This window comes from Oceanobacillus sp. M60, from assembly GCF_053839645.1.
This window is the reverse complement of record NZ_JBSSNH010000004.1, coordinates 1-57,671: the sequence shown is the minus strand read 5'-3', so window position 1 is coordinate 57,671 and position 57,671 is coordinate 1. Positions and strand designations below refer to the sequence as shown.

Sequence of the window (57,671 nt, the reverse complement as noted above, 5' to 3'; positions counted from 1 at the left end):
TAGCGAATGCTTTTTGATGGGACGAGTAATCGCAATGGTTTTCGGTGGGGCGAGTAACCGCAGTCCCAGTCCCAGAAGAAAAACATGGAGACTCCTGGTCGGCTAAGAACGGTCACGTCCTGTGACCAACGACCGACACTAGGACGTCCTGTCCGTCGTGGGAAAGCGCGGAGGGAAGACCCCGCAGAAAAAAAGCGAACTTCTTTTTTCCTACCCTCGGGGCATAAGTGCGACTTTAGCTCTGTCTGCGCCTGTCGGCTTGCCAATCGCTCAGTCTTCTTTAAAGGAGGCTGAGCTCAAGCCCATGGAAAGCGTAGTGTTTTTCTGTAGCGGCAACTATTAATATTAATTTATATAGCGTAGTGTTTTTCCAGAGCGGCTGTTTTCAGCTATTTTATTAACATTCTTATTTTAAAAAAGGAGTCGAAAAAATATGGATATTCAACAAATCAAAGAAGTTCTTCCGCACCGTTATCCGTTTTTATTAGTGGATCAGGTGAAGGACATAGAAGAAGGCAAAAAAGTGACAGCCATCAAAAATGTCACAGCAAATGAACCATTTTTCCCCGGCCATTTCCCAGATTACCCGGTAATGCCTGGAGTTCTTATTTTAGAAGCATTGGCACAAACAGGCGCAATCGCTGTTTTAGGCATCGAAGAAAACAAAGGGAAAATCGGCTTTTTAGCAGGCGTGGATAAATGCCGCTTCAAACGTCAGGTGAAGCCAGGAGATCAGCTGGAGCTGGTGGTTGAGATTATTCGCATGAAGGGGCCAATCGGCAAAGGAAAAGGCGTTGCGACGGTTAACGGTGAGGTTGCATGTGAAGCAGAAATTACATTTGCAATCAAATAAAGGATTCGTCAGCAATATGTAATAAATTTCCTAAATGATTATGAATAATAAATGTATGATTCCTCTTTTCTGGGTTAACCTAATTTCGAGCAATAGGTTAATATAGAAGGGAGGAATTTTTTATGAAAAAAGTATTATTAAAAGTTGGTGCTTCCGCTCTTGCTCTTACGCTGGTAACTGGATGCGGTACATCAAATAATGAAGAGCCGGCAGATGATAACCCGACCATTGATCATGAAGAAAGAGAAGATGAATTTAACGGTAACGACGATAATCGTAATGATGATCCCATGGATGAAGACAACTTTGACGAGAGAGAAGAAGACATGCCTCGTAATAACGAATAAGCCGCTCTAAATAATAAAGAAGAAGGCAATGACTTTTTGGTTATCCTCTTACAGTGAGAAGAGAAATAAAAATTCTCTCACGCTGATAGGAGTAAATCCCCCACGTCCATTACCTTCTTCTTATTATTTTTTAAGAAATGATGAAGCCTGCTTAATGAACATATTCTTCACTTTCCGTCACATCATCGGAAGTAAGACCGGATAATACATGAACACGTAAAATATAGCCGGCCAGCTTTTGTTCCTCATTCACTACAGCTAAAGGAAAGCTGGACTCCAATGCTTTCGGGATTAAATCATTGATATATTCATCTCCTGCGACAACCGTAATATCTTTCTTGATCAGATCGCTTAATTGTTTATGCTCTTTAATTCCCTGTATCGCATCATCAATCGTCACAATCCCTTGAAGCCGTCTGGAGCGGTCTACGACAAATACGCTGGAGATGCCATTTTCGCGCATTTCTTTGACAGCCACATTGATTCCATCCTTGATGGAAACAAGCGCATTCGGCTTGGTCATAATATGACTTGCCTGAAATACCTTGGAACGGTCGATATCTTTAATAAACTCAGAAATATAGTCATTGGCGGGGCTGGCGATAATCTCTTCAGGAGTCCCGACCTGCTCCACATGTCCATCCTTCATCACAGCTACGCGATCGCCGATTCGAAAGGCTTCATTCACATCGTGCGTAATAAAAATAATCGTCTTTTGCAGCCGTTCTTGAATGTCTAACAGCTCCAGCTGCATTTCCCGGCGAATCAGCGGGTCAAGTGCACTGAAAGGCTCATCCATTAATAAAATATCCGGGTCATTGGTGAGTGCTCTTGCTAAGCCGACACGCTGCTGCATACCGCCGGATAATTCATCCGGATATTTATCCTCATAGCCCTTTAACCCTACTGTTTCAATATTTTGCATTGCAATTTCCCTGCGTTTTTCTTTTGGGACATTCCGAATTTCTAATCCATACTCGACATTTGCCAAAATCGTCCGGTGGCTGAAGAGACCAAAGTGCTGGAAAACCATCGCAATTTTTTCCTGACGGACTTTTTTTAATTCGTCCCGGCTGCATTTGGTAATATCCTGCCCGTCAATCAGAATCGAACCGTCTGTCGGTTTATTCAGAAGGTTGAAGCAGCGGATTAAGGTGGATTTCCCGCTTCCCGACAGCCCCATGATAACGAAGACCTCTCCCTTTTGAATGTCAAAGGTTGCATCATAGACACCAACCGTATGATTTGTTTTCTTCAAAATTTCTTCCTTCGATAATCCTTCTTTGATCATAGGGATGACAGATTTCGGTTTGGAACCAAATATTTTAGAAACATTTTTTACTTGTATTTGTACAGACATTATTGATTACCTCCACGACGTTGTACTTTTTCTGCGATACCATTGGTAATACGATCAATAATAATCGCCAGAAATACGATACTGATACCAGCTTCAAAGCCGAGCGCAATATCGATCCGGTTAATCGATACCAGCACCTGCTCGCCCAGACCGGAAGCACCGACCATGGATGCAATAACAACCATGGCTAATGCCATCATGGTCGTCTGGTTGACACCGGCCATAATTGTCGGCAATGCTTGCGGCAGCTGAACTTTGGATAAGGTCTGCCATCTGGAAGAGCCAAACGAATGCGCTGACTCCACAACCTCTTTATCCACACCGCGGATAGCCAGGTCGGTTAAACGGATGACCGGCGGCAGGGAATAAATTAATGTAGCGAAGATAGCAGAAACATTACCCAGACCAAAGAAGAAAATAGCCGGGATGAGATATACAAAGCTCGGCATCGTCTGCATCGCATCAAGAATCGGACGCAAAATCATCGAGACCCATTTATTAAATGCCATTGCAACTCCAAGCGGAATTCCAATAATCAAGCAAATGATAACGGCGGTTAAAATGATGGAAATCGTAATCATCATTTCCTCCCACAGGCCAAAGCTCCCAATGAGAAAAATAAAGAGGCCGTATAAAACACCTGAGAAAAGCGATTTAAAATACCATCCAAGTAAAAAGATGATAACGATAAACAGCCACCATGGAATAATCATTAGAAAATCAGTGAGTCCGCTGATAGACCTCGAGGTGATGAAAAATATAAAATCAAATAAAACTTCTAAGTTATTGGCAAGAAAGCTGACAAATTCGTCAACATACTTTCCAGCTTCGAATGTAATGTCTGGAAATTGAATCATAAGCATGATAACTGCTAAGGAAGCAGTATTTACCTCTCTTTCTGTAATGTATTTTTTAGTTAAGGTAAAAACGAAATGACGGATTGTGAAAAAGAAAGAGCAGCTAACCTGGTGGCAAGCTACTCCACGTTATTGTTTATTTTTTTATTCCAATGAATCAACTACATCCTGTGCAGTATCTTCTGGAAGCCAGGCTGTCCAAATATCTTCGTGCTCCTGCATCCACCAGATAGCTGCTTCTTCTGCTGATGCGCCATTATCTTCCATATACTCTAACGCTTCTTCGGTTAATGCGCTGCTTGTTTCATATTGTTCTAAGAATTCCACAACCTCAGGTGCTTGTTCAAGAAAATCTGGATGAACGGAAATAACCACATCATTTGGAGGGAATTCGGTTCCTTTTGACTCTTCCCAAATTTCTTCATCATAAGGTGCTTCTTCTAGTAAAATCAAATCATATTTTGCAGTAATCGCTGTAGGTGACCAATAGTAGCCGACCCATCCTTCTCCAGCTTCATAAGCACGGGCTAAATCGGTAATAATAGCTGAATCAGAGCCTGGGCTAAAGTTATTAAAGGTCTCATCTAATTCATAGAAATCGAATTTATCATTAATGGCTTCCTCTACAGCCCATCCGCTCGGCGCATTAATAATACGTCCTTTATCCGGATCTTCCGGATCTTGGAATACTTCCGGATAATCCTTCAAGTCTTCTACGGTTTGTAAATCAGGTGCAAGCGGCTCAATTCCTCGTTCTGGATCACCCTCGATAACGTAGGCAGGAACATACAGCCCCTGATTGTTATCATCAAAATTCACAGATAAGGTTTCAATATCGCCTGCTTCTGTTAATTCCTCATAAATATCGCGGATATTATCTGTCCATACCTCCATATACACATTGATATCCCCATCACTTAACCCCTGTATGGTCGCTGCAGTTGAACCGGAAGTAATATCTGTATCATAGCCGTATCCTTCTTCCATGATTTGTGCCGCAATATAATTGTGTACATTAATACTGTCCCAGCCGGCATCAGCTAAAACAATCGTATCAATTTCTCCCTCGCTTGATGCATCGCTGCATGCAGTTAAAATAAGAACCGATGCAGTTATCAAAGCAAATAATAATTTCTTCATTTTTTCTCCTCCTTTTATTTTTGGAATTTTCAGGTATATATTTCGATGAAAATGAAAGCAAAATAGTGTGTAAAACAAAAAATTTTGCAGCGGGTTAATCAATCAAGCTATTTATTCAAAAGCTGAAAGAAAATGATGTATGAGGATGGAAATAAGCTATGATTCGATTTTTAATTATACCTTATAGTTATAAAATTAAACAAAGCGCTTAAAAGTGGATAAAGATGCATATTTCGATGTATAAAGAGGTGAAGGCAGGTTTAAGCGTGTTTATCTTTGTAATTGTCGAGAATGCTCTAAAATACGTATGCGTTTTCAAAATGATTGATAAAAATCAGTCGAATCTTGTCAGATTCATAGGAAAATAGAATGATGGAGGACTGCGATTACTCGTCCCATCAAAAGCGCTGGGACTGCGATTACTCGCCCCACCAAAATCATTGCTGGAATTATTATGCGGCAATAAGCAGATAAGACTTGCATCTGACGTTCCGTGAGGGGATATGTTATAGAAAAAGTGCATTTAATAACTTCTCTCATCACCTGGCAGACAAACGTTGCTTGGGTATTTTGAAAGGGATATACTTAAATGAGGAATTTTTTGAAACGAATTGCGTGTCACTTTCGTACGAAACAAAGAGACAGAAAAAAAGGTATAAAAACGAGAGCAGGCAAGTGCCAGTTAAAATAAGGAAGGGGTATCTACATAACCATGAAAAAAAGTATTGGAGCAATTGGATTGATTTTGATGCTGTTTGTTTTAGCGGCATGTACAGAGGATGACAATGAATCCGCTGAAGAAACACAGGAGGAGGTAATTACTTCTGTACAGACAGAGGAGGTCGAAGAAGGGGAATTGACGCGGGAAAGAACATTTAATGCCCGGCTGGAGCCTTCACAGACAACCCCGATTATGATTGAACAGCCTTTAGAAGTAGACACCTTAGAAGTAAATGTCGGCGATACGGTAGAAGAAGATGAGACAGTCGCTGAATTAACGCTTGATGGCAATACACAATCTGTGGACGCACCGGAAGCTGGGGAAGTCATTCAGATTCAGGCCGGTGAAGGCGAGAATATCGACCCGGAAGAGCCTTTTATGCTGATTGCGGATACAGATGAATGGAAAGCAGAAGGCAGTGCCTCCGAAAGCATGCTGAACCTTTTGAATATCGATGATGAAGTAGAAGTGACTGTGAGCGGAGAAGAGAAAACAGCTGCGATTACCAATATAGATCAGATTCCGGATGATACCGGATTATATCCGGTTACGGCTACATTTGAAGCTGGAGATGCGTCCTTTATCTCCGGAGCTGTTGCAAAAATAACCGTCGAGGAAACCGTAGAATCGGATGCCTTATTAGTACCTACAGAAGCAGTTGTAGAGAGTGAAAGGGAGTCCTTTGTTTTTGTGGTAACGGATGAGGAAACGGTAGAGCAGCGCGAGGTTTCTGTTATTACGATGCAATCCCGGCAAACCGCAATCGAGGGAGATATCGAAGCTGGGGAAGAAATCGTCATAACAGGTCAATCCGGATTAGAAGACGGCGATGCTGTCGAAGTAGTGAAAGGGGAATAGATTTTGAAACAGCTTATAAAAACTTCAGTAAAACGGCCAATTGGCGTCATTATGATTGTATTAGCTGTTCTTGCTTTAGGGGTTATGTCCCTGCGAAATCTTGCGGTCGATCTTTTCCCTGAAATAGATTTGCCGGTAGCCGTCGTTGCTACCAATTATCAAGATGCAGCACCAGAAGATGTGCAGAATTTAATCAGCAGACCGCTGGAATCAGCAGTAAGTGCAGTAGAAGGAATCGATACGGTTCAATCTCAATCACAATCTGGGTCCTCCATGGTAATGATGATGTTTCAAAATGGAACAGATTTAGACCAGGCCCTGTTGGATGTGAGAGAACAGGTTGACCAAGTAAAAGGAATGTTACCTGATGGAGCAGGGGACCCGAATATTCTTCGCTTCAGCCCTGATTCACTTCCGGTTATGTACCTCGGGTTAACGGGCGATGATTTAGCCGAGCTGACCGAAATCGCAGACCAGCAAATTGTTCCTTTCTTTGAAAGACAAGAAGGGGTAGCCTCAGTCACGATTGAAGGCGGCTTAGAAAGAGAGATTCAAATTGAATTAGATGAAGCGAGCTTAGAACAATATGGCATCTCGCCTCAAAGTGTCATGGATACACTGGGAAGCGAGAACAGCTCTTCCTCCATCGGTACGGTAGAACAGGGAAATCAGGATTTACAGATTCGCGTCATTGGTGAATTTGACAACATAGAGGATATTGAAAATACACAGATTCAATCAGAGGCAGGCGGCGTTGTCCGTATTTCGGATATTGCAGACGTGCAGGACGATTTTAAAGAGACTTCCTCCGAAACGATGGTGAACGGGGAGCATGCACTTGTCTTGTCTGTAATGAAGCAGACAGATGCGAATACGGTAGAGGTTGCATCGAATATTACAGATGCGATGCCGGGAATGATGGAAGATTTACCAGAAGGAATGGGTTTAAATACCATCATTGATACCTCTGAATTTATTGAGATGTCGATTGATTCGGTCATGAATAATATTTTAATTGGAGGGGCAATCGCCTTTCTTATTCTGCTCCTGTTTTTAAAGAGCATCCGTGCAACCATTGTGATTGGATTATCAATACCAATTGCGATTATCGCAACCTTTGTATTAATGTACTTTACGGGTCAGACCTTGAATGTACTTTCCCTGGGCGGATTGGCTTTAGGGATTGGAATGATGCTGGATAGCTCCATTATTATTTTAGAAAATATTTATTCCTACCGGCGCAGAGGCTACAGCCTGTTTGAGGCGGCAACCAAGGGATCGATTGAATTAGCACCGGCAGTTATTGCTTCAACAACGACGACATTAGTCGTATTTTTACCAATTGTTTTTGTAGAAGGAATGTCATCCGACTTATTTACGCCATTAGCACTGGCTGTTTCCTTCTCCTTAGTCGCATCTTTAGTCGTTGCGATTACATTAGTACCAATGCTCTCCTCGAAGCTGTTGGCAAATGTCATGGAAGGATCGGGAAAAAGGTATTGGTTTGACAGGTTTTTAAATTGGTTGAAAACACGTTATGGAAAAGGATTAGAAAAAGTACTGAGATTTAGAAAAACAACCGTCCTGGTAACGATATTAGCGATTATCGGCAGCCTTTTTCTCATTCCGCGTATCGGGATGGAGTTTATGCCATCAGCCGACCAGGGACAAGCGCAGATCACGGTAGAGACACCGCCGGGAAGCAGCTTAGACTATACGATCGGCATGACAGAACAGGTGGATGACATTTTAGCAGACTATGAGGAATATATGGATGTCAGCTATGTAACCATCGGATCTGCTGACTTTACTGGCAGTATGAATGAATCAACCTATACGCTGCAATTAATACCTGCATCAGAGCGGGACCGGTCAACGGAACAGATTATGGTAGAGATCGATGAACGTGTGCAGCATATTGCAGGTGCTGATATTGCAGCCTCTGCGATGGATGGCGGTATGGAAATGGGAGACCCGATTACGATTCAATTAAATGGCCCTGAAAATGATACCCTGATTGATTTATCCGAACAGGTCCTTGCTGAAATGGAGGAGGTTGAAGGAGTAACCAATACAACCTCTACAGCAGAAGATGGCATTCCGCAAATGGAAATTCGGGTAGATGAGGACGCAGCCTCCAGCTATGGGCTGTCAGGGTCGCAAATCACCAGCCAGCTGGAAATGAAATTCTCCGGACAGGTGGTCGGCCAATATCGGGAAGAAGGACAGGAAATCGATATTACCATTGCCTATCCAGAAGATACTCGCACAAGTATTGAAGACCTGTTAGACAGCAGTATTCAATCCCCTTCAGGAGCAACGGTTCCGTTGGATGAACTTGTTGAGATCGAGCAGGCAGAAGGACCACAGACGCTCCTGAGAGAAAATCAGCAGGCACAAATGAATGTCAGCTCGGGAGTTGTCGGTCGCGATTTAGGAAGTGTCGTATCCGATATTGAAACGAAGCTAAGTCAAATGGACTTTCCTGAAGGCTACAGCTATAGCATTGGCGGCCAGGCAGAAGATATGGAAGAGGCCTTTATGGAGCTTGGCGTAGCGCTGATATTCTCGATTTTCTTAGTGTATATCGTACTCGCTGTACAATTTGAAAATCTCCTGCAGCCATTTATTATTATGTTTGCATTGCCGACAACCATTATTGGTGTTATTGGCGGACTGTTTGTGACAAATATATCCTTAAGCGTAGCCGGCTTTATCGGCATTATTATGCTTGCCGGAATAGTGGTTAATAACTCGATTGTACTTGTAGACTATATCAATATTCTGCGCAGAAGAGGAATGGACCAGATAGAAGCTATTATTGAAGCAGGACGCTCCAGACTGCGCCCAATCATGATGACATCCCTTACCACGATTCTGGCGATGGTTCCGCTAGGGCTGGGAATTGGTGAAGGGGCCGAGCTGCAGCAGCCATTAGCTGTAACGATAATCTTCGGTTTAACGATTTCCAGCATCTTTACCTTATTCTTTGTTCCTGTTATTTATCTGATCTTTGATAACATAACGAAGAAAGTAAGGGGGAGAAGGAAGCGGAAGAAAGCAGCGAAAAAGTAAACGTAAGTAATGAAAAATGAGGCAGCTCTTGGCAGAGAGACAATCATCTCATTTGCCGAGCTGCCCTTTTCATGACATAAATAATTTTCCTTGATTAACAACAGGCTAGAATTCATTTCATGTCGAAAATCGGGTATGATAAAGACAAAGAAAAGCGAAAGAAGGTAGATAAAATGGTAATATCCCAAGTAATGCAGTTAATCACCGGTGTTTTTGAAGGATTATTGGGTATTCCAGTCTTTGGCGGTATTTATATCATGGGGTCGGGCTATACGCCATTATTCGTCATGCTGATTCTTCATATTATTACATTACTCCTCGCCAGCCGGGATAGAAGATGGATAGCGGGCAGTGTTTTAGGAATTGTAACAAGTATTATTGGCTTTATCCCACTTGTTGGCATGACATTGCATTGGATTACATGTATCGTATTGATTATTTCCGTATTTCAACCAAGAAGATATTAAAAAATAAGCCTCCTGCTACATTAAGAAAGCAGGAGGCTTATTTTTGATAGGAGTAATATATAGTTTATTCCGGCCACCAATGAAAGCCATTTCTTTCAAGCAATTCATCTGCAGCTTTTGGACCCATCGAACCAGATTCATAATTCGGGAAATCCGGTTTTGTATTTGCCCAGCTCGCTAAAAGACGATCAACAAATTCCCATGACAATGCAACTTCATCCCAGTGTGTAAAGTTCGTTGCATCACCAAGCATACTATCGTAAATAAGCTTTTCATATGCTTCTGGAGTATTGATACCAGATTCTGAATCTTGGTGATAAGCCAGCTGAATAGGCTCTGTTAAATTACCATTCCCTGTTTTCTTCGCATTCAAATGAAGTGTAATCCCTTCATTTGGCTGAATGTTAATAACGAGCAGGTTAGGATTTCGTAAATCATCTTTTTTATGATAAAGGTTCATTGGAATATCTTTAAATTCCACAACAATTTTGGTTGATTTTTCTTTCATTCGTTTTCCTGTACGAATATAGAAAGGAACGCCGGCCCAGCGATAGTTGTCAATAACAAGCTTTGCAGCAACAAAGGTTTCTGTTGTGGAGTCTTTTAATGCTTCAGCTTCATCCTGATAACCATTGACTTTTTTTCCGTCGATTTCCCCGGGACCATATTGACCGCGGACAAAATACTTGTGAACCTTCTCTTCTTTGATGGTGCGCAGAGCACGCAATACCTTGATTTTTTCCGAACGAATTTCTTCGGTGCTGAGATTGATTGGCGGCTCCATAGCAAGCAGAGCAACCATTTGCAGCATATGGTTTTGAATCATATCCCTTGTTGCACCTGATGCATCGTAGTAGTGTGCGCGTTCTTCAACACCAAGTGTCTCACTGCTTGTTACTTGAATGTTATTGATAAATTGGTTATTCCATAAGTGCTCAAAGATTCCATTCGCAAAACGGATAACTTCGATATTTTGAACCATTTCTTTTCCTAGATAATGGTCGATTCGATAGATTTGATTTTCATCAAAAGCAGCTTGAAGCTCTTTATTCAGTTTTTTGGCAGAAGGTAAATCATGCCCAAAAGGTTTTTCAATCACTAAACGTGTCCATCCAGACGTTTCTTTTAAGCCATGGTCTTTCAGCTGATTGGCAATAGTCCCGAAAAAGTCAGGAGCCATCGCTAAATAAAACAGGCGATTGCCTTCCGTATGATATTCCCGTTCAAGAGATTCCACCATAAATTTTAAGTCAGTATAGGAATCTGTCGATGTAACATCAAATGATTTATAATAAAAATGAGAAGTGAATTCAGATACATCTTCATCCTCGGAAGTCAACCCTTGGATAGACTGCTCTACCTTCTCACGTATAATGTCATTATCCCATCCACGGCGGGCAAGCCCGATAACCGCGAAATTCTCGTCTAGTTTACCGCTCTTATAAAGGCGGTAAATGGAAGGGTATAGTTTACGGTTTGCCAAATCTCCAGTTGCTCCAAAAATCACAATCGTTGCCTTTGGTTGTATAGTTTCACTCATGATTAGGTTCCTCAATTCTTTAGTTTCTGTAAAGATGTTAAAAAATGCGTGTAAGTATCCTCTAAAATGCTGATTTGAAAACAGATGGAAATGTCCAACAGACTAAATCCATCAAGGTTTTGACCGCGCCAATTTGGATTGAAAGGCACATTTTACAGGGAAGCTTTGGAACACGCACAAACACATTAAAAATTCCCTAAAGATAGAAGGGGATTAATCATTAACTTTACAGAATGAATGGTGGCTTTGTCAATTTATTTACCTCTAAAATGGAGTTAATAAATTAATTTTTCAGAATTTGTTTGGAGTGAACTGGATATAATGGAATTATTATAAAAAAAGAGGGGGGAGTATATACAACTGCTTAGCTTGATGGAATTTATAAAAACCATCTGCAGTAAATATTTACCCAGTTTATCTGAAAAAAGACTGGCTTTATTTTAAAATGATTGGTAAAATATAGACAATTCAAAGAAAGGAAGTGGTCTATTGCTTACAGCACCAGTTATTCTCGAAGAAGAAGCAGACTACATGAAGCATGATCGGCTGACGAAAAAGCTGATTCAAGAGTTTTTTGAAGAGTTTATCGAAGCATTTTTCCCCAATCTCTATCCCTACATTGATTTCTCCAACGTGACCTTCCTCGAACAGGAAGTCTATCTGGATTACCTCAATGGCCGCAAGAAAGAAATAGACGTCCTCGCCGAAGTTAAGCTGAATCATGAAGACAAAATCCTGCATATTCATACGGAAGCACAATCGACCCGTGAAGCAAATTTTCCTGAAAGAATGTTTCTCTATTTTTCTTACCTTTACGCCAAACACCGCAAACCCATTCAACCCATCGCTGTTTTGAGTTATAATAGGGAAAAAGAAGAACCTACGCAATTCAGAATTAATACACCCATCCAAGACGTCCTTCAATTTAACTTTTTACAATTACACTTAATCAAGAAAAACTGGAGAGCTTATATTCAATCAGACAACCCGGCCGCAGCAGCCTTGCTCAGTCAGATGGGATATGAAGAGCATGAGCGGGTTCAGGTGAAGCTGGAGTTTCTGCGCATGATCACCCGGATGAAAATCAACCCGGCGCAAATGGAATTCCTGTATGGTTATTTCGAAACTTATCTAAAACTAAACAAAGAGGAGGAAGCGCAAATGATGGAGCAAATGGAGAACTTGCCGGAGGAGGAAAAAGACATGGTTTTGCAGCTGCCGAATTCTTATTTTGAGAGAGGATTGGAGAAAGGGAAGCAGGAAGGGAGACAAGAAGGAAAACAAGAAGGAAAACAAGAAATAGCTTTAGAATTGCTGGCAATAGGCATGCCAGTCAACCAAATAGCAGAGATCACAAAATTAAGTAAAGAAGAAATTAAAAAGCTGGCAGGCAAGTAAATAAAACGAAGAAACAAACAATTTTCATAAGACAAAAAAGGGAGACATTTAAAAATATACCGTCTCCCTTTTAGAATTGTACGAAGCAAAGCTTTTATCAACGAAGGATTGGTCACTTCAATGAAAATGAAAAAATTACGGCTTTGTCTTCTGCAGCTTCATCATAATCTGATTAATAACCTGGGAAAACATTAGACCAATCGCAATGCCTCCAGCCAGAAGCATCACTTGGGCTGAAAGCTGAATTGCCGTATTATAATCATTTTCAACAAAGTTTCGCATGGCATTATAGGCGACGCCTCCAGGCACGAGCGGGATAATGCCGGATACCGTGAAGATAATGATTGGCCTTTTTAGAATACGGGAACAAACTTGGCTGAGGATGGAGACAAGAATTGCCGCAAAGGTGGTTGCAGCAACGATATCGACATGAAATTCTCTGAGGGTGTAAAAGAGAATCCAGCCAAGCATTCCGACAAGACCGCATGGAATCAATGATTTTTTTGGTGCATTAAATAAAACACCAAAGCCTGCAGATGCAATAAAACTGGCAGCAAGTTGAACAATAATATCAAACATTTGTATTCTATCCTCCATTTAAGCATTCGCAGAGTGTGACGACTTCTGCGTCTGCCACACCGATGAGAGCTGCCTTGTTATTTTCGGATGACAGCAATTAAACTGGAAAAAACCCATAAACCATCGCAATTCCGGCTCCAATCGCTACAGCGGTAAGCAGTGACTCGATTCCCTTAGAAACACCGGAAACAAGATGACCCGCCATTAAATCGCGAATGGCATTCGTAATTGGGAGCCCGGGAACAAGCGGCATAACCGCGCCGATAATAATCATTTCCAGACTTCCGCCAAAGCCGAGCAAAAAACAGATCGCAGCTGTTAAACCAATGAACGATGATCCGATAAATTCTGCGAGGAAGCGGATTTCAATCATTTTATCAAATAGAATCATCGTCGAGTACCCGATACTTCCTGCAAGACAGGCTGGTAAAAAGTCAGCCCACGTACCGCCGAACATTAAGGAAAAACACCCGCTGACCAGTGTGGCTGCAAGCACTTGGAAGCTTAAAGAAAAGGTTGGTACATTTTTTTCTAACGTTTTTAATTTATGATAAGCTGTCTCCAAGGGAAGCTGATACGCGACAATTTCCCGGGAAAGCTGATTCACATCATCAATTTTATGTAGATCTGTAGCGCGTTTGGTAATCCGTAAGAAATAACTGCTTTCAGTATAATCGAGCGAGAAGTGCAGTCCGGTTAATGTAGCATAGCTTTGAGGGTTTTCTACCCCATAAGACTGTGCGATCCGGTCCATGGTATCCTCGACCCGATACGTCTCTGCTCCAGAAGCCAGCATAATCTTTCCGGCTAATAAACATATTTTTTCTACAGTAACAGATTGCTTGCTCAAAACATAACCTCCGCATCCGGTTCAAACTAAGTTCTATTATAGGTAAAGCAGTCCCCGAAAGAAAGGTATAAACCTAAACTTTTTTTGAGAAGTCTTCTTATCCTGGTGGATGTAAATGCAAAAAGAAAACCCGATGTGCAAGAAACACATCAGGATAGATTAGCTGACGATTAACAGAATAAAAACAATTGCAATAATAGGAACCGCATTTCCTAAAGCCATCGCCATAAATATAAATGGCTGGATCCGCTGTTTGAGCTCTTTTTCGACATTACCTGCAGGAGAACGCTGCGAGAAGATATAAAAAATATGAATAATCATTAAAAGGGCAATAATGACAATTGGAATCAGCGCATCCGACATGTCCAGCTGTTCACTTGGCGGGAAGATAAATCCCAGCACAATCATCGCAATTGGCAAGATTTCAAGAATAGAAAATTTGGTGAAAAAACCGTTTAAATGCTGCGGGAACTTTTCCGGCTCTGTCAGCATGTTATCCATGGTGGAACGGAATACAACAATCATTCCAAACACAGCGATAGCAGCTGCTAATACATAAAGATATAAAAACATATGAGGCACCTCCTTTTTACAAGCTGATATTCCTAATGAATGTACCACAGCCGCAGCCTTAAAAAAAGATGCGCTTTACCTATTTCTATTCCAGCAAAATCCCCGCCATGAAAGATTCCCAAAGAATAAACGGATAAATCATTGCGCAATATAGGAAGAGTCCTATATAATTTAAAGAAGTCCACAGGAAATGATGTCGAAATAAGGGAAAAATAAACATACAAATTTCGACATGGAACCTTTAAAGTCTGGCACTTGAAGCCAGATGAGCAAAAAGAAACGCAATGGGAACAGAATAGGAAAATCAACCTATCTTCAACCCTGCTGTTGACCAAATGAAAGCCATTCTTTTTAGGAGTATGTGACTTGTAATATTTAGGAGAATACTATGCTAAACTATGTAGATTTAACAATCGCCTTTTTAATTTCTGCCATCTCAGCTTTGCTGATTACCTATCCAGTGAAAAAGCTGGCAGTAAAAATAGGAGCAATGGATAAACCAAACCATCGAAAAATACATCAGAGCGTCACACCAAGATTAGGTGGATTAGCTATTTTTGCAGGTGCTTTATTAGGTATGCTGTATTTGCAGCCAAGGCATGTCTTCATAGATGAAATTTTGATTGGCTCGCTTATTATTTTGATTACCGGAGCGCTGGATGATAAATATACGATACGCCCTTTAATTAAATTATCAGGACAAGTCATTGCCGCGAGTCTGCTGATTTATGCAGGTTTGATTATTGAACGGATCACCATTCCGCTTTTGGGCGTTGTGGAACTAGGCTTTTTAGGTCCGGTGCTGACCTTCTTTTGGATTATCGGAATCACCAATGCCATTAATTTAATTGACGGCTTGGACGGACTGGCCACGGGAGTGACAACAATTGCGATGATCAGTATCTTCGCCATGGCGATTGTGGACACGCAGGTGCTGGTTGCTTACTTATGCATTACCTTTATTGGCGCGAATATCGGCTTTTTATACCATAATTTTTACCCAGCCAAGATATATATGGGGGATACCGGATCTAACCTGCTGGGCTATATCATTGCAATTATTTCGATCTTAGGTCTGTTTAAAAACATTACCTTCTTTAGTTTTATTATCCCGATTGTGATTCTGGCAGTGCCTATTTTTGACACGCTGGTGGCAATGATTCGCCGGCTTTACAATAAGGAAAGCATCATGACAGCAGACCGCCGCCATATCCATTATCAATTAATCGATGCCGGCTACAGCCACCGGAAAACAGTGGTCATTATCTATCTGTTCAGCGGCTTGTTCGGGGTGATCGGGATTCTCTTTTCCGAAGCGGATATGGCCATTTCACTTGTTTTCACAGCTGTGATGATATTTCTATTACATATTTTTGCGGAACTCGCCGGGCTGGTTATGGGAGGGAGAAGGCCTATTGTGACCATTCTCCGGCGGGTAAAGTCATTTATGTTTAAACCGTTCAAGAAAAAGAAGAAAGCAAGAAAAAGCAGTGACTGATCGCATGTCACTGCTTTTTCTTGATGTTGCGCTATAATCAAACTTCCTTATAAGCTCCAGTATTTAAAGCCTTCAGCTTCCAGCGCATCTCTGCCGTAAGCTCCCTTAATATCGATAAATACCTTCTCATCCGAACGGTACATTGGATGGAAGTCACTTACCTGGTATTCCTGATACTCTCGATGGGGTACAGCTAAAACAACCGCATCCAAATCAGTTAATTGATTATCCTGAACCAATTCAAATCCGAAAACCTCTTTGACTTCCTCAGGCTCTGCCTTTGGATCATGAACGAGCACATCGACACCGTATTCCGTCAATTCATCCACAATATCATTGACCTTCGTATTGCGCACATCGGCAACATTTTCTTTGAACGTCAGTCCGAGAATAGCAACACGCGCGCCATCTACCTGCAGCTTCGACTTGATCATTTTCTTGATGATGCTGCTGGCGATATATCTGCCCATGTCATCATTGATTTTTCTTCCCGCTAGGATAATCTGCGAATGATAGCCGAGCTGCTCTGCTTTATAGGTAAAGTAATAAGGATCCACGCCGATGCAGTGTCCACCGACAAGACCAGGAGTGAACTTCAAAAAGTTCCATTTCGTGCCGGCCGCTTCCAGCACATCCTTCGTATCGATATCCATCTTATTGAAAACCATGGAAAGCTCATTCATAAAGGCGATATTGATATCCCGCTGTGAATTCTCAATCACCTTTGCCGCTTCTGCAACCTTGATGGATTTTGCTTCAAAGACACCAGCTTGAATAATGGAACCGTATAAAGCGGAGATTTCCTTTAATGCTTCCTCATCTGAGCCAGACACAATCTTTTGGATAGTGACAAGGGTATTCACCTTATCGCCGGGATTGATTCGTTCCGGAGAGTAGCCTACTTTGAAATCCTTTCCGAAAGTCAATTGAGATTTTTCCTCTAAAATAGGAATGCAAACCTCTTCCGTTGTCCCCGGGTAAACCGTTGATTCATAAACAACAATTGAGCCTTCCGTAAGGTGTTGTCCAACTGTCTCACTTGCTGAAATCACAGGTTTTAAATTCGGCGTTTTATCCGAATTGATCGGTGTCGGCACAGCGACGATATGAAAGGTACAATCGCTGATATCGCTCGGCGCACTTGTGAATTCCAGGGTAGTTTCCTTTAGCGCCTCACTGCCGACTTCTTCTGTTACATCAATGCCTTTTCGATATTGCGCAACCTTTGCTTCATTCAGGTCAAAACCGACCACATCATATTTTTTTGCTAATTCCACTGCCAGGGGCAGTCCTACATAACCCAGACCAATGACGGAAATCTTAGCTTTTCTATCTTGAATTTGTTGAAATAGATTCATTTATTTAGCCTGCCTTTTTAAATGTAAATTCATGTAACATCTACTTGTTCCATATTATACAATTATCTAAATTAGATGTATAGTAAATGGTAGTTAGACTTATTGTAACCTAAGCGATTTATTTCATTAAAATACACTGGAGGGATGCCGTATGACAGTAAAAAAAGCAATTATCCCCGCAGCAGGACTTGGAACAAGATTTTTACCAGCAACAAAGGCGCAGCCAAAAGAAATGCTTCCCATTGTAGATAAACCGACGATTCAATATATTATTGAGGAAGCAGTGGCCTCCGGGATAGAGGATATCATTATTATTTCTGGAAGAGGCAAGCGCGCGATTGAAGACCATTTTGATAAATCATATGAATTAGAAGAAAAATTAGAGCAGAAGCAGGATTGGGAGACATTAGAACAGGTCAGAAGCATCTCTAAACTCGCAAACATTCACTATATCCGCCAGAAGGAACCGCTTGGCCTCGGGCATGCCATTGGCTGTGCCAGTTCATTTATCGGCAATGAAGCCTTCGCTGTCTTGCTTGGCGATGATATTGTGGTGTCCGAAAAACCATGCTTAAAGCAGCTGATTGATGTCCATGAGGAACACCATGCGGCTGTAATAGGCGCACATTCCGTTCCATGGGAGGATGTATCGAAATATGGAATCATCGACCCGAAAAACAAAGAAGAGACGACAGGCAGAACCAGCTTTGTTCATGATTTAGTTGAAAAACCGGATGCGAAGGAAGCGCCGTCCAACTTGGCTATTATGGGAAGGTATATTCTGACACCGGAAATCTTTTCTATTTTACAGACGCTTGAACCAGGCAAGGATAATGAAATCCAGCTGACAGATGCGTTAAAGAAACTCAATCAGACACAGGATGTCGTTGCTTATAATTTTGAAGGTGATCGATATGACGTGGGCAATAAATTTGGTTTTATTGAAGCAACGATTGATTTTGCGCTGGGAAGACCGGATTTAAAAGCAGATGTGCTGGCGTATATGAAAAGGAAATTAGAAGAAGAGTAAGTAGAAGGGGGATGCGGGCTTTATAGTGGTCTGCATTCTTTATTATATGCAGGTAAATTTAATAACTTCTTATTTTCAAACAAAACATTGGGACTTTTCTTAATATTTTGTGGTGGAATTATAAAAGCATAAGGCGGGCAAGCACGTATCTTATGCAATCAAAAACTTCCCCAAGTTGGCAGTAGCTAACTGAAAGGAGGTGAACCCCTTGGGGCAAAAAGAAAATCGCACAATGAAGAAAAAGCGAGAAAGGCAACAAAAAAGAATAGCTATAATCAAAGGTCTGACCACCCTTGCAAAAGATATAGTTGTTCTGATTAAGTTGTGCTTGTCGTAAATAAAAATATTTTTTCGTCCTCATAAATGAGGGCGTTTTTTCAAAAAAAAAGCTGGGAACCACCCCAACTTTTTTATTCGCCCTTGAAGCGAAAATCGCACAATATTTCTTTACACCCTTATTATAGTAGCAATCAATGCTTTGTGTCAAATAATATTCATGCAAGCAAGCATCTATTTCTTAATAAGGGTGATATATATCTATTCCCTGTAGAGCGCTTTTTATTCATGTTATTTTAAAATAGCACAAGCTTAGTTTGCTGTCATTCTGCTAACTAGATTGAATCACAAATTTACAAGGAAAAAGAGAAAATACTTTTCAAGATCCAGTGCTCTTCGATGATAGCATTCATAAGCTATAAAGTCATCATCCCAAATAAGCCCTCCTTTCTAATGAAACAAAGCCCTCCATCCCTTTGTTTCATTTTTTCTGCTTCAGCAACCGTCCTCAAGCCTTTTTTCACAAAATAGTCACTGTCGAAAATTTATTTATCCGCACCCCTATGTTATAATGCTTCTGGGTAAAATATCGACAAATTACTTTGCAGGGGAATGAAAAAAATGGGGGAAAAGAAAAAAATATTTTTCTTTATATATCAGTTGGGTTCCGGCGGTGCGGCGAGAACGATGCTCAATTTATTAAATAACATGGATTTGGAGCAGTTTGAGCCGACATTGATTACCTTGAATTATGAAGGCGATTATGAAAAATACTTAAAAAAAGAAATCACCTTTATCAAGCTGCCGACCAGAAGACTGCGTTCGGGAATCATCCCTTTTTCCAAAATAATTAAAAAGGAAAAACCCGATATTGTCTTCAGTACCATTCCTAACTATAACCTCATTGCCATTGCAGCAAGACTGCTGTCCGGTCACAAAGCTAAAAATATTGTCCGGGAAGCAGCGTTATTAGGAACAGAAGGAAAAAGAAATACGAACCTGAAAATATATGGATTGGCCTATCGATTTTCGAAAAAAGTCGTTGCTCTTTCTGAAGGGGTAAGGCAGAATATCATTCAAAACTACAAAGTAAACCCGAAAAAGGTACAGGTTATTTATAACCCGGTCGATGTGGAAAATATAGAATCCTTGATGAAGCAAGGAGAAATTGCCGAGGAGTATCAATCTATATTTCATGACCCGAAAGAAAAAGTGATTATTACAGCAGGACGCTTGGTAGACGATAAGGACCAGGCGACATTGATTCAAGCTTTTGCTAAAGTACGTAAAAATATTTCAGCCAGCCTTGTCATTCTTGGTGAGGGAGAGCTGGAAGAGAAGCTGAAAAAGCAGGTAAAAGCATTGCATCTAGAGGACGCTGTATTTTTTGCAGGCTTTCAGGAAAATCCATATGTTTATTTTAATCAGGCAGATATTTTTGTATTGTCTTCCAAAAGAGAAGGGTTCGGGCATGTGCTGACAGAAGCGCTCGCCGCCAGAATCCCGATTATCTCCACCGACGCCAGACCGGGCGCAGCAGAAGTCCTGGATAATGGTAAATATGGTGTGATTACACCGGTAGGAGATGCAGATGCACTAGCTGCACAAATGGAAGATGCTTTACATTGGGATGATGAAAAAAGAAACCAGGTCACGGAAAAAGGCTGGGAACGAGCGGTATCCTTCCGTGCAGAGAAGATTGTCAAAGAATATGAGAAGCTCTTTAAACAAACGATTGATCAATAACGATGAATAACCAATAGAGAGGACAGCTGCAATGAATGAAAAAAAACGTGTTGTTCATTTAACAACAGTACATCATCCTCATGATCCGAGAATTTATCATAAGGAATGTAAATCATTAAAAAAAGCTGGATTCGACGTATACTTAATTGCCAAAGAAACAGAAACAGGAATAGATAGAGAGAGCGGCATCAAGCATATCCCAATCAAAGATTACAAAAGCAGATGGGAACGCATGACCAAGGGCGCCTGGACACTTTATAAGCAGGCGAAAAAATTAAAAGCGGATGTGTATCATTTTCATGACCCGGAGCTGCTGCCAGTCGCATGGCTGCTTAAAAATCGCCGGAATCATGTGATATATGATATTCATGAAGACTACATCACGAGCATGCTGCAAAAAGAATATTTACCGAAGCCGCTTCGTAAATTTGCTGCCAAAGCATATAAGAAAATGGAGCAGTTTTTCACAAAAAAGATGGAACGAATCCTTGCTGAAAAGTATTATAAGGATATTTATCCGGACGGGGAATGTGTGTTAAATTATCCGATGGTAAACACCGCTTTTATAAAGCATCAGCGCAAAGGAAAAATAGAAGATAAATTGATTTATACGGGCAATGTAACAGATGTGCGCGGTGCATTTCTGCATGCAAAATTGCCTTTAATAGATGAGAAAATTACCATGAATTATATTGGTAAATGCTCCACAGAATTCGCAGATGAAATTTACCACATTGCTGGCAGCCAGTCAGACCGGATTCAAATCAATGGAGTGAACCAATACATTCCAAAAGAAGAAATTGAAAAAGCCTATTTGAAGCATAATTGGCTGGCAGGGGTTGCGATTTTTCCGGAAACAGAGCATTATATGAAGAAAGAATTAACCAAGTTCTTTGAGTATATGAATGCTGGTATTCCAATTATTTGTTCCAACTTCCCTGTCTGGAAGCATTTTATCAATCAATATCGATGCGGTATCACAGTAGACCCCCATAATGACCAAGAAATAAAGGATGCGCTGGATTATTTAAGAAATCATCCGGATGCAGCGAAACAGATGGGCGAAAATGGGAAAAAAGCTGTCCAGGAACAATTGAATTGGAGAGCGGAAGAAGAAAAATTGATTGCCATTTACCAGCGTTTAGGAAACAAATAGGACGAAGTGAAGTAGGTGAACAACTTGGGAGATAGCAAACCGATAGTCTCTGTCATTACGCCAACCTATAACTCCGAGCAGTTTATTGCAGAAACCATTGAATCGGTGCAGGCACAAACTTTTTCGGATTGGGAAATGAATATTGTGGATGACTGCTCGACAGACCGGACGGCCGAAATTGTGAAAAGCTATGCCGAAAAAGACGCACGTATCCATTTAACCGTATTAGATACGAATCAAGGCTCTGCCATTTCACGCAACACAGCTATGGATCAGTCGAAAGGACGCTATATTGCCTTTTTAGACAGCGATGATTTATGGCTGCCGGAAAAGCTGGAAAAGCAGCTCGCCTTTATGCAGGACAACGGGGTTGCCTTTTCATTCACACAGTATGTGCGTATGAATGAAGACGGCACAGATACCGGTGCAATCAGCACAGCCCCTGCAACCGTGACGTATGAGGATTTAATGAAACGCTGCGTCATCGGCTGCCTGACCGTCATGTTAGATCGTGAAAGAATAGGCGAACGGCGCATGGTCAATATCCGTACCAGACAAGACTACGCTTTCTGGCTGGAAATCACCAGAAACGGCCACTTTGCCTATGGACTTTCAGAAGTGCTCGCAAGGTACCGCCTCGTAGGCAACTCCATTTCCAGCAACAAATGGAAAGCAGCCAAAAGAAACTGGTACGTATTCCGGGAAGTAGAACAGCAAACCCTTCCCAAAACCCTATACTACTTCTCCCACTACGTAACCCGCTCACTCCGGGATTTACTGAAATGGAATGCAAAGAAGTAGGGGATGTTTTATAGCTATAATAGGTTGAGTTATTAGACCGTATTCGTTCATTTTTTATAATGGAAATGAACAATCCATGACTAGAATATATAACTAGCGGAAGAAATACACGGAGACTCCTGCGGGAAAGCGCAATGGTCTTCGGTGGGGCGAGTAATCGCAGTCCCAGGGTGAAGACCCCGCAGAAAAAGCGAACTTCTTTTTCGAGGAGGCTGAGCGCAAGCCCGCGGAAAGCGTAGTGTATTTCTGGAGCGATCGCTATAAAGCAGCATCTAATTCAACTCATGCTATTTTTATAAAACAACACCATTTTAGTGTATAATAGCAACTAGGCTCAGGAATCCTTCTAATAAGGACCCCTGACAATTAAAAGATGGAAAAAATCACTTTCCTGACAGGACAACCGCAGTATGTCCATAAATAGAAAGTGTTGAAACAATTAGGCGGTGTCAAATTATAATGAAAAACTATATACAAGAGATTTTACGGAGAAAAGATTTACTCTTCTACCTCGTAAAATCCGGACTCAAAGCGGAGCACCGAAACAGCTACCTCGGTTACTTCTGGTGGCTGCTCGATCCGCTGTTAAACGTACTCGTATTTTATTTCTTAGTCGTTATTATCTTAGATCGCGGAGGGCCAAATTTCGGTTTATTCCTGGTAGTCGGTTTAGTTGTCTGGAGATGGGTATCGACAAGCATGAACTCAGCATCTAAATCGATTTTAAGGTACAGCTCGATTATTAATCAGGTCTATTTGCCAAAATCATTATTTCCGATATCCTTTACGCTGACGCAATTATTTAACTTTGGATTTGGATTAATTGTCATTGCAGGATTTTTGATAGCATATGGTGTCTTTCCGGATTGGCATGTTATCTATTTGCCAGCGCTAATCCTGATACAGCTGACCTTCCACTTAATGCTGGGACTTGTATTAGGATACGCTACAATATTTATTCGGGATATTGATAATTTACTCAGCTATGTGACGAGACTCTTTTTCTACGCGTCACCAATCATTTGGGAAGGCGGACGCTTGCCTCCTGAATACAGTTTCTTTGTCGATATTAATCCGATTGCGATACTGGTAACATCCTACCGTGATATTTTAATGTTTCATCGGGCACCGGACTTTCTAGGCTTGAGCATCATTTTTGTTGGAAGCTTAGCAATATGTGTCTATATGATTTATTATTACAGTAAGAACGAACACAAGATTATTAAAGCATTGTAATCCATGATGCGCCTTTAGCAGAATGGAATGAATCAAGCACGCAGCATAGGATAAAAATTCCCTCTCTCTTTTTCGGGGAGAGGGTTTTACAGAATACTGGAGCATGACCTCATGGTTCAGATAAAAAGCTATCGTGCGATAAAAGAGGTTTTATTATGTCAAATCATGATAATGAAAAAATCGATAAACAGTCGAAAGAAGAGGTTGTTGTTTCGAAAAATATAGCCGTATCCTTTCATGATAACCGGCATGCCGATGATTTAAAATCGACCCTGACGAATCTTTTCAAGAAGAAAAAAAATAAGAAGAAATCGGAAAAGGTGTGGCCGTTAAAAGATATTACATTTACCGGCTATCAGGGAGAAATTTTAGGAATTATCGGTTCAAATGGTGCCGGAAAAACGACGTTGAGCAAAATCATTACCGGTATTCTTACACAAGATGAAGGAATAATGAACGTTGATGGAAATGTAACAGCTCTTTTCTCTTTCGGGATGGGCTTTAATAAAGAACTGACAGGAAGAGAAAATGTCTATTTAAATGGAATGATGCTCGGCATTAATAAGCAATTAATTAATGATTATATTGAAGATATTCATGAATTCTCGGAGATTGGGCAGTTTTTTGACCAGCCGATGAAATACTATTCCAGCGGGATGAAGGCGCGGCTTGGTTTCAGTGTCGCCTCTCACCTTCAGCCGGAAATCCTCATTTTGGATGAGGCATTAAACACAGGAGACGTGAAATTTGGCAGCAAGGCAGCAGCAAAGCTCAAGGAGCTGGTTGCGAATGCGAAAATGGTAGTGATTGTTACCCACAGTCTGCGTTATGCCCAAAAGAACTGTGACCGCTTGATTTGGCTGGACAATGGATATGTCAAAGAAATTGGAGATCCCAAAACCGTCATTGAGCATTATAAAGAAACGGTTCCCCCCGTTGCGCGTCAAAGAAGGCAAAAACGCAGTCTGAATGTGACTAAGACAGAAACAAATGTCGGTAAGGAATCGATCGTAAAAGCAGAAAATGTCGGCATCTCCTTCAAGCTTCAAAATAAAAAAGAAGACTACTGGGCATTAAAAAATGTCAGCTTCGATATTAAAGAAGGAGAAGTCGTCGGCATCATCGGGCATAACGGCGCCGGGAAAAGTACACTCTGTAAAGCCATTACAAATATTTTGAGACCCGATGAGGGAACCTTGACGGTAAATGGCCAGACATCTTCCCTGCTCGGCTACGGTACAGGTTTTAACGCACAATTAACCGGAACAGACAATATTTATTTAAATGCGATGCTGTTAGGAATCCCAAAGGAACGTGTGGATGAAAAATATGAGGAAATCATTGAATTCTCCGGTATCCGAAAAGCAATCGATAAGCCGGTAAAGCATTATTCAGCAGGGATGAAATCACGCCTTGGCTTTAGCATTGCAGCAATTTTAAAGCCCGATGTATTTATCGTCGATGAAGCCCTGTCAACAGGCGACCTTGCCTTTCAGGAAAAAGCCAGTGTCCGCATCCAAGAGATGATGGACCACGCCAAAGCAGTCATCATCGTATCCCACAGCATGGGCTTTGTCGAAAAAGTATGTACCAGAGGCATCTGGATGGAACAGGGCCAAGTGAAATTCGACGGCACTGCAGAAGAAGCCGTCGCAAAATACCGCGAAGCCATGGGCGTCCAAAAAAAGCCAGCAAAGAAAAAATCAAAAGTCATCAACGCCAAACAACCAGTCAAAGCAAACGCAGCAAAAACAAAAAGCGCAGAACAGAAATAAAGCAATGAATTAAGTAATTCTATAATTTAAAAAGAAATTCTTTTAATAATGAAATATAATTTTGGGTTAGAAATTTGGGGGTTAGAAATGACCACCAGCGGAGGAAAAACACGGAGACTCCTGCGGGAAAAGCGCCGTGTGAAGGCCCCGCAGAAAAAAGTGAACTTCTTTTTTTCTACCCTCGGGGCATAAGTGCGACTTTAGCTCTGTCTGCGCCTGTCGGCTTGCCAATCGCTAAGTCTTCTTTAGAGGAGGCTGAGCTCAAGCCCACGGAAAGCGTAGTGTTTTTCCGCAGCGACGGCTAGAAAGTAAATTAATAATTTCAACCTAAACAGGTTAATTTTTAAGCTTTAAATTCAACGGAATGAAAAATGGTGGTGTCATAATGGCAGGAGTTATTAAAAAAATAGTGGCAGAACCAGTAGATTGGTTTATCTACTCGGTTTTAGGAGAGAAACAGCGCAAATACCTCTTAAACATCTTAAGCAACCAGCAGAAAGACGCCATCAAACGCGTCTTGCTCGGCAAAAAAGAAGCAGAGAGACAGCGCCTGAAACAAATCAAGTTCCATTTATATAATCTGGGCTTTATCGAGAAAGGCTTAGCCGATTTAGAAGCCTATATACAGGAAGCGAACGATCCATCCTTAAAAAGAACAGCAGCCTGGGAAAAAGTACTCTGGCATGCCAATCAATATAATGAAAAGGATGCGGCGATTGCATTAGAATATCTTCCGCTTGCCGAAGAAGGCGAAGTGCAGCCGGACCAGCAGCGCCGTATCGCTATTATCAAAGCAGAGCTGCTGGATGAAACGGGCGAGCGTGAAAAAGCGAGAAACGTCTTACAGGACGCTTTAAAAGCAGGAGAACACGCAGATATCTATCTGGCGTTAGCAAATTTAGAAGCGGATATCAAGGATCGATTTGTCTATATCAATAAAGCATTTTCTCTCTATGACCTGGATAACATTGCCACCGATGAAACAGGCCAATATGACGGCCTCCATACCATCAAAACACATGAAAATATTTCAGATGGACCGCTGATCTCTGTCATTATTCCTGCCTATAATGCCGGGGATGGAATCAGGGTAGCAATTGAATCGATTCTGGAGCAGACATGGCAGCATATCGAATTAATTATTGTCGATGACCATAGCCCGGATAATACGATGGAAATCGTACAGGAATATGCAGCAACAGACAGCCGGATTAAAGTCATGCAGACTCCGCAAAACAGCGGTCCCTACATTGCACGCAATATTGCCCTGGAAGCAGCGGCTGGCGAATTTGTGACCGTGAATGATTCAGATGATTGGTCGCATGCCTCCAAATTAGAGATTCAGGCGAAGCATCTATTAGCAAATACAGAGGTGGTTGCCAATACCTCCGAACATGCGAGAATTACCGAAGAGATGACGTTGTATCGCAGGGGAACGCCAGGAAAATACATCTTCCCGAATATGTCATCGATTATGTTCCGCAGAGCGCCTGTATTGGAAAAAATCGGTTACTGGGATAGTGTCCGCTTTGCTGCAGATGGCGAATTTAAACGCCGTTTGTTAAAAAGCTTTGGCACACGGGCTTATGTTGACTTAGCTTCTGGTCCGTTATCCCTGCCAAGACAAGCTGTCACCTCCTTAACAGGAAGCTCTGCCTTTGGCTATAACGGCTTCTTTATGGGTGTGCGCAAGGAGTATGTGGAATCATTGGAGAATCATCATCAACGGGCAGAGGATGTCCGCTACACTTATCCAATGACGGAACGGCCATATCCCGTGCCGGAGCCAATGTGGCCGGCCAAGGAAGAAAAAACAGAGGGTTTCCGGAAGTTTGATGTCGTTATTGCCACAGATTTTCGGGCATTGAACGAAGCAGATTGGCAGGTATTCAACGACTGCTTACAAGCGACAGGGACCCGAATCGGCCTGGTGCAAATCAACGCCTATGATTTCGCGCTTCCGAAAAAAATCGACGAAGGCATTCGTCAAAAGTTAGATGGAGATCGTCTGCAGATGCTGGTGTATGGAGAAAAGATTGATGCGGAGAAAACCGTATGCATCAAGCCGACCGTGTACCAATATCAGCAGAAGTACCTGCCAACCTTGACGACGAAGCAGTTGGCGGTTGTACTGACAGAAGCACCTGACAATCAGGCAGCTCTAAACAATGCCGCCAAGCATATCGAAGAATACTTTGGTCAGCTGGGAGCATGGTTCCCGGCGGATGAACAGATACAGCAGGAAATCAAAAATACTATTCCAGCAACGGAAATCAAACAGGCATATGCCGACCGTGTATGGGAAAAGAGTTGTCTAGAAAATGAAACAACCAATCGATAAAACCGAGCTTCACACACGTCTGCAGCACGCAGAAGAAGAGCTCGATACCAAAAGAAAAGAAGAAGCAGCATTAAAGGAGACTTATAGACGCTATAAGTCTGCCTTTTTGTTTGCAGAAACCTTAAAGCAAAAGGCTGCCGGCTGGAAGAAGGACGGTATCTCGCTGGCAAAAGCAGTGCCTTCCTATGCTCTGGGACGGAGAAATATCAAAAAGCTCTACAGCACTTCTTATAAGCAGAAGGACGCCATCAACCAATTGAAGCCGGTCAAAACTTATTTATATGACCTCGGCTTTGAAGAACGCGCTCTCAGCAATTTACAGGATATGCTGTATCAATCCAACAATAAGTATCTTGTCAAAGCAGCTGCATGGGAGCTGGGGTTTTGGTTTGCCAATAAACTGACTCCAAACAGTGCAGAGCAAGCCGTCATCTATCTGGAAATTGCGCTCGAGGGAGAGCAGAATATAGACGTGCGCCGTCGTATTATCATCCTGCTTGCCGAAGCTTATAAAATACTGGGGCAGCATGCAAAAGGGATACAGCTGATTAAAGAAGCACTGAAACAAGCGCAGCATCCCGATTTACTGCTGGCATTGGCCAACCTGTGCCGAAAACAGGAGGACCGCCTGTATTGGATCAATGAAGTGCTGCATGCGTATCAGCTGGAGCCGCTTTATATCAATAACGAAATCTCAGGCGCTTATCTCTATGATCAATTAGACACCCACCCGATTCAGATAAAAGAAGAGCAGAATGAACAGCCTAAAATTACGGTCATCATTCCAGCATACAATTCGGAATCGGGCATTTCTGTTGCATTAAGATCATTGACAAAGCAAACGTGGACAAATCTGGAAATCATCGTTGTCGATGACTGCAGTCCGGATCATACCGCAGCTGTGGTCAAAGAATGGATGCAGCAGGATGGCAGAATTAAGCTCTTACAAACCGAAACAAATTCAGGACCGTACGTAGCCAGAAATATCGCACTCCAGCAAGCAACAGGAGAATTCGTGACCATTAATGATGCGGACGACTGGTCCCATCCGCAAAAAATAGAAATCCAGGCACGACATTTGCTGGAAAATCCATCTGTTATCGCCAATACATCGGAGCATGCCAGGCTGACAGAGGATTTATATCTGTATCGCAGGGGGATGCCGGGAAAATATATTTTTTCCAATATGTCATCCATTATGTTTCAGAGAATTCCAGTTTTAGAGAAGGTCGGCTATTGGGATGCGGTGCGTTTCGCCGCAGACAGTGAATTTAAAAAGCGGCTGGCGCTCACCTTTGGAACAGAGCAGGTGAAGGATCTGCCGACTGGGCCGCTTTCCTTCCCGATGCAATCCTCTGGTTCGTTAACGGGGAATTCCTCCTTTGGCTATAACGGCTTTCTTATGGGAGCACGCAAGGAATATGCCGAGGCACATAACCGGATGCATCAGCAAGCAAAGGGTGTATATTTTCCGTATCAGCAGCAGAAGCGTCCATTTGCCGTGCCGAAGCCGATGCTTGAAAAAGGAGCCCGGCATCAGGTGGATGTTGCGTATATAGCAGATTTTCGCCAATATGATGCGGAGATAGGCAAGGAAATCAAATGGCTGAAGGAAAATGGCTTTACGGTTGGTTTGATCCAGCGCGGGATATATGATTTGAAGCAATCCAAGTTTATCCATCACAAGGTAAGGGACTTCGTAGATGGAGAGCAGGTATGCATGCTCGTTTACGGAGAAAAAGCAGAAGCGCAGCTCACTATTATCAAAAATCCACTTATCTTTCAGGAGAAGCAGCGCTATGTGCCGGAGCTCAAGACAACCGCAGCCAAGGTCATTATTAATAAAATACCGAAGAAAAATAATCCGGAATACAATATGCGCCAATGTGCAATGAGGTTGCACCGCTATCTGGGACAGGCAGCCGCATGGTATCCGGCGAGCATAGAAATCAGAGAACAGCTGATTGAGGAACAGAGCCATAGCCTCCGCTATTATCCAGTGGCGGCATCCAATTGGATAGAGGAAGAGCAGGCCTTTAGAAAGATGCTGAAAGATAATTTTGTCGTTCCAGGCAAATGGAAGGAAGGAGGGCATGAAGATGCCAGAGGATAAATCGTATGAAGAACTGATTGATCAGCTTATCGAAAAAGAAGCGCAGGTAGATGATACCAAAGCAAGTATTGCCAAGACAGATAAACAAATTAAAAAAATCATGAAAAGCAATACGTATCAAAAAACAGCTTCTATTCGCAAACTCCTTCCTTCCGGAAAAGAAAAAGATAATTATATCGCTTATCTGGAAGAACAGCTTCTTCACTATCAATCGGAAACCGTTTTGTTGAAGGAGCAGTTAGCAGAACGCGAAAAAGCGCTCGAGCAATTTGATTATAATACCCTTTGGAGATATATCAAAGAAAAGAAAGACAAAGGAAAAATCATTGCGGAATTAGATAAACGCATCGAGCAGAAAAAATTAGAAGACCGTCATTTCCGGGATTTGCTGGAGGCAGCTGCACGGCAGTTCCAGCAGGAAGAAACTGCCTTTAAACAGCGGATTTTCACCAAAGTATTAGCCGGAGCCAAAGGGCATGCTTCTGAATTCATGGCACGCGCAGGACTTACGGAAGACCCTGTCAGCCTGGCGGACGTCGCTTCCTATCGCGCCTGCATGAATATGCGTGTCAGACAATATCAGCTGTTAGGAACGCTCCCAGAATACGAATTAGACGATAAGCAGACAGCGTATCGCTTTATGGAAAAACAAGCGATACGCACGCCTGGCAGCCCGGAGGATATCTACACGATAGAATCCCTGCCGGAGGAAGAAAATATTGTTATCAAGCCGGCAAATGGCGCTGGAGGACGTGGAGTTTACATTGTATATGCATCTAGTGATATAATAAGTGTAAAGACAGGAGAGAAATTGGCGAACTGGTCTTTACTCAAGCATCGCATGGAAAAGGATCTGCAAGAAAATAAAGTGGATCAGGATGCCTGGCGCATCGAAGAATTAATTCTCGAGGATACGGCCAACAAGGTTTCTGGACGCGATGTGAAGTTTTATTGCTTCTATGGCAAGGTCGGCGTTATCCTGGAAATCATCCGCACGCCAGAGATGAAATACTGCTGGTGGGATGGACAGGGGAAACGCATCCAGACAGGAAAATATGAGGACAAAGCCTTCGAAGGCAAAGGAGTCTCCAAGGAAGAAATCGACATGGCAGAGAGAATCAGCAGTCTGATTCCCAGCCCCTTTATGCGAATCGATTTTCTGCGATCCGAAAATGGATTGGTTTTTGGAGAATTTACACCAAAACCGGGCAATTATGATGAATTCAATGATAAAATAGACACATATTTAGGAAATTTATTTATCGAAGCACAGGGGAAGTTAGATAGAGACCTGCTTCAAGGAAAAACATTTAAAATATAAATGCAGAATAACGTACTAAAATGGATTAATCAGGAGGATCAGGCATGAGTGAGAATAATGCTGAATGGCTATCGCATTTATCATCAGAAGTTATTTCTGATGTACACGGAAGTTTATTAGACGCATACGTAATTGCGCTGGAAGGCTGGCGGAGAGGTCTGAAATTAAGGTGGCATGTTGAAAATTCAGAGAAATTCAGTGAAATGGTTACATGGTTCACCGAGAGACCTGGACAATTATTTTCATTAAGTTCAGATAGCAGGACACATTATTTCTTCCGTTCCAGAGGAGATAAAGTAACCAATGAGGCTGTATCTATTGGAAAAGACAAAGGGAGCTCCAAACAGCACTTAAGCGAGCATGACGTTCCAGTGCCGCAGGGAGGAATATTCACCAGCGAACACACCAAAGAACAAGTTCTGGAATGCGGCAGTAAAATCGGGTTTCCCGTTGTGCTGAAGCCAAAGGATGGAAGCTTTGGCCGCGGCGTCTTTGTTAACATTACCAGCACAGAAGAATTAGAGGCATGCTATGACTACACCAAAGAGCTGGGGACCACCGATGACATCATTATCGAGCAATATATCGCCGGAAAAGATTACCGCCTATATGTTGTCGGAGATGAAGTTGTCGGAGCAATGCACCGCCAGCCGCCAAACGTTGTCGGAGATGGTGTACATACGATAGAACAGTTGATTCAATTAAAAAATGCAGAGCGAGAAAAAAATCCGCGTTTAGTAAGCTGTCCAATTATCGTAAATGATGAATTAACAGATTTTATCGCGAGAAAGGGTCATACGCTTTCTTCCATTCTTGAAAAAGATGATTTGATCTATTTAAACTTTAAAGGAAATATCTCACTTGGCGGCGATCCAATTGATGTATTAGACAGCCTGTCCCAGGAAGTGAAGGACACAGCAGTAAAAGCGCTGCGTTCCGTTGCAGGATTGACACATGGGGCCGTCGATATCATTATCAATGAGAAGGATGACAAAGCCTATGTATTAGAATTAAACCCTACCGCACAGCTGGGCGGGCTATTATATCCAATCGAGGGCAAGTCAAGAGATATTCCCAAAGCAATCATAGACTTTTATTTTCCAGAAACAAAGGACAAGAATGTTGCACAAATCAATACATTCTTTGATTTCCATGATGTACTGGACCCGCTCCAAAATCGGGACGCAACCGTGACCACTGTCACCCCATGTCCGCAGCAAAAGGTCTATATGAAGAAATATATCGTGGTCGGCGATGTCTTAGATATCGGTTACCACCGCGGCCTTCGCAAGCAGGCATTTGAACGGGAATTGCATGGATATATCATGACGAAGGAAATCGGCGATATCGAAATCGTCGTAGCCGGTACAGATCTGGAAATGGTAGAAGACTTTAAACATGGTATCTGGGAAGATGAAGAAAGAGCAACCGTGATGGAAGTATTAGAAGAAGATGTCGATGAAGCAGTGAAAGTCGGCTTTGAGATAAAAACAGATTTAAAAACACAGGTAGAAGAATTAAAATGGTACAAGCGTGAACTGGAAGAAACCGAGCTGGCCTTGAAAAAAGCTGAGCTGAAACGGAGAAAGTACTACGAAAGCGTCTCTTGGAAGGCAACCTCGCCAATCCGGGCGGTTGGGTCGATCTTTAAGAAGTTTAAGGGATAATGATGAGTTGAAAGAAGCTACAGGAGGATATGAATATGAAAGACAATCAGTTAGGGATAAGTCTTCCACATCTGAATAATGACATTGTACGAAATGCGCGAAAAACACGTCTGGACGCATTTTCTGTTGCATTAGAAGGATGGAGAAGAGGTCTGAAGCTAAAATGGTACACGAAGGATTCCGAGCACTTTGAGAATATGGTTATTTTTGGAGTGAACCCGCCCGGACGTTTATTTTCATTAACCTCAGAGAAGCAGACACATTACTTCTTTAGAACAAGAGGAGACCTGGTTTCCAGCGAAGCAGTAGAAATTGGATCAGAAAAGGATGATACCAAAATCTATCTCGGCAATGCAGGCGTGCCTGTACCAAAGGGAAAAGGCTTTGAAGCAGAGGCAACCAATGAAGAGATTATCGAATTTGCGGATACAGTCGGCTTTCCATTAGTTCTCAAACCAACCAACGCGAGTCTTGGAAATGGTGTTGTAACGAATATTAAAAATAGAGAACAATTAATCAAGGCGATTCATTATGTCCGCCGGGAATTAGAGTATGAAGAAGTCGTGCTGGAGCAATATGTCAGCGGGAAAGAGTATCGTGTTTATGTCGTGGGCGACGAAGTAATCGCAGCGTACAACCGTGTACCTGCGAACATTATGGGCGATGGGGAACACACCATTGAGCAATTAATCGATATCAAGAACGCGATACGCAGAAAGAATGCCCGCTTAAACAGCTGTCTGATTCATATGGATGTCGAAATTCTCGAGTTTATTCAGGAAGCTGGCTACACATTGGAAAGTGTCCCGGAGAAGGACAAAGTAATTTACTTGCGGGAGAAAACGAATGTATCCTCCGGCGGAGACCCTGTTGATGTAACAGACACTCTGCCGCAAGAGTATAAGGAAATTGCCATCAATGCGTTAAAAGCAATCGATGATTTTCCACAGGGCGGCGTCGATATAATTGTCAATGACCGCGAAGACCTGAAAGGGGAAGCCGTTGTTATTGAATTGAACCCTACCGCACAAATTGGCGGGGCGCTTTTCCCAATCGAAGGAAAAGCAAGAGACATTCCGAAAGCGATTATAGACTATTATTTCCCAGAAACCAAAGGGAAGGTAGACACTACAAAATCGAGAGTCTCTTTTAATTTAATCAATGTTTTGGAGCCGCTTGAAAATAGAGCAGCACTGGAAGTAGAAGTTGCTCCTGCGCCAATCGGAGAGCTTTATATCCGGAAATATATCGTGAATGGAAATGTGCAGCGATACAATTACCATAAATGGCTGAAGAGACAAGCTCTTGCTCAAAACCTGCATGGTTATGTGAAAAGCATGGTCTTTGATGAAATTGAAGTCGTTGTAGCTGGAACGGATCAAAAAGCAGTGGAAGACTTTAAAGAGGTTATCAAAGGCTACCCGCAAGGATCGGAAGTAACCCGTATTAAAGAGGAAGACTATGACAGCTTTATTACGGTAGGCTTTGAAATTTCCGAGCGGTATAATACCAATAATATAAAATCCGTGCAGCATGCTTTAAGACGAATGGATAAAGATTTGCAGGAACTTAGAAAGAAAAAAGACAGAGCGGATAAGGACGTTAAGCATATTTTGAATAGTACTTCTTGGAAGGTCACAGAGTCTATACGGAAGGTCGGCTCGAAGGTGAAGAATAAAAAATAATCATTTATCTAGTCTAGTATCGATGAGATAAGATGATAAATAATTGTGGAGGAATGTTCATGTCACAAATTAAATTAACAGCTACTGGTGACGTGCTGCTACACTCTAGAGTGTACGATATCAGCAAAAAAAATGGGAAATATGATTTTAAAGATAAAATGGCTCCTGCGAAAAAACTGCTGCAAGCAGGAGATATCTCTGTTGTTAACTTAGAATCGATTGTAGCCGGAGAAGAATTAGGCCTTATCTCTTTCCCAGAATTTAATAACCCGGTAGAATTAGCGGAAAACTTAAAAGAATTCGGCACAGACATTGTCACAAATGCGAATAACCACAGTCTTGATTTAGGCGAAGAAGGCGTGCTTAAATCAATTGAAAACCTTGAAAAAATAGGGCTTCCTTACGTTGGTTCACATAAGTCAAAAGAAGACCAGCAAAAATTCCGTATTATTGAGAAGGAAGGAATTAAGGTAGCGATTCTATCTTATACGGCTGTCACGTTAGGCAAGAATCCGCCTAAAAATAAACCGTATCTTTTAAATCGTATTGTGGCCGGCTCTACGAAGGAAGTAAGACGGGATATTGAGCGCTTGAAAAAAGAAGAAAGCCCGGACGTAGTTGTTGTTGCAGCGCACTTTGGAAGAGAATATGCGCTTAATCCGCCAGCTTCTCAGGTAGATATTGCTACATCTTTATCAGACGCTGGTGCAGATATTGTTTTAGGACATCATCCGCATGTCCTTCAGCCTGCACAGTGGATATTGAATTCCAGAGGGAAAAAGACCTTTGTCATCTATTCTTTAGGAAACTTTTACAGCGGTCAAAAAGGATTGTATAGACAAATAGGCGGCGTATTGTCTCTGAATATCAGCAAAGATGAAAATGGTAAAGTGGCAATTAACCATCCGGAAATGGATCTGACCTTTGTAGATGCTAATCGTAAAAACAATTATCAAATGCATTTATTAAGTGATTATATAGCTAAAAATCCATACATTGAAACAGACCATGATAAATTCGACAGTCTGGAAGTATATAGCGAATTAACAGAGCGGTTAACGCAGTGGATGCCAGAGTTTAAATTAAAATAATAATAGATTAATAAAGCCATAAGCAGTCAGGAATACTAAATCCCGAGTGCTTATGGCTTTATGTTGTTATTTTTTCAGTTTTTCTGTAAATGCCCGAATAGGCTTCGTCATTTTCCAAGAGTTACTTTCTTCCATTTGCTGCAGGCGTTTCTTTAATTGTTTATTTTGTCGCTGGGTCAATTCTAGAGTCCGCTCGTCCCGCTCATATTTTGCTAGACGGTTCACGGCATATTGATAGTCTGATTTTAATTTAGCATAGTCTTTGATATATTTATTCAACGCAGCTTTTTCTTCCGAATTACTATTCTCACTGCTGGCAGCTTTTTCATTTGGCGTTTCAATATGAAACCCATGCATAATAGGGCTTGAACGTTTCTTTTCTGTTATTGTTGCCGACTTGCTGATTCGTTTTGTATATCTTTCCAGTCTTGTTTGGAAATCATTGATTCTTTTTTGACTGGAACCAACAATAATAGAGATATCTCCATTATTTAGGGGTTTTATATAACCATGGACTTTAGCATGATATGCCAAACGACGCACACGTCCGGAAAAAGCTTTTGTATATTCACAGCCGCTGACTACATAACGAGTAAGCTTTAATGCTCTCAAAGGCAATACAGGAATACCAACTTCTGTTGCATTTCCATTCATACAAGCATCGAAAATAAAATCAAAATCTAAGAAGAAGTTTTGAGCATTTGTCCGGTCGTAATCCACTGTTTCTGGAAAATAAAAATCAATTAATTTCGAAGGGATATCCTGCGCCTTTCCTTTCATTGGAAACAAATGTTGCGTAATATGCGCCCGTGTATTCAACTCAATAACAGCCGCTGTATCATTTTCTTCATCCACCATCATATCTACACCGCATTGAGGTAAATCGTCAAAAGCACTTACTGCATTAACGGCAATCTGTTTGATGTTATCAGACAGGTCATCTGTAACTTCGATGGAATCGCCGCCTGCAGATACATTATTTTTTGATTTGATATAGACTAATTCCCCATCTGGGATAACAGAGTTCAGATCATAGCCTTCTCGGCGTAACATATTTCTCAGCTCATCATCGATTTTTATTTTTCGATTTGTAAGCGATGGAAGTTTAGCGCGTTCTTCATTCTTTTGATCAATTAATTGCCTGACTGTACTTTTACCGTCACCAACAACGTTTGCCTTTATTCGTTTTAAAGCTCCGATTACTTTGCTGTCTAGAACATAAACACGATAATCTTCTCCAGCAAAATACTTTTCTAAAATAATATGAGGAGATTTTAATTTCACTCGAACATAATTTAAAGCTTCAATCAACTCTTCTTCATTTTGAATACCAGCGATAACGCCTGTTCCTCCAGTTCCCGCTAGGGGCTTTACCACAACAGGGTATTGAATCTCAGCAGCATACTGTATTATTTCAGAATCACTGATATCGGCACTAAAGTCTTTTCCTCCAGGCGTAGACACATTATTTTTCTCTAGAACCTCTTTCGTTTTAACTTTGTTTTTTGTTAATTCTTTCGTTCGTTTAGAAACTAAATCGCCACGAGTGGCACTAAAATGATGGCTTTTATTACCATCTGTAATAACATAAGAGGGTTCAAATTTACCTGTTCCTTCTTTTACAATACTGAAAGAAATGGTTAATCCTCTTCGCCAGGCTTCTAATATAATACTATAGGTACTCAACATATAATTATTTGCTTTTTCCGGTATAGGGTGGTCTAAACTTTTTAGAAATCGATTTTCTGTCATAATCAATTCTCCTAACATAATTTCGCTTAAATAGTTATTTATCATTATAACATATTTCTTCAACTGGCTTCTCAATAAACACCCATCAAATTCACTTGGGAACAATGGAATAATCCCAAAACTGATTTTGAAGCAAAATAAATAACATTTTCCTTGTTTCTTGAAATGAGAGTCATACAATCAATACTCTTTCGACAAAATTTTTAACAATTTAACTATCTATTTTCAGGATTAATTTATATAATATTAATAATCTGAAAAACAATGGCTATAAAATGAATCCATGCTTCGAATTTCTTAAAATAAGCTATGTTGTTTTAGATTTGCATGCGAAAAATATTTTTTAGGGTAATTCTTATGCTGTTAAATGGTTAAAAGTTAAAAATCGGGTAAATTAAGTAAAAAGATTGAAATAAAATGATGTTTCAAGAAATATATTTTGTTGGGATTTAGATAATCAGTAGAACGAACAACAGCAGGAAACAAGCTGATTGGGAAAAGAAATATGCATTTTTTTCTAATTAGTCATTAAACAAAAAAGAGGAGAATGATTATGAAATCTCAAGAGGTAGAGCTTTTACCTGCACTGAGTAAAAAAGTAGTGGAAGGGATAACTGGCTTCCAATTATGTTCTTATTTAGTAGCGTTGGAAGGCTGGAGAAGAGGACTGGAATTAAAATGGTATCGAGACGAAACAAGTCTTTGTAAATTAGACAGAATGAACAGCAGTACACATGGAAAGTTCTTTTCACTAAGTAATGGAGATAACCTGCATTATTTCTTTCGCTCCAGAGGAGACAAAGTAGCGAATAAGGCAGTAAGAATTTGTCAGAATAAAGAAGAAACAAAAGCGCTTCTTGAACAGAGTAATGTGCCTATTCCTATAGGAAAGACATTGGAAACAGATGCAGATATGATTGCTTACGCGAATGAAATTGGCTATCCTGTAATTATAAAACCATTAAATGGAAGTATGGGTAAAGGTGTCTATACAAATATATCCAATGAAAATGAGTTAGCAGGAGTTATTAAAGAATTAAGGTCGAAATATGCTTATCGTCAGTATATTGTGGAAAAGCATTATGATGGCAATGAATATCGAATTTATGTGGTTGGAGATAAAGTTATTGGCGCGACGAACCGGATTCCGGCAAATGTGGTTGGTGATGGAATAAACACGATAGAAAAATTGATTGAACTCAAGAACGAGGAAAGAAAACAGAATCCATATTTAGCACCGAAACCGATAAAAGTAGATTATGAAGTAACCTACATGCTGGAACGAGCCGGTTACGCGCTGAATAATATTCCTGAAAAAGGGGAGCAGGTTTTCCTGAGAGAAAAAAGTAATCTGTCCTCTGGCGGGGATCCTATCGAAGCTACCGATGAACTTTCAGAAGAAGTGAAGCAGATTGCTGTAAATGGATTAAAAGCGCTGCCTTCTCTCCCTCATGCCGGAATAGATATTATTGTCGACCCGCGTGACAATCGAAAGGGAGTAGTGCTGGAGATAAATGGCACTGCAGAGATTGGTTTTCACTTATACCCATTAGCAGGGAAAGCAAAGGATGTTCCCGGAGCAATCATCGATTATTACTTTCCGGAAACAATAGGGGAAAATAAAACCCAATTTTACTTTGATTATCTCAGCTTATTAGGACCGTTAAAGCAATGCGCAGCAGATGAAATAAAAGTTGCCAAAACGCCAGTGAAGGAAATGTTTGCTAAAAAATATACCGTCAGCGGGAAAGTGAACCGGGTAGGGTATATGAATTATATCAAAAGGCAGGCACTAAGAAATAACCTTTTTGGCTATGCGAAGAAAATAGATAACAATACGATTGAAGTTTATCTTATCAGTGAGAAAAAAGATGGGCTGGATACATTCAAGAAGTTTGTCAGCAAAGGGTCTAAAAAATCCATTGTTGAACAGATTGAGGAACGAAATCTGGAGTATTCAAACAGACCCAGAAAAATAGGTTTTCAAATAATAACTTAGTAAGAGAGAAGGATTGGACATGCAAGAAATCGGGATGTTGACCAATTTTAATAAGCCGACGGAATTAGCGAAAATGACTTCTCTAGTAGCAAAAGCATACGGCATGGAGCTAATCTACATGCGGCCGAAGGATATTAATATAGAAGAGAAAAAGGTGTATGGAAAAGTTCTAGTGAATAATAAATGGGTGGATAAAACAACAGATATCCCCCCTTTCATTGATGCTGCTCCATATTGTTTTATGAGAAAAAATAAAGAGAAAATGGATTTTTTAAGAAAAACAACCTTTTTATCAGATAATCGAAGAAACGTGGTAACAAAGGAGATGTTACAAAATACGTTAAGCAAGGATGAGCAATTTTCTCATTTGATGATACCAACGCATAAAATTAAGTCTTTCCAGGATATGGACAGCTATCTGCATGATTATCAGAAGATTGTATTGAAGCCAGGGAAAGGACTGCGAGGCAAAGGCATCTATATTATTGAAAAGAAGGATAACGATTTATTTACAATCGGCTTTAATAAAGAAAAATGGGATGCTGATGTAAATGCACTGGAGGAATTTTTTGATAACACGGTAAGAGGAAAGAATTATATCCTCCAGAAATACGTTACGTCCAGAACCCCGCAAGGAGATCCGTTTGACTGCCGGGTCCATGTAGAAAAAGACGGAACAGGCAAGTGGGCGGTCGCTAAAATTTATGTGCGGATCGGTATCGGTCAGTCTGTTATATCTAATGTGAACCAGGGCGGAGGAATTAGTGATCCAAAAGAATTTCTCAAGGCAAACTTTAATAGGCAGCATGAGGAAATCTATCAAAATTTATTAAAACTCGGAACACAGATACCAAAAAAAATGGAGCAGCTGAGAGGAACACATATTATGTCCCTGGGGCTGGATATTGGAATAGATACAAACGGCAAATTATATCTATTTGAGGTAAATGATGGACCAAGTACCAAGGCAGTTATATCCGAAGTGGCATTTTTAAGAAGTAATTACTATTTGTATGTCTTAGAGAATCGATTAAACAGAAAAGTAAAAGTAAAAGTAAAAGATTCCACGGATGAATTGGAAAATAACCAGAAGGAAATCCGTGAATTAAAAGAAATGATTGCAGAAAAAGAGAAGCAATTAAATAGCATATTAAATAGTAAATCCTGGAAGCTGACAGGTGTTATGAGAAAAGCGAGAAGGAAGATGACCAAGAAGAAATAGCGGCGAATCGTGACGTTTTCTAACCTTCTATCATAAAAAGATAAGGACTTACGTATTTTAGCTGAAATGCCAGCTGGAATCGCAGGCAATAGAAATAAGAAAATGCTGTAAAGCGGCCGTTTTCCTGAATTTTATAGGGGAAGGCCGCTTATTTAATGGCGTTTTTTCTTCACGCTGATTCTAATTTGTAAGCAGCCGTAAAAAAGATGTGAGAATAAAATTAGATTTATGATAAGATGTGTATAGAAAGCATGGAAAAAAATAGAGTCATATATAGAGCAGATAACAAATAATACGAATACATATAGCAGCCGCAGATTGAAATATACCTGTTCACATGTATGATGAGAAACAAGTGAATACAAAGATGAAGGAGAATGGTTATGAAATCTCAAGAAGCAAAACTTCTTCCCGACCTGTCCAAAAAAGTAGTGAAGGATATAACAGGCTTTCAATTAGACGCTTATGCAGTAGCTTTGGAAGGCTGGAGAAGAGGCTTAGAATTAAAATGGTACAGTGATGAAACAAGCGTATGTAAATTGCACCGAATAAACAGCACCACACACGGGAAATTTTTCTCTCTAAGTGATGGAGAAAAAACGCATTATTTCCTGCGCTCCAGAGGCGATAAAGTAGCCAATAAAACGATAGGTATTTGTCAAAACAAAGAAAAAACCAAATCCTATATGCGAAAACATGATGTGCCGGTGCCGCTTGGAGCAGCTTTGGAAAGCGATGAAGAGATTATTAACTATGCGAATGAGATTGGCTATCCTGTTATTATCAAGCCGTTAAGCGGAAGCATGGGAGTAGGCGTATATACCAATATCTCGGATGAACAAACATTGGTAACTATTCTGAAGGAAGTAAGAAAAAAATATTCCTACCGCCGATATTTAGTGGAAAAACATTATGAGGGCAATGAATACCGCATCTATGTCGTCGGAGATAAAGTGATTGGCGCCACAAACAGAGTCCCTGCAAACGTCACAGGGAATGGGGAAGACACGATTGAAAAATTAATTGAAATCAAGAATGAAGAAAGAAAACAGAATCCGTATTTGTCGCCAAAGCCGATAAAGGTAGATTATGAAGTGACCTATATGCTTGAAAGAGCCGGCTATACTGTAACCAGTATTCCAAAAGAAGGCGAGCAAATATTTCTGCGGGAAAAAAGTAACCTTTCTTCCGGCGGTGACCCGATTGAGGCAACCGATGAACTGTCAGATGAGGTGAAACAAATTGCGGTCGACTCGTTAAAAGCACTTCCTTCCATCCCGCATGCCGGAGTAGATATTATTGTCGAATCGAAGGATAATACAAAAGGGGTCGTATTAGAAGTAAATGCAACCGCTGAAATTGCCTTCCATCTATTTCCGCTGATTGGGAAAGCGAAGGACGTTCCTGGAGCGCTCATCGATTACTATTTCCCGGAAACAGCAGGTGCTGAAAGAACACATTTTTATTTTGATTTCCTGAGCATCTTAGAACCGATAAAAACGGGAGCGATTGAGGAAATCAAGGTGGCTGAAACTCCATTGAATAAAAAATATGCAAAGAAATATACGGCAACTGGAAAATTAAACAGAGTAGGGTATATGACAAAAATAAAAAGATTTGCATTGGAAAGAAATCTATATGGCTATGCGAAAAAAATAGATGACAACACTGTCGACATATTTCTTATCGGAGAATCTAAAGAAGAATTGGATGCATTTAAAGAATATGTGAAAAAAGGATCGAAAAAATCTGTCGTCAAAAATATTAGAGAAAAAGATCTTGAACTCTCTAGTAGACCTAGAAAAACAGGGTTTAAAATTATAACGTCATCCTGATAGAATAGGAGAAGTATTCTTGTGAGACTTAATTAAAGGGATGTTATTATAAAATGAACTATTTGGAGTATATATACGCTGAATAGTTCATTTTTCTTTTGAAAATAACAGACAAAGAGAGTTTAAAATAATCTGTTTTTAACCAATATTTTCCTTATACTTATACAAAAAGCCGTTCGGTTTAAATCAATGCTAAGTAAAAAGAGACATCCAATCAGCCAATAGAAATTTTTGAAAAATACATAAAATCATGTCAAAAAGTGTCTTTTTTGGTACAGTATATTTACAAACAACAGTGTGGAAGCACAGATTCATAGAAGGTTTAAATAACGGATGGCGGAGGTATAAGTATGTCACAGATGAAATTAGTAGCTACTGGAGATGTTCTGCTACATGACAGGGTATATGATAAATGTATAAAAAACGGAAAATATGACTTCCGGGATAAGATGGCTCCCGTAAAGGAATTATTACAAGCGGGAGATTTGTCGATTGTTAATTTAGAATCAATCGTAGCTGGGGAAGAATTTGGGCTTGCGACGTACCCAAGATTTAATAACCCGATTGAGATTGCAGAAAACTTAAAGGAATTTGGCACAGACATCGTTACCAATGCCAATAACCACAGCTTTGACTTTGGAGAAGAGGGCGTATTGAAATCCATTGAGAACCTTGAAAAAATTGGTTTGCCTTATGTAGGTTCCCACAAGTCCAAAGCAGACAAGGACACATTCCGGATATTTGAGCGAAATGGTATTAAAGTGGCCGTGCTGTCGTATTCAACGGTTTCCAATAATAAGGATTTTCCTAAAGGAAAAAGATATTTATTAAACCGAATCATCGGCGGATCAACCATCCCTGTCAGAAAAACAATTGAGCGCTTAAAGGAAGAAGAAAAGGTGGATGTGGTAATTGCAGCCGTGCATTTTGGACCAGAGTATGCTTTAAATCCATCATCATTTCAAGTGAATCTAGCTACATCTCTATCAGATGCTGGCGCAGATATTATCCTTGGACATCATCCGCATGTCTTGCAGCCGGCGCAGTGGATACTGAATTCCCGGGCAAACAAATCATTGGCGATCTATTCTCTCGGGAATCTGTATACCGGGCAATTTGGGGTCTACCGGCAAATCGGAGGGGTGCTCTCTCTGGACATAAGCAAAAATGAAGACGGACAAGTTACAATCGGACAGCCTGAAATGGATTTAACCTTCGTCGATGATGTGAACAATACCGAGTTTCAAATGCATTTATTCCGGGATTATATCGAAGAAAATCGCCATATCAAAACAGACTTTGGCACATTTGACAGTTTAGAGATATATACCGAGCTAAAAAACAGATTAACACAATGGGTTCCAGACTTTAAACTCAGGTAAGCAAAGCAATATGTTTCCTTTCATAGGTTAGATTTCATCACTTTAATTGGAAAATTGTATTTGGATCAAAATATCTATAATCATAAATACACTCGATTTTATCAAACAACAGGAAGAAGGATTGTAGATGATAGTAGGCTATATGCGCAATTTAAAAAAACCGGATTCACTGGCTAGAACAACGTCACTCATTGCCAAGTCATATGGAATCGAATTGCTCTATATGAACCCGGCAGATGTCGATATAAAAAAGAAAAAAGTATATGGAAGATTACTGGTCAATAATAAGTGGGTAGATAAAGAGACGGATATTCCCCCTTTTATCGATGTCGTTCCGTATTGCTTTAAAAAGGAATCGAAAGAAGTCATGGACTTCTTAAAAGAAACGACGTTATTATCCGAAGATCGACAAAATGTCATCACGAAAGAATATTTACAAGAGGTATTAAGTAAGGATGAGGCGTTTTCTCATTTAATGATACCTACGCATCCGATGGAGACGGTTGAAGATTTACATCATTACTTGAATCAGTACCAAAAAGTCGTGCTGAAGCCGGAAAGCGGGCTGCGCGGTAAAAATATCTACTTTATAGAAAAGGTAGAAGCGAATGTACTCCAAATCGGTTTTAATACAGAAAAATGGAAGATTCCTTTAAATGAACTGAAATCATTTTTCGATACTACGTTAAAAGGGAAAAATTACTTCCTTCAAAAATACGTTGTATCAAGAACGCCCCAGGGCGATCCATTTGACTGCCGGGTACATGTAGAGAAAAATGGCAGAGGCCGGTGGACAATCGCTAAGATTTATGTGCGGATCGGCATCGGACAGTCCGTTATTTCCAATGTGAACCAAGGCGGAGGAGTCAGTGATACCCGAGAATTTTTAAAAGCAAATTACGGGGATAAATGGCAGGAAATCTATCGATATTTAAAAAAACTCGGAAAAATAATCCCGGAAAAAATGGAAGAACTGCGAGGAAAGGATATTATGACGTTAGGGCTGGATGTTGGCATCGATCAAAGCGGCGAACACTTTTATTTGTTTGAAGTGAATGACAGTCCCAGCTCCAAAGCATTAAAATCCGATGTAGCCTATTTTAGAAGTAATTACTACTTATATGTGTTAAAAGAAAAATTAAATATTCATGTGAAGGATGCAAAGGAAGAGGTAGAATCCCTTTCGGACATAATCGCTCAAATGCAAAAAGAAATAAGAGAAAAAGACAGGGCACTCGCCGGCATGGAAAAACAAATAGTTCAAAAAGAGAAAGAACTCACCAGCAAAGAAAAACGGCTGAATAATATGCTGAATAGTACCTCCTGGAAAATGACAGGCATTTTGAGAAAAACTAAAAAAATATTTGTAAAGAAGTAGCCATATGAGTGTCACAATATAAAGAAAACTTAATAGAATTGAAATCGTTCAAAGCGTATGATATGTCCCTAAAACCCGGACAAGCAGCGAATTGTATTCTATTACATGCACTTTAAAATAAAACAAAAAGTAGAATAAGGGGACTGTTTTTATGAAAACACAACAAGTAGAACTCCTTCCTACACTGACAAAGGAAGCTGTAAATGATGTGACTGGCTATCAGCTATGCGGTTATTTAATCGCTTTAGAAGGATGGAGAAGAGGATTAGAATTAAAATGGTACAGAGACGAATCCAGTCTTTGCAAACTGCATCGTATGTTCAGCAGCACGCATGGGAAATTCTACTCTTTAAGCAACGGAGATACGCTGCATTATTTCTATCGTTCCAGAGGGGATAAAGTAGCGAATGAATCAGTCACAATATGTCTGGATAAAGAAGAAACAAAAGCTTTTCTTGAGCAGGGGAATGTACCTGTCCCTAAAGGGAAGACATTAGAAACAGATGAAGCTATCATTGATTACGCGAATGAAATTGGTTATCCGGTTATTATCAAACCATTAAAAGGCAGCATGGGTAAAGGCGTCTACACCAATATTGATAATGAAGCGGAGCTGACTGCTGTTTTAAAAGAATTAAGAAACAGCTATTCCTACCGTCAATATATTGTAGAAAAACACTACGACGGCAAGGAGTACCGTGTATATGTTGTCGGCGATAAGGTTATTGGAGCAACGAACCGGATTCCTGCCAATGTGGTTGGAGATGGGATAAACACCATTGAAAAATTGATTGAACTAAAAAATAACGAAAGAAAAAAGAATCCGTATTTAGCAACCAAGCCAATAGAAGTCGATTACGAAGTGAATTCCATGCTGAAAAGAGCCGCCTATACAGTAGAAAGTATTCCGGCAAAAGAAGAGCAGGTCTTCTTAAGGGAAAAAAGCAATCTGTCTACTGGCGGAGACCCGATCGAGGCCACGGATGAATTGACAGACGAAGTGAAACAGATTGCCGTAGATGCATTAAAGGCACTGCCGTCGCTTCCACATGCCGGGTTAGACATTATTGTTAATCCAGAGGACAATCGGAAAGGCGTGGTGTTGGAAATCAACGGAACTGCAGAAATTGGTTTTCACCTGTTCCCCTTGGAAGGAAAGGCAAAAGATGTACCTGGTGCTATCATGGATTATTACTTCCCGGAAACAATTGGGAAAGAAAAATCTAACTTTTATTTTGATTATCTCTGCATGTTAGAACCATTAAAAAAATATGCCGTAGATGAAATGAAAGTGATTCGGACACCGGCAATTAATATGTATGCAAAAAGATATACCGTAACCGGAAAAGTGAATCAGGTAGGATATCTGGGTTTTATCAAAAGACAAGCACTGAAGAACGATCTCTTTGGCCATGCGAAAAAAATAAATAAAAATACGGTGGAAGTATATCTTATCGGCGAGGAAAAAGAAGTGCTGGACACATTTAAAAAGACAGTAGCGAAAGGAAATAAAAAGTCCTCTGTCGAGAATGTAGAAGAACAAGACCTAGTCTATACAAATGAACCAAGAAAGACCGGATTCCAGGTCATCACAAAGACAAACCGTCGCTGAAACCGTCAAAAAAATAATTAGGTAGTTAAATAGCCTGCCAGAGAATGAGAAAAGTGTGTTTTACCTAAAAAAATAAACAATTTTCCGATATACGTAAATTAAAGTAATGAATTATACTTTTGTTTTACTCATAAAGATGAGTGAATGATGATTGAAAACAGTAACTAGCGGAAGAAAAACACGGAGACTCCTGTGGGAAAGCGCAGAGGGAAGACCCCACAGAAAAAAAGCGAACTTCTTTTTTTCGAGGAGGCTGAGCTCAAGCCCACGGAAAGCGTAGTGTTTTTCTGTAGCGGTAGCTATTAATTTCAATTTATATAGCGGAGAATGAGCTGGATAAAACACATTTTCTTCCTTCTCTGGCAGATACATAAGGTGGGAGATTATGAGGGCAAAGGATTTAACGGGAAGAATATTAAATCGATCGAATCGAATGATTGTCTTGGAAGCACATAAAAGAGGGGTAGAGATTACCCCGATGCCAAATAAAAGATTTAAAATGGCGTACAATGGCAAGTCGTACCTCATTAGAAGAGGAATGATTGTAAACAGCTATAATACCTCGCTGGCCATTGAAGTGACAAACCGAAAAGAAATCACAAGCAGAATGCTGAGAGGGAAAGGCTTCCCGGCTCCGGAGAATATCGTATTTTCAAATACAGATGTCGAACGGGCATGGGATTGGGCGCAGCCGATTTTACCAGTCGTGATAAAGCCGTATAACGATGCAAAAGGTACAGATGTATACGTTAAAATCACAGAATATGATGAATTTGTTCATTGCTTTCATAAAGTTGGCGAAAAACATAAAGAAGTGCTTATTGAAGAATATATCAGCGGAAAAGAATATCGTTTTACGTATGTAAATAATGAAATTGTAGGTGTAGCGCACCGAATCCCGGCCAATGTGACAGGAGATGGTGTATCGACTATCACTGAACTGGTAGAGAAGAAAAACAAAGAGCGGGAAAAACGAAAAAATCCGATTCACATCAAAATAAAATTAGATGAGGAAATTGAACGGGTATTATCTAAATTGAATTATACATTTCAGACTATCCCGGCCGACGGTGAGATGGTATACTTAAGGTCGAATTCCAATGTGTCAACAGGCGGAGACGCCATTGATGTAACGGATGAGATCAGTTTTGAAATCAAAGAAACTGTAAGAAAAGCGGTTCGGGCTATCCCGGGAGCAAGAATATGCGGCGTGGATGTTTTAATCAATGGAGAGGATATTCATATTTTGGAAATGAATGTCGGTCCTCTGGGTCCTATGCTTACCATGCATCATTTTCCGTGGGTTGGAAAAAAGAGGGATGTCATTGGGAAAGTAGTCGATGCATTATTCCCGGACACAGCAGAAGTAAAAGTAGAATAGCGATGAAGAATATAGCAAATAGCATGTTAAAAGAATGAAAAGGTGGGAATATCCATGTACGAAGTAGGTATTATGACTAATTTTAAAAAACCTACAAAACTGGCAACAATGACAGCATTAATAGCGAAATCATACGGAATTGAAATTATTTATATGTCACCGAAAGATGTTAGTATCGAAGAAAGAAAGATTTATGGGAAAGTAATGGTTAATAATAAATGGGTTGATAAAAAAACCGATATTCCACCTTTTATTGATGCAGCTATATATTGCTTTAAAAAAGATAATAAAGAAGTCATGGACTTTTTAAGAGAGACGACATTTCTTTCGGATAAGAGAGAAAACCTGATAAATAAAGAGAAATTACAAGGAATATTAAAGGAAGATCCGAAATTCGCTCATTTAATTATTCCTACACATAATGTAAAGACATTTGATGATGTTTATCCCAATTTAATGGAATATAATAAAGTCGTGATTAAGCCTGGAAATGGAATAAAGGGCAAGGATATCTACTCTATTGAAAAAATTGGAGAAGATCTCTTTACAATAGGCTATCAGCGAAATGAGTGGGACGTTCCATTAAATGATCTGCGAGAATTTTTTGATGAGGTCTTGCAGCAAAGGAATTATATTCTTCAAAAATACGTTGCGTCCAAAACACCGCAGGGTGATCCTTTTGATATTCGGGTGCATGTGGAAAGAGACCGCTCCGGCAAATGGTCGATTGCAAAAATCTATGTACGGATCGGAATCGGGCAGTCTGTTGTCTCGAATGTCAGTCAAGGGGGCGGTGTCAGTGAACCTGTTGCCTTTTTAAAAGCATTCTATGGAAATAAATGGGAGACGATTTACAGTAATTTAGTGACGATAGGAAAGACACTGCCGAAGAAAATGGAGGCGTTAAGAAAAACACATATCATGTACCTCGGAATAGATATCGGCATTGAATCGAACGGTGATCTGTATTTATTTGAGACAAATGATGGACCGGGCACCAAGAACGTTATCTCCGAAGCAGCCTTCCATCGAAGCAATTACTATGCCTATGTCATGAAAGAAAAATTAAATTATCCAGTAAAGCAGCTGGTCGATGTAATCGAGGATGACCAACATAAGATTGCTCAATTGGAAATAGCGAATTCCAAATTAGAAACAGCAGTAAGTAAAGAAACGAAGAAAACAGAGAAAAAAGAAAAACAGATTCAGGATATGATAAACAGCACCTCATGGAAGGTAACCGGGTTCCTCAGAAAAGCGAAGAAACTGGTAAAGAAAAGTTAAACAACGCAATGCAAAAAGGAACGATGCATGACACTGATAAGTCATACATCGTTCCTTTTAATTATTCACCTGCTGCTTGTTGTTGAAGATAATGATAATAATCGGCTTTCAGGTTAATAATTTCTGCTTCTCCAAACTCCACACCGGGAGCAGCATTAACCTCAAATATATAGATTTTTCCATCCGTATCAATCCCGATATCGATGCCAAGGCAGGAGGTTTGTTTTTGATAGAGTGCCTCCAATTTGGGAGGAAGATATTCTGCGACATAGTCACATTCCGCTTTAATATCCTTCCAATACTCTGGATAGTGAAATTTAATAAATGGAAGCAGTTTTTGTACGCCGCCACCTTGGGCCACATTCGAAACAACTTTATTATTGGAGCCGATACGAATCAGAGGAATGGCTACAGCCCACTTTCCCTCTCCATTTTTTTCTAGCCGTATCCGGCAGTCAAAAGGACTGCCCTCTGTGGTCAGGGATTGAATATATTGTTGTGCTAAATATACTTTGTCATCTATTAATTCTTCGATATAAGTTTTGAGTTCTTCCGCAGACAGCATTTTTTCCGAATTATTGACGTATAGCTGATAGGAATCTTCATCGATCTGATGGACCAAATAGACCCCGATTCCTTTGTGACCGACTCTTGGCTTGAGAATAGCCCGTTGATGCTTTTGGATAAACTGCATAAAAGAGTCGAAATCCGTGATTTGTACCGTATCCGGAATATATTTTGCAAACTGGCCATCTTCAATCAATGTATTGTAGAGCTTCAGTTTACTGCCAAATCCCTTCAGATTTAACAGCGTGCTTTTCTTTTTTAGGAAAGCAGCCACATTTTTATATTTATAGCAATAACTGTTCAAGTCAATAAATGCAGGAACAGGGATTTCTATCTCACGCCATTTATTATCATGCAGCGTAAACCCGTTAATCACCTCTTTATCTACATCCACGTTTTTCGGATGACTGTAGATAACCTCAATTTGATAGTACTTCGCGGCTTTTGCTAATAATTTTACATATTCGGGTGGTTTGTTGAAATTCCTCATATAACATATATACATGTCGCGCCTCCTGTAATCTTGGTGTTAAATAGGATGGTGTTTCCTCATCATGCTGCTTAGTTAAGAAAATAGCATAAGCCCATACATAAGTAAAATTTAACTTCCAAAAAATGTTGTTAAAAATCAAATTTTCTGTTAGTCTTATCTGTGATTCACATTTTTTACATAAGTCTGTCTATTTTTCGAATAAAAAAATAGGTAAAATATAATAGCAATTACATACGATAAATCATTTTTAAACTATACATATAATTAAAATTTAGGTACATTGACTTATTTTTGGGTTTAACGATCCTTCGTGAATCAGTTCTTTTGGTAGAGTAGTATTTATTTTTGTGATTTTTATACTAAATAAATACCTGTTTTCTGCCGATACAAAGAAAGGAAGTAAAATTTAATAGGAGGTGCGGCAGTTTGAGGAAAAAATGGATTCCTCTTCTAGTCATTGCTTTATTGATTATTTCACCATTTTCCACTGCGGGTGAAGTGTACGCGATGAGTAATAATCAATCGAAGGAAAGTCAGCAGAGCGTTGAGCACATAGAAGAGGAAGACAACAACAGAATAGACGCGGAACAGGACGCTTCGGACGATGAAGCAGAGCCAGAAGAAGTACAATTTCAGCTGGGTGATGAAGAGGAAGCAATTCAAGAACTGAAAGAAGATTTAACAGAGCTTGGATTTGCTGCATTAGAGGCCCCGACTGAATATTTCGGCTTACATACAGAAGAATCTGTAAAGATATTTCAAGTTTTTCATGACATAGAAGAGACAGGAATCGCGGACGAAGAAACACTGCAAATGATAGAAGACTTGCTATCGGGAGATTCCTTTGATCGTGAAGCGCATCTGGAGTTCAGTAAGCCAGAAGAATTTGAGACAGAAGCGGAAGAAGTCGAGCAAAATGCTGAGGCAGAAGAAGACGCTGAGTCCGAAGAAGGCACAGAATCTGAGGACGAGCAGAGCTCTGAAATAGAGGAAGGCGCAGAATCCGAGGAAGAGCAGGGCTCTGAAATAGAGGAAGGCACAGAATCCGAGGACAAGCAAGGATCTGAAACAGAGGAAGGCGCAGAATCCGAGGAAGAGCAGGGCTCTGAAATAGAGGAAGGCGCAGAATCCAAGGACGAGCAAGGATCTGAAACAGAAGAAGGCACAGAATCCGAGGACGAGCAAGGATCTGAAACAGAGGAAGGCGCAGAATCCGAGGACGAGCAAGGATCTGAAATAGAGGAAGGCACAGAATCCGAGGACAAGCAAGGATCTGAAACAGAGGAAGGCGCAGAATCCGAGGAAGAGCAGGGCTCTGAAATAGAGGAAGGCGCAGAATCCAAGGACGAGCAAGGATCTGAAACAGAAGAAGGCACAGAATCTGAGGACGAGCAAGGATCTGAAACAGAGGAAGGCGCAGAATCCGAGGACGAGCAAGGATCTGAAATAGAGGAAGGCACAGAATCCGAGGAAGAGCGGGGCTCTGAAACAGAGGAAGGCACAGAATCTGAGGACGAGCAAGGATCTGAAACAGAGGAAGGCGCAGAATCTGAGGACGAGCAAGGATCTGAAACAGAGGAAAGCACAGAACCTGAGGACGAGCAAGAATCTGAAGTAGAGGAAAGCACAGAATCGGAAGAAGGCCAAGAATCTGAGACAGAGGAAGGTGCAGAATCGGAAGAAGGCCAAGAATCTGAGACAGAAGAAAGCGCAGAATCCGAGGAAGAAGACCAAGAAATTGGTGAGCAGCGTTTGGACGAAGTAGAAACATTTGCTGCCCAAAGTACGTATCAGCAGGGAGATAGACACTCAGAGATTGTACAGTTTAAGAAAAAATTAAACGCAATCGGCTTTGGTTATATTACAGAAACGACGCTCTTTGGCAGTTTCATGGAAACACAGGTAACGCGATTCCAAGAATACTATGGTCTTCCGGCTAACGGCCAAATGGACCGGGCTACGAGAGAAAAGCTCGACTCTGTTTATAACAGTCCATTCCAACAAGGAAAACGTCATGATGATATTCCAAATATCAAGCAGAAGCTGAATAATCTAGGATATGGTTATATCAGTGTTACGACGCTCTTTGGAACTTTTATGGAACAAAAAATAGAGCAATTTCAAAGAGATCATGGTCTTCGTGTCAGCGGAATTGCGGATGAAGTAACGTTAGCCAAGTTGAATGAACTTGCTCCGCAGGATACGTACCAGCGGGGAGACAGACATGAAGATATGATTCAATTCAAGCAGCAATTGAACGCGGTTGGCTTTGGTTATATCACAGAGACCACACTCTTCGGCAGTTTCATGGAAACACAGGTTAAAAGATTCCAAGAATACTATGGACTTTCCGTTAATGGTCAAATCGACGAAGTAACGAAAGAAAAGCTGGACAGCGTTTATAACAGCCCATTCCAGCAAGGGAAACGTCACGATGATATTCCGGATATCAAACGGGATTTAAATAATCTTGGCTACGGATATATCAGTATCACGACACTCTTTGGCAGCTTTATGGAGCAGAAAGTAGAGGAGTTCCAAAGCGATCAAGGGTTACGTGTCAACGGAATCATAGATGAAGTAACGTTAGCGAAGATAGATGAATTGGCTCCATTGGATACGTACCAGCGCGGGGACAGACACGCGGATATTGTGACGTATAAGGAGCAATTAAACGGTACTGGCTTTGGCTATATCACAGAGACGACACTCTTTGGAAGTTTCATGGAAACACAGGTTAAAAGATTCCAAGAATACTATGGACTTTCCGTTAACGGTCAAATCGACGAAGCAACGAAAGAAAAGCTGGACAGTGTCTATAACAGCCCATTCCAGCAAGGAAAACGCCATGATGATATTCCGGATATCAAACGGGATTTAAATAATCTTGGCTACGGATATATCAGTATCACGACGCTCTTTGGCAGCTATATGAAGCAAAAAGTAGAGGAATTCCAAAGAGACCATGGTTTACGGGTAAACGGAATCATAGATGAGGTAACGTTAGCGAAATTAAATGAGGCAGCGCCACAGGACACGTACCAGCGTGGAGACAGACATGCAGATATTGTGACGTATAAGGAGCAATTGAACGCGGTTGGCTTTGGCTATATTACAGAAACGACACTCTTTGGAAGTTTCATGGAAACACAGGTAAAGAGATTCCAAGAATACTACGGACTTAACGTCAATGGAACAATCGATAATGCTACAAAAATAAAGCTGAACAGTGTATCTAATAGTCCATTTCAGCAAGGGAAACGTCATAATGACATCCCGGATATTAAACAAAAATTAAACAGTTTGGGCTATGGTTATATTAGTATTACTACGTTGTTTGGCAGCTATATGGAACAAAAAGTAGAACAGTTCCAAAGAGACAATGGCTTACGTGTTAATGGAATCATAGATGAAGTAACCTTAAGCCGAATCAATCAAGCTTTTGATCAGCAATCGAATGTAAAAATCTTTCTTGACCCAGGCCATGGAGCGCATGATCCAGGCGGCCAAGGCTATGGATTAAACGAGAAAGACGTTGTATTAGATATTGCGCTGGAAACAGAGCGAATACTAACGAGTAAGTATCAGGGTGTTGAAGTAGAAATGTCGAGAAGATCAGATGTGTTTGTTGAATTAACAGAACGGGCAAACCATGCAAATAGATGGGGTGCTGATTATTTTGTGAGTTTCCATAACAACGCCTTTAATGGGTCAACAGGCGGATTTGAATCGTATATCTACAATGGGGGCGTTTCTCAGGAAACAAGAAATAGACAAAATGACATTCATTCGTATATTTCTTCCCGTTTAAATGTTTCCGACAGAGGACAAAAGTCAGCGAACTTTAATGTTCTGCGGAACACAGATATGCCGGCGATTCTTATTGAATATCTGTTTATCGATAATTTCACAGAAAACGCATTGCTGAAAAGTGACAGCTATAAAAAGCAGCTGGCACAATATACAGCAGATGCCATTGCGCAATCTTATAATCTGGAAAGAAGATAAGAAACAGCATTTTTCCAAGAATAATAGAAAAGAGGATTTTCCCACAGGCGTAACATGGGAAAATCCTCTTTTTTAATGTAATCGTTTTGGAATAGAAATCGAGTAGATGGACTCAATCAACTGATTCAGCTTTCCTTCGACCCGGTGTAATAAATAGAAGGTTACCGCAGCAGGAAACCCAATATCGGTTAAAAGAGAAATCCATGCCTCCATCGCATTCACCACCTTTGACTTTTTAGACAAATTTTAAAAACAAGCTTTCAGACGAAAAACAGAAGAATTTTCTAGAATAAAAGACAATGCCGTGAGGAGAGCATCCTCACGGGCCAAAGTCTATTACGATAAAAGGATTATAATTCAATATCTTCCACAATACGTTCCACGATACGGGCACTGTGAATTTCAGTTAATCCGCCGCTTGCGGAATACAGGGCGTCCTGCTGAAGAATGGTATCCATTGCTTCCTGGACAGCTGCTGGATCAGCTGGTTCCACAGGATGATCGAGCGTGTAGGTTACCACACGGCCTTCTTCATTTACAAATTTCAATTCAAGCTTGCGCATAGGTTCTCACCTCCTTTCTTTACTAAATCCCCCATTAAGCTTCTCTTTCATGAATTTCGGAAACATCACGACGGCTGATTGCGTACAGGGTATGCTGCTGAACAGATGCGAATGCATTTGCTGTTAATAAGAGCTGTTCAGCAGTAGCGTCTGGTTTCACATAATTGAATCGTTTTTGCTTTAGGACAAACTCGCCGGTAATCGGGTCCACACCTTCATTCAGCGTAAGCTGCAACACCGATTCAGTTAATTCTGCGACTGCCATGGTCATCACCTCCTTTCACACTTATATTCAATTCTCAGAGACAAAAAGGGGCATGTATAAAAGATTTTATGTTTTGATAAAAAAATTACTTGTTTAAAAAGGGAAGAATTAACCCTATAAAACGCTCTATATCAGACTTTATAGCAGGGTCCATACAGAGAATGTCGAAAAATGTCATTAAAAAGGTCAAATAAGCTATAAATTACCGTTTGTAGCGTTAAACGGTAGCATATTTATTAAAAAACGACAGTTTACCCGGACAAACTACGATTTTACTCCGAGAAAATCCTAGTTTGGCAATATGACATAATTTTTAACTTCTGCTAGATTAAAAGCAATCTATTGAAAGGGGAGTTCAAAAATGACAAAGAAGAAATGGGAACTGGAGGATTTTATTGAACAGAATCAGCGTAGGGTGTACTACCAAATGGCAAGGCTGCAAATTAATGATAAGGATGGGGAATATTTTCAAGAAGGACTTGTAGCCATGTGGAGAGCGTATGAAAACTATAATCCGGATAAAGGACCATTAGCGACATACATGAATTTTGAAATTCGAAATCGTTTGGTGAATGTATTTCATAAATCCATTTTGGAAAGGAAATACATAGAGCAGCTTGGGCATCAGCAGGAAGTAGAGACGCAGGCAGGAAATTATATGGATGGGAAAAAGAAAAAAATACTCTCTAAAAATGAAGGAGGAACGAATCCGCAGGAAAAACTGGATCAGGAAAATGAAACCGATTTCTCCCAATTCACATCGATACTGACGGAAAAGCAAAAAGTCTGGTTTAACTGTGCAATTATAGAAGGACTATCCAATCAGGAAATTGCAGAGAAAGAACAGGTAAGCTTGGAAGCAGTAAAAAGCTGGGCAAAGAGCGCCAAACGTAAACTTCGGAAAATGGATTGGGATAGAGACTAAAAGGAAATCAGCACACACATTATAAATGGAAGGGCTATAATTATTATTTTGGACGATTATAGTCCTTTCTATTCTAAGGAAAGAAATTTAGAAGATTTATATTCATATAACAAGGAATAAATCCCTAAGTGAAGTTTTCAATTTATTTTACTTAAAAAACTGCAAAAATCAGGACTTTTGCCGCTAATAAAAAAATCTAGTAAAATAGTGAACCTTTCGTGAACGTTTTACCGCGGTAAAACGATTTCAATTTAAAAAAAATGACTTAAGAAAAGATTAGGTATTGCCGATATATAGATAGAAAGCTAGAATTAAATATAGGAGGTGGTAAGATTTGAGAAGAAAGTGGTTTCCTTTCTTTTTGGTGATTTTATTGGTAACTTCTCCATTTGCTTCCGTCAGTGAAGTATATGCGATGAGTCATTCATCTAAAGAAGATGAGCAAAATAATGAGCCAGAAGATAGGGATAAAGAATCAGATGTTGATGAACAGGATTCTTCCACGGACGAAGCGGTGTCAGAAGAAATAAAGCTTAAACTAGGGGATTACGATGAACAAATTCTAGATCTGAAAGAAGATTTAACAGAGCTTGGATTTGCAGCATTAGAAAAACCTACAACTTATTACGGCCTACATACAGAGGAAGCTGTAAAAGCATTTCAAAAGTTTTATGACATAGAAGACACGGGAGTTGCAGATGAAGACACACTACTACAAATAGAATACATTTTAGCAGACGATTCATTCGACCGTGAAGAGCACCTGGAGTTCAGTAAACCTGAAGAATTTGTGACGGAAGAGGAAGAAGTCGAGGAATTGCCGGCAGCCGATGCGGAAGAAGACGCTGAAGCCGAAGAAGCAACAGAGGAAGAGTCTGAAGCAGATACAGAAGAAAACGCTGAGGAAGCAACAGGGGAAGAAACTGTAGCGGACACAGAAGAAGAGTCTGAAGCGGATACAGAAGAAAACGCTGAGGAAGCAATAGAGGAAGAAACTGAAGCGGATGCAGAAGAAAACGCTGGAGAAGCAACAGAGGAAGAAACTGAAGCGGACGCAGAAGAAAATGCTGGAGAAGCAACAGAGGAAGAAACTGAAGCGGATGCAGAAGAAAACGCTGGAGAAGCAACAGAAGAAGAAACTGAAGCAGACACAGAAGAAAATGCTGGAGAAGTGACAGAGGAAGAGTCTGAGGCGGACACAGAAGAAAGTACTGAGGAAGCAACAGAAGAAGAAACTGAAGCAGACACAGAAGAAAATGCTGGAGAAGTGACAGAGGAAGAGTCTGAGGCGGA

General features: G+C 40.6%; 44 protein-coding genes. 31 read left to right on the top strand and 13 right to left on the bottom strand.

All coding sequences use genetic code 11. The annotated features are described in order from the left end of the window. Positions 1-433 precede the first annotated feature (433 nt). A complete protein-coding gene (fabZ, locus tag ACW0TQ_RS10995) occupies positions 434-853 on the top strand; it encodes a 3-hydroxyacyl-ACP dehydratase FabZ (protein ID WP_042529562.1) in 420 nt (139 codons plus the stop codon). A 122-nt stretch (positions 854-975) separates the two neighbouring features. Beyond that, positions 976-1,200, top strand: coding sequence for a hypothetical protein (locus tag ACW0TQ_RS10990; protein WP_042529564.1), 225 nt, complete (start codon positions 976-978; stop codon positions 1,198-1,200). Positions 1,201-1,351: 151 nt separating this feature from the next. Here ACW0TQ_RS10990 and ACW0TQ_RS10985 read toward each other — a convergent pair whose 3' ends face one another. The 3 genes from ACW0TQ_RS10985 to ACW0TQ_RS10975 all read right to left on the bottom strand — a co-directional run bounded on the left by ACW0TQ_RS10985 (position 1,352) and on the right by ACW0TQ_RS10975 (position 4,557). Then, entirely contained in the window at positions 1,352-2,560 is a 1,209-nt protein-coding gene (locus ACW0TQ_RS10985; protein ID WP_256705202.1) for a quaternary amine ABC transporter ATP-binding protein, read from the bottom strand. After that, complete coding sequence (locus tag ACW0TQ_RS10980; RefSeq protein ID WP_212929177.1) at positions 2,560-3,417, bottom strand: ABC transporter permease; 858 nt, start codon at positions 3,415-3,417, stop codon at positions 2,560-2,562. Before ACW0TQ_RS10980 ends, ACW0TQ_RS10985 begins: the two co-directional genes overlap by 1 nt. Positions 3,418-3,561: 144 nt before the next feature. Further along, the gene (locus tag ACW0TQ_RS10975; RefSeq protein WP_193065083.1) at positions 3,562-4,557 is read right to left on the bottom strand and encodes an ABC transporter substrate-binding protein; all 996 of its coding nucleotides are present in this window, start codon (positions 4,555-4,557) and stop codon (positions 3,562-3,564) included. A gap of 712 nt (positions 4,558-5,269) precedes the next feature. Between ACW0TQ_RS10975 and ACW0TQ_RS10970 the strand changes: the two genes are divergently transcribed. The 3 genes from ACW0TQ_RS10970 (at position 5,270) to ACW0TQ_RS10960 (ending at position 9,678) form a co-directional block, all read left to right on the top strand. Continuing rightward, entirely contained in the window at positions 5,270-6,136 is an 867-nt protein-coding gene (locus tag ACW0TQ_RS10970; protein WP_042529570.1) for an efflux RND transporter periplasmic adaptor subunit, read from the top strand. A 3-nt stretch (positions 6,137-6,139) separates the two neighbouring features. After that, positions 6,140-9,211, top strand: a complete 3,072-nt coding sequence (locus ACW0TQ_RS10965) for an efflux RND transporter permease subunit (protein WP_256705200.1) — start codon at positions 6,140-6,142, stop codon at positions 9,209-9,211. Between the two features lie 173 nt (positions 9,212-9,384). Beyond that, positions 9,385-9,678: a hypothetical protein gene (locus ACW0TQ_RS10960; RefSeq protein ID WP_042529572.1), complete on the top strand. Its 294-nt coding sequence runs from the start codon at positions 9,385-9,387 to the stop codon at positions 9,676-9,678. A 64-nt stretch (positions 9,679-9,742) separates the two neighbouring features. Here the strand turns inward: ACW0TQ_RS10960 and zwf are convergent, their stop codons facing one another. Next, a complete protein-coding gene (gene zwf / locus ACW0TQ_RS10955; protein ID WP_256705199.1) occupies positions 9,743-11,218 on the bottom strand; it encodes a glucose-6-phosphate dehydrogenase in 1,476 nt (491 codons plus the stop codon). Between the two features lie 489 nt (positions 11,219-11,707). On the opposite strand from zwf, the gene ACW0TQ_RS10950 reads away from it, so the two are divergent. Next, the gene (locus ACW0TQ_RS10950) at positions 11,708-12,616 is read left to right on the top strand and encodes an Rpn family recombination-promoting nuclease/putative transposase (RefSeq protein ID WP_455725658.1); all 909 of its coding nucleotides are present in this window, start codon (positions 11,708-11,710) and stop codon (positions 12,614-12,616) included. Positions 12,617-12,751: 135 nt separating this feature from the next. On the opposite strand, the gene ACW0TQ_RS10945 is transcribed toward ACW0TQ_RS10950, so the two are convergent. The 3 genes from ACW0TQ_RS10945 to ACW0TQ_RS10935 form a co-directional block, all read right to left on the bottom strand. Further along, positions 12,752-13,195 (bottom strand): threonine/serine exporter family protein, encoded by a 444-nt coding sequence (locus ACW0TQ_RS10945; RefSeq protein WP_042529577.1) that lies wholly within the window; start codon positions 13,193-13,195, stop codon positions 12,752-12,754. Between the two features lie 97 nt (positions 13,196-13,292). Then, positions 13,293-14,045: a threonine/serine exporter family protein gene (locus tag ACW0TQ_RS10940; RefSeq protein WP_042529579.1), complete on the bottom strand. Its 753-nt coding sequence runs from the start codon at positions 14,043-14,045 to the stop codon at positions 13,293-13,295. A 159-nt stretch (positions 14,046-14,204) separates the two neighbouring features. Next, positions 14,205-14,618, bottom strand: coding sequence for a hypothetical protein (locus tag ACW0TQ_RS10935; RefSeq protein WP_455725657.1), 414 nt, complete (start codon positions 14,616-14,618; stop codon positions 14,205-14,207). A gap of 388 nt (positions 14,619-15,006) precedes the next feature. On the opposite strand from ACW0TQ_RS10935, the gene ACW0TQ_RS10930 reads away from it, so the two are divergent. Further along, positions 15,007-16,116, top strand: coding sequence for a glycosyltransferase family 4 protein (locus ACW0TQ_RS10930; RefSeq protein WP_341173348.1), 1,110 nt, complete (start codon positions 15,007-15,009; stop codon positions 16,114-16,116). A gap of 47 nt (positions 16,117-16,163) precedes the next feature. On the opposite strand, the gene ACW0TQ_RS10925 is transcribed toward ACW0TQ_RS10930, so the two are convergent. Next, complete coding sequence (locus ACW0TQ_RS10925) at positions 16,164-17,474, bottom strand: nucleotide sugar dehydrogenase (protein ID WP_341173347.1); 1,311 nt, start codon at positions 17,472-17,474, stop codon at positions 16,164-16,166. Positions 17,475-17,625: 151 nt separating this feature from the next. Between ACW0TQ_RS10925 and galU the strand changes: the two genes are divergently transcribed. From galU to ACW0TQ_RS10860, 13 genes are all read left to right on the top strand, one after another. Further along, positions 17,626-18,504 (top strand): UTP--glucose-1-phosphate uridylyltransferase GalU, encoded by an 879-nt coding sequence (galU, locus tag ACW0TQ_RS10920; protein WP_042529587.1) that lies wholly within the window; start codon positions 17,626-17,628, stop codon positions 18,502-18,504. A 208-nt stretch (positions 18,505-18,712) separates the two neighbouring features. Next, complete coding sequence (locus tag ACW0TQ_RS10915; protein ID WP_264299304.1) at positions 18,713-18,841, top strand: hypothetical protein; 129 nt, start codon at positions 18,713-18,715, stop codon at positions 18,839-18,841. A gap of 560 nt (positions 18,842-19,401) precedes the next feature. After that, positions 19,402-20,526 (top strand): glycosyltransferase, encoded by a 1,125-nt coding sequence (locus tag ACW0TQ_RS10910; RefSeq protein ID WP_042529590.1) that lies wholly within the window; start codon positions 19,402-19,404, stop codon positions 20,524-20,526. A 31-nt stretch (positions 20,527-20,557) separates the two neighbouring features. Further along, the gene (locus tag ACW0TQ_RS10905; protein WP_455725656.1) at positions 20,558-21,682 is read left to right on the top strand and encodes a glycosyltransferase; all 1,125 of its coding nucleotides are present in this window, start codon (positions 20,558-20,560) and stop codon (positions 21,680-21,682) included. A 15-nt stretch (positions 21,683-21,697) separates the two neighbouring features. Beyond that, the gene (locus ACW0TQ_RS10900) at positions 21,698-22,483 is read left to right on the top strand and encodes a glycosyltransferase family 2 protein (RefSeq protein WP_425313010.1); all 786 of its coding nucleotides are present in this window, start codon (positions 21,698-21,700) and stop codon (positions 22,481-22,483) included. A 459-nt stretch (positions 22,484-22,942) separates the two neighbouring features. Beyond that, a complete protein-coding gene (locus ACW0TQ_RS10895; RefSeq protein ID WP_042529596.1) occupies positions 22,943-23,719 on the top strand; it encodes an ABC transporter permease in 777 nt (258 codons plus the stop codon). A gap of 155 nt (positions 23,720-23,874) precedes the next feature. Beyond that, on the top strand, positions 23,875-25,494 hold the full coding sequence (locus ACW0TQ_RS10890) for an ABC transporter ATP-binding protein (protein ID WP_212929171.1): 1,620 nt from the start codon (positions 23,875-23,877) through the stop codon (positions 25,492-25,494). A 385-nt stretch (positions 25,495-25,879) separates the two neighbouring features. Continuing rightward, a complete protein-coding gene (locus ACW0TQ_RS10885) occupies positions 25,880-27,835 on the top strand; it encodes a glycosyltransferase family 2 protein (protein WP_341173346.1) in 1,956 nt (651 codons plus the stop codon). Next, positions 27,816-29,948 carry a glycosyltransferase gene (locus tag ACW0TQ_RS10880; protein WP_341173345.1) on the top strand — a complete coding sequence of 711 codons (2,133 nt, stop codon included), beginning with the start codon at positions 27,816-27,818 and terminating at the stop codon, positions 29,946-29,948. The genes ACW0TQ_RS10885 and ACW0TQ_RS10880 overlap by 20 nt, the downstream gene beginning before the upstream one ends. Further along, on the top strand, positions 29,935-31,269 hold the full coding sequence (locus ACW0TQ_RS10875; RefSeq protein ID WP_244882325.1) for an ATP-grasp fold amidoligase family protein: 1,335 nt from the start codon (positions 29,935-29,937) through the stop codon (positions 31,267-31,269). The genes ACW0TQ_RS10880 and ACW0TQ_RS10875 overlap by 14 nt, the downstream gene beginning before the upstream one ends. 44 nt (positions 31,270-31,313) lie before the next feature. Beyond that, positions 31,314-32,936: an acylphosphatase gene (locus ACW0TQ_RS10870; RefSeq protein ID WP_341173344.1), complete on the top strand. Its 1,623-nt coding sequence runs from the start codon at positions 31,314-31,316 to the stop codon at positions 32,934-32,936. Positions 32,937-32,971: 35 nt separating this feature from the next. After that, entirely contained in the window at positions 32,972-34,621 is a 1,650-nt protein-coding gene (locus tag ACW0TQ_RS10865; protein WP_341173343.1) for an acylphosphatase, read from the top strand. Positions 34,622-34,680: 59 nt separating this feature from the next. Further along, complete coding sequence (locus ACW0TQ_RS10860; RefSeq protein ID WP_341173342.1) at positions 34,681-35,712, top strand: CapA family protein; 1,032 nt, start codon at positions 34,681-34,683, stop codon at positions 35,710-35,712. Positions 35,713-35,778: 66 nt separating this feature from the next. Here the strand turns inward: ACW0TQ_RS10860 and ACW0TQ_RS10855 are convergent, their stop codons facing one another. Beyond that, on the bottom strand, positions 35,779-37,464 hold the full coding sequence (locus ACW0TQ_RS10855) for an ATP-binding protein (protein WP_212929164.1): 1,686 nt from the start codon (positions 37,462-37,464) through the stop codon (positions 35,779-35,781). Between the two features lie 553 nt (positions 37,465-38,017). Between ACW0TQ_RS10855 and ACW0TQ_RS10850 the strand changes: the two genes are divergently transcribed. The 8 genes from ACW0TQ_RS10850 to ACW0TQ_RS10815 all read left to right on the top strand — a co-directional run bounded on the left by ACW0TQ_RS10850 (position 38,018) and on the right by ACW0TQ_RS10815 (position 49,557). Beyond that, positions 38,018-39,463, top strand: a complete 1,446-nt coding sequence (locus tag ACW0TQ_RS10850; RefSeq protein WP_289585409.1) for an acylphosphatase — start codon at positions 38,018-38,020, stop codon at positions 39,461-39,463. A gap of 19 nt (positions 39,464-39,482) precedes the next feature. Further along, entirely contained in the window at positions 39,483-40,685 is a 1,203-nt protein-coding gene (locus ACW0TQ_RS10845) for a YheC/YheD family protein (RefSeq protein ID WP_341173341.1), read from the top strand. 383 nt (positions 40,686-41,068) lie between these two features. Then, complete coding sequence (locus tag ACW0TQ_RS10840; protein WP_341173340.1) at positions 41,069-42,520, top strand: acylphosphatase; 1,452 nt, start codon at positions 41,069-41,071, stop codon at positions 42,518-42,520. A gap of 350 nt (positions 42,521-42,870) precedes the next feature. Continuing rightward, on the top strand, positions 42,871-43,902 hold the full coding sequence (locus tag ACW0TQ_RS10835) for a CapA family protein (RefSeq protein WP_212929160.1): 1,032 nt from the start codon (positions 42,871-42,873) through the stop codon (positions 43,900-43,902). Between the two features lie 127 nt (positions 43,903-44,029). Further along, positions 44,030-45,280 carry a YheC/YheD family protein gene (locus tag ACW0TQ_RS10830; RefSeq protein ID WP_341173339.1) on the top strand — a complete coding sequence of 417 codons (1,251 nt, stop codon included), beginning with the start codon at positions 44,030-44,032 and terminating at the stop codon, positions 45,278-45,280. 151 nt (positions 45,281-45,431) lie between these two features. Then, entirely contained in the window at positions 45,432-46,892 is a 1,461-nt protein-coding gene (locus ACW0TQ_RS10825; protein ID WP_341173338.1) for an acylphosphatase, read from the top strand. A 385-nt stretch (positions 46,893-47,277) separates the two neighbouring features. Then, positions 47,278-48,273, top strand: coding sequence for an ATP-grasp domain-containing protein (locus tag ACW0TQ_RS10820; protein WP_341173337.1), 996 nt, complete (start codon positions 47,278-47,280; stop codon positions 48,271-48,273). Positions 48,274-48,327: 54 nt separating this feature from the next. After that, positions 48,328-49,557, top strand: coding sequence for a YheC/YheD family protein (locus ACW0TQ_RS10815; protein WP_341173336.1), 1,230 nt, complete (start codon positions 48,328-48,330; stop codon positions 49,555-49,557). A gap of 61 nt (positions 49,558-49,618) precedes the next feature. Here ACW0TQ_RS10815 and ACW0TQ_RS10810 read toward each other — a convergent pair whose 3' ends face one another. Beyond that, positions 49,619-50,629 carry a YheC/YheD family protein gene (locus ACW0TQ_RS10810; protein ID WP_341173335.1) on the bottom strand — a complete coding sequence of 337 codons (1,011 nt, stop codon included), beginning with the start codon at positions 50,627-50,629 and terminating at the stop codon, positions 49,619-49,621. 414 nt (positions 50,630-51,043) lie between these two features. Here ACW0TQ_RS10810 and ACW0TQ_RS10805 point away from each other — a divergent pair, with 414 nt between their 5' ends. Continuing rightward, complete coding sequence (locus ACW0TQ_RS10805) at positions 51,044-54,625, top strand: peptidoglycan-binding protein (RefSeq protein WP_455725655.1); 3,582 nt, start codon at positions 51,044-51,046, stop codon at positions 54,623-54,625. A 72-nt stretch (positions 54,626-54,697) separates the two neighbouring features. Here the strand turns inward: ACW0TQ_RS10805 and ACW0TQ_RS10800 are convergent, their stop codons facing one another. From ACW0TQ_RS10800 to ACW0TQ_RS10790, 3 genes are all read right to left on the bottom strand, one after another. Then, complete coding sequence (locus tag ACW0TQ_RS10800; RefSeq protein WP_084612819.1) at positions 54,698-54,838, bottom strand: YvrJ family protein; 141 nt, start codon at positions 54,836-54,838, stop codon at positions 54,698-54,700. A gap of 137 nt (positions 54,839-54,975) precedes the next feature. Continuing rightward, the gene (locus tag ACW0TQ_RS10795; RefSeq protein ID WP_341173333.1) at positions 54,976-55,188 is read right to left on the bottom strand and encodes a DUF2922 domain-containing protein; all 213 of its coding nucleotides are present in this window, start codon (positions 55,186-55,188) and stop codon (positions 54,976-54,978) included. Positions 55,189-55,222: 34 nt separating this feature from the next. Further along, positions 55,223-55,453: a DUF1659 domain-containing protein gene (locus ACW0TQ_RS10790; RefSeq protein WP_042529621.1), complete on the bottom strand. Its 231-nt coding sequence runs from the start codon at positions 55,451-55,453 to the stop codon at positions 55,223-55,225. 361 nt (positions 55,454-55,814) lie between these two features. Here ACW0TQ_RS10790 and ACW0TQ_RS10785 point away from each other — a divergent pair, with 361 nt between their 5' ends. Continuing rightward, a complete protein-coding gene (locus tag ACW0TQ_RS10785; protein WP_341173332.1) occupies positions 55,815-56,378 on the top strand; it encodes a sigma-70 family RNA polymerase sigma factor in 564 nt (187 codons plus the stop codon). Between the two features lie 334 nt (positions 56,379-56,712). Further along, positions 56,713-57,671 (top strand): peptidoglycan-binding domain-containing protein (locus ACW0TQ_RS10780; RefSeq protein WP_455725654.1); only part of this gene is annotated, 959 nt, incomplete at its 3' end.

Coding starts and splice junctions, on each gene's coding strand:
- fabZ (WP_042529562.1), top strand. CDS start 434: ATGGATATTCAACAAATCAAAGAAGTTCTTCCGCACCGTTATCCGTTT.
- ACW0TQ_RS10990 (WP_042529564.1), top strand. CDS start 976: ATGAAAAAAGTATTATTAAAAGTTGGTGCTTCCGCTCTTGCTCTTACG.
- ACW0TQ_RS10985 (WP_256705202.1), bottom strand. CDS start 2,560: ATGTCTGTACAAATACAAGTAAAAAATGTTTCTAAAATATTTGGTTCC.
- ACW0TQ_RS10980 (WP_212929177.1), bottom strand. CDS start 3,417: ATGATTCAATTTCCAGACATTACATTCGAAGCTGGAAAGTATGTTGAC.
- ACW0TQ_RS10975 (WP_193065083.1), bottom strand. CDS start 4,557: ATGAAGAAATTATTATTTGCTTTGATAACTGCATCGGTTCTTATTTTA.
- ACW0TQ_RS10970 (WP_042529570.1), top strand. CDS start 5,270: ATGAAAAAAAGTATTGGAGCAATTGGATTGATTTTGATGCTGTTTGTT.
- ACW0TQ_RS10960 (WP_042529572.1), top strand. CDS start 9,385: ATGGTAATATCCCAAGTAATGCAGTTAATCACCGGTGTTTTTGAAGGA.
- zwf (WP_256705199.1), bottom strand. CDS start 11,218: ATGAGTGAAACTATACAACCAAAGGCAACGATTGTGATTTTTGGAGCA.
- ACW0TQ_RS10945 (WP_042529577.1), bottom strand. CDS start 13,195: ATGTTTGATATTATTGTTCAACTTGCTGCCAGTTTTATTGCATCTGCA.
- ACW0TQ_RS10935 (WP_455725657.1), bottom strand. CDS start 14,618: ATGTTTTTATATCTTTATGTATTAGCAGCTGCTATCGCTGTGTTTGGA.
- ACW0TQ_RS10930 (WP_341173348.1), top strand. CDS start 15,007: ATGCTAAACTATGTAGATTTAACAATCGCCTTTTTAATTTCTGCCATC.
- ACW0TQ_RS10925 (WP_341173347.1), bottom strand. CDS start 17,474: ATGAATCTATTTCAACAAATTCAAGATAGAAAAGCTAAGATTTCCGTC.
- galU (WP_042529587.1), top strand. CDS start 17,626: ATGACAGTAAAAAAAGCAATTATCCCCGCAGCAGGACTTGGAACAAGA.
- ACW0TQ_RS10910 (WP_042529590.1), top strand. CDS start 19,402: ATGGGGGAAAAGAAAAAAATATTTTTCTTTATATATCAGTTGGGTTCC.
- ACW0TQ_RS10905 (WP_455725656.1), top strand. CDS start 20,558: ATGAATGAAAAAAAACGTGTTGTTCATTTAACAACAGTACATCATCCT.
- ACW0TQ_RS10895 (WP_042529596.1), top strand. CDS start 22,943: ATGAAAAACTATATACAAGAGATTTTACGGAGAAAAGATTTACTCTTC.
- ACW0TQ_RS10890 (WP_212929171.1), top strand. CDS start 23,875: ATGTCAAATCATGATAATGAAAAAATCGATAAACAGTCGAAAGAAGAG.
- ACW0TQ_RS10885 (WP_341173346.1), top strand. CDS start 25,880: ATGGCAGGAGTTATTAAAAAAATAGTGGCAGAACCAGTAGATTGGTTT.
- ACW0TQ_RS10880 (WP_341173345.1), top strand. CDS start 27,816: ATGAAACAACCAATCGATAAAACCGAGCTTCACACACGTCTGCAGCAC.
- ACW0TQ_RS10875 (WP_244882325.1), top strand. CDS start 29,935: ATGCCAGAGGATAAATCGTATGAAGAACTGATTGATCAGCTTATCGAA.
- ACW0TQ_RS10870 (WP_341173344.1), top strand. CDS start 31,314: ATGAGTGAGAATAATGCTGAATGGCTATCGCATTTATCATCAGAAGTT.
- ACW0TQ_RS10865 (WP_341173343.1), top strand. CDS start 32,972: ATGAAAGACAATCAGTTAGGGATAAGTCTTCCACATCTGAATAATGAC.
- ACW0TQ_RS10860 (WP_341173342.1), top strand. CDS start 34,681: ATGTCACAAATTAAATTAACAGCTACTGGTGACGTGCTGCTACACTCT.
- ACW0TQ_RS10855 (WP_212929164.1), bottom strand. CDS start 37,464: ATGACAGAAAATCGATTTCTAAAAAGTTTAGACCACCCTATACCGGAA.
- ACW0TQ_RS10850 (WP_289585409.1), top strand. CDS start 38,018: ATGAAATCTCAAGAGGTAGAGCTTTTACCTGCACTGAGTAAAAAAGTA.
- ACW0TQ_RS10845 (WP_341173341.1), top strand. CDS start 39,483: ATGCAAGAAATCGGGATGTTGACCAATTTTAATAAGCCGACGGAATTA.
- ACW0TQ_RS10840 (WP_341173340.1), top strand. CDS start 41,069: ATGAAATCTCAAGAAGCAAAACTTCTTCCCGACCTGTCCAAAAAAGTA.
- ACW0TQ_RS10835 (WP_212929160.1), top strand. CDS start 42,871: ATGTCACAGATGAAATTAGTAGCTACTGGAGATGTTCTGCTACATGAC.
- ACW0TQ_RS10830 (WP_341173339.1), top strand. CDS start 44,030: ATGATAGTAGGCTATATGCGCAATTTAAAAAAACCGGATTCACTGGCT.
- ACW0TQ_RS10825 (WP_341173338.1), top strand. CDS start 45,432: ATGAAAACACAACAAGTAGAACTCCTTCCTACACTGACAAAGGAAGCT.
- ACW0TQ_RS10820 (WP_341173337.1), top strand. CDS start 47,278: ATGAGGGCAAAGGATTTAACGGGAAGAATATTAAATCGATCGAATCGA.
- ACW0TQ_RS10815 (WP_341173336.1), top strand. CDS start 48,328: ATGTACGAAGTAGGTATTATGACTAATTTTAAAAAACCTACAAAACTG.
- ACW0TQ_RS10810 (WP_341173335.1), bottom strand. CDS start 50,629: ATGTATATATGTTATATGAGGAATTTCAACAAACCACCCGAATATGTA.
- ACW0TQ_RS10800 (WP_084612819.1), bottom strand. CDS start 54,838: ATGGAGGCATGGATTTCTCTTTTAACCGATATTGGGTTTCCTGCTGCG.
- ACW0TQ_RS10795 (WP_341173333.1), bottom strand. CDS start 55,188: ATGCGCAAGCTTGAATTGAAATTTGTAAATGAAGAAGGCCGTGTGGTA.
- ACW0TQ_RS10790 (WP_042529621.1), bottom strand. CDS start 55,453: ATGGCAGTCGCAGAATTAACTGAATCGGTGTTGCAGCTTACGCTGAAT.
- ACW0TQ_RS10785 (WP_341173332.1), top strand. CDS start 55,815: ATGACAAAGAAGAAATGGGAACTGGAGGATTTTATTGAACAGAATCAG.